We start from the raw sequence: 57,671 nt of genomic DNA, 5'->3' as shown, positions 1-57,671 counted from the left end.
CCGTGGCTCGAGCCGGACCTGCTCGACACCCTCGAGTCCCTCGCGAACCAGGGATATCGCGAAGTCGTGGTGTGTGCCCAGGGCTTTGTGGCAGACCACCTGGAGGTTTTGTACGACATCGACATCGAGGCGAGAAAGCGCGCCGAGGAACTCGGCATCCAGCTCGTTCGCACCCGCCAGATGAACGACGATGCCGACTTCATCCGCGCGGTCGCGGACGTGATCGAGCGCGCGAAACGTGACGCAGGGTGGTGATGCACATGAAACGCGTGGCAGTGGTGGGCGGTGGCATCACCGGTCTCGCGGCTTGCCTGCGCCTGTTGTCCTCCGACGCTCACGTGCAGATTGTTTTGTACGAGGCGAGCGATAGGCTTGGCGGGCGTGTACAGACGATTCGCGAGCCTCATCTTGGTCTGACCGTGGAGGCGGGCCCAGACTCCATGCTCGCGCGAAAGCCCGCCGCCATGCGGCTGTTGGAGTCCTTGGGCATGGCGGAAGACGTCGTGTCCACGCGGCCCGAGGCGACCGAGACCTACATCGTCCGAGACGGCGGCCTCTGCCCCATGCCGAAAGGATACTTGGGAATTCCGTTCGATCCGTCCTGCGTTCGCCCGCCCCTCTTGACGGACGCCGGATTGGCGCGCGCCCTGGAGGAAGAGCGGATGCCGCTCGATCTTCCTGAAGACGACACCGCCCTCGGCGCCTTTCTCCGTGCGAGGCTCGGCGACGAATGGGTGAACTACGTCGGCGAACCGCTCATGGCGGGCATCTACGCGGGCGACATTGATCGTCTGTCGCTCATGGCCACGTGGCCCTCGCTCCTCGATCTCCTCCGCAACCATGGCAGCCTCGTGGCGGCAAGCCGCGCCCTGGTCGCGGCATCGAGCCCGCGCCAACCTGGCCCGAGCCGGAGCGCGTTCATCACCGTGCGCGGCGGCCTGTCGTCCGTCATCGAGCGCATGGTGGATCGGATGGAACGGAGCGGCCGGGTTGAGATCCGCACCGGTGCGCGCGTCGGCGCAGTGACTCGGCGCGGCTCGATGTACCGGTTCCATATCGATACGGTCTCTGGGGAGCACTTGGAGGAAGACGTGGATGGCGCCGTGTTCGCCCTCCCGCCACAGGTCACCCGCGAGATCATGAGGCCGATGATCGACCTACCCGACGTGGAAACGCACTACCAGTCGACCGCCACCATCGTGCTCGTGTACGAGCGCACCGCCTTCGGACCGGATCTCGTGCGAGCTTCGGGCTTCCTCGTGCCGAGGCCCGAAAGAATGGCCATCACCGCGACCACGTGGATGTCGAGCAAGTGGCCGCACGTTGCCCCCGAGTCCCTCGCCGTGATCCGCGCCTACGTCGGCAGGCGCGGCCAGGACGAAGCCCTCGCGCTGTCCGACGACGAACTGGCGCGTCGCGCGGCGGAAGAAGTCGGACGCCTCACCGGTGCACGCGAACACCCGATTTGGACGCGGGTGACGCGCTTTCGGGAGGCGATGCCGAACTACGGTATCGGACACCTCGCCCGCGTGGAGCGAGCGGAAGTGACGCTGCGCGCGTCCTGTCCCGCATTCGCCATAGCCGGGGCTGGCTACCGCGGAGTCGGGCTGCCCGACTGCGTGGAGCAGGGCGAACGGGCCGCCCATCAGGTCCTCGCCGCCATCGGCCCATGAAATGCGCTTGCGATCACGGCACCGGAGCGAAGCGATCGCGCAGCCCCTGCGTCGCGAGCAGCACCGTTTGCGTCAGGCTGGCGTTGGCCGCGAGGACGAACCCTTGTGTGTAGGAGACGTAGTCCACATCGAGCACGTAGGGATACGTGTCGAGCCATTGCTCGAGCGTCGTGGAATGCACCGTGAGCCACGTGGTGCCGGAGTCGCTGGTTCGCATGAGCCGCCCATCCTTGATGGCGTAACCGTAATCGGGCGTCACGAACGCGCACGGCGCACCCTCCGCGTTGGCGCGCGCCCCGAGCAGCACATCGCAAACTTGTCCTGCGTACGAGTCGCCGCCATCGCGCGTGCGAAAGACCACGACGTGATGGCGCACGCCGGCGGCGCTCTTCGTCCTCCAAATGGAGGCGAAAGTGACCTCCTGCTCCAGGGCACGCGGCGGAAAGAGGCGCGAGACTTTCGCTCCGGCGATGGGATCTGGAGCGGACAAGGCGCGCCTTTCGAAGTGCACCCCTCCATCCCTCGTCTGGTACGCCACGAGCTTTCCGTCCGGATTCGCGGCGTAGACGTAGCCGTCCCGCAGATTCGCGAACGACACCTCGACGTCGGCACCTGGCTTGAAGCCAGAGCCGGGCGCCGAGGGGTCCACCTTGACCTGCGCCACGCGCGCTCCGGCATCTGACACCCGGTAGAGCAAGGGCCCCGTTCTGCCTGCCGACGCTGGAGCATCGAGCACCACCCACGCGTCCTTCCGGGTCGGCTGGCTGACGCTCGTCACCCGGTAGCCGCCGTGCGGCAATTCGCTCGACGCGACCCGCCAGCGACGGCCTCCATCGAAGGTGGTCAGGCGAACAAACCGGTTGCCTTGGACGCCATAGAGGGCGACCGTGTCGAGATCGACTACCACGACCTGCGGGTTTTCCGCACTCTTGTAGCTCGACTGATCTGAAAGTCGGAACGCGACGGGCAATGAGATTGGCTTCCAGGTCACGCCGCGATCCGTCGTCCGCTCCATACGAAACTGGCCCCGGATGTAGCCGTATCGGTATCCAGTCTCTCCGTCGACGAGCCGCACGTGATACCACAGGTTCCTCCGCTGAAGCTCAGCGAGCGAGATGGCGCGTGGGGCAGTCGAATGCGATGGCTTGTCCAGCATCGCCGCACTTTGATCCGGAGGCTTCAACGCGGACTGGGTCTTGGAAAGTTGAGCACCTTGGCCGTCTCCACATCCCGCGAGGGCGAGTACTCCGCAAAGCGCCATCCACGCCAAGGTGCGTCTCGTAGCCTTCATCGTATCCCCCCAATCTAAGCATCTAGACGTAGGTTGTCATCGTGGCAAGAATCCATACCGAATCCAGACATTGTGGGCTTGCGCGAGCCGCAGTACAATGATGGACGTTTACGGATGGGCGTTGGCGAGGGGGGTCACCGGTGGAACATCTGACGTGGGCGCACGTGCTCATTCTCGCGGTAGGAGGCTATGTGGCGGCGTTTATCGATTCGACGGTAGGCGGAGGCGGCCTCATTTCACTGCCGGCTCTTTTGTCGATTGGATTGCCTCCTGCCGCGGCGCTCGGCACCAACAAGTTCGCGGGCACGATGTCGGCCATCACAAGCTTCAGTTCTTACCTGTTGTCAGGCAAGGTCCGCCTGAAACTCGTAGGACCGCTGTTTCCGCTGGGTGTCATGGCTTCCGCACTTGGCGCGTACATCGTCCACCAATTGCCTTCGTCGTTCCTGCGTCCGTTTGTGCTGGTCATGCTGGTCATTGTGGCAGCCTACACGCTGTGGAAAAAGGACCTCGGCCTGGTGGAATCCATTCGGCCGCTGACGCGAAAGACGTTCGCGCTGACAGCGCTGTTGGCCGCCTGCCTGGGATTTTACGACGGGTTCTTTGGCCCCGGGACGGGATCGTTTTTGGTGATGGGCTTTCTTCTGCTGGGCTTCGACTTTCTTGCCGCGAGCGGCAACGCGCGCACGCTGAATCTAGCCAGCAACGCGGGCGCGTTGGCGACCTTCATCGCGGTGGGCTCCGTTCGATATGAGGCGGGACTCGTGCTCGGCCTATCGATGGTTCTCGGCGCGCTGACTGGCTCGCGCTTTGCCATCCGCAAAGGCGCTCGCTATGTTCGCCCCCTCTTCATCGGTGTCACTTGCTTGGTCATCGCACAGCAGATCGCGCAGTTGTTCCACATCGGATGAAGCGCGAGATGCGACAAAGAGGAATTTTGCTGAAACGCGTCGAATCGCTCCAGTGGTTTGATCCGTATTCATCGTTGTCATTCTGTTCCTCCGCCGTGGAATTATCTTCCATGGTCCTGGACGACACGAGGCGGTGGCTTTGTGACTCTCGATGCGTTTTCCGGACAGCGCGACGCCCTGACGAATCTGTTGGGACGCGGTCAATTTCTCTTCGTCGTGTCCCAACGGATGAAGGACGCTTCGCGCAGTGCCATCATTGTGGTCAATCTCGATCGGTTTCGACTGGTCAACGCGCACCTGAGCTTCGCCGACGGAGACGCGATTCTCCGCAGCACGGCGTTGCGCATCGCCCGCAGGATCCCGGAAACCGCCGTGGCCAGCCGCCTGAGCGCAGACGAGTACGCGGTCGCGTTGTTTGACGACGACGTGGACAAAGCCGAAGCTGTGGCTGAACAGTTGAGGGCCGCCATCGCCGAGCCGCACGCCGTGGCGGGTATGAACGTCATTGTGACGGCCAGTGTCGGTGTCGCCGAGGGCACCAGGGGCGCGAGCGCGGACGAACTCCTCCGCCGGGCGGACGAGGCCATGCGCTTGGCTAAGCAATTTGGATCGAACCAGGTCAGGCGAGATCGGGAGCTGGTCGCAAGGCGGGACGAGCTCCCGCCGCTCCTCGTGGAAACCATGCTTAGACAGGCGCTGCAGAAGGGCGAGCTGGAAATTCACTATCAACCGAAGATTCACACGCGGTCCATGCAGGTGGTGGGCGCGGAGGCGCTGTGCAGGTGGACCCACCCGGAACTCGGTTACATTCCGCCTCAGGCGTTCATTCCCGTCGCCGAGTCGAGCGATCTCATCCTCCCCATTGACGAGTACGTGCTGCGCAACGTATGCCAGCAGGGCGCATCTTGGATGAAGCAAGGCTACCGCGTGCGCATCAGCGTCAACATCTCGGGCCGGCAGTTCATGCAGGACGGCTTTCCGAGGCTCGTTCGAGAGTGTCTTGCGCAAACGGGCATGGATCCCCAGTTGATTGAACTGGAGATCACCGAGCGCACGGCCATGTGCGACGTGGAGCGCGCCGTCTACGTCCTGCAGGAATTGAGGAAGATTGGCGTGCGCATTGCGCTCGACGACTTCGGTGTGGGATACTCGTCGCTCAATTACTTGATCCAATTTCCCGTGCACACGTTGAAGATCGATCGCACATTTACAGCGGGGATACAGAGCGCCGTCAATCAGACGCCCATCATCGGAGCCATCATCTCGCTCGCGAAGTCGCTGAATTTGAGCGTCGTGGCGGAAGGGGTCGAGACGTTCCAGCAATTTGATTTTCTTAGAGAAAATAGGTGCGACGAGATTCAGGGATTCCTTTTTGGCGCCCCTGTGCCGCCAACTTCGTTCCAGCTCTCCGCGTTCGTGGCGAAGTTGCAGCCTCGCGTGCCCCAGCCCACGGCAGCGGAGGAGCCGAGTTCGGAACCCACATGGTTAGAGCGCCTGTACCTGGAGACCAAACGCCTGCCGGACTGGCGACAGATTGCGTCTCACCTGGCCGACAGCATCGCACCGCACGTGCCGCTGGATCGCCTGAGCGTCGAATGGTGCGAAGAGGGCGACGCGTTTGTGGACGTCTGTGAGGTGTCGCTTCGGGACGAGATCCCGGCCCGGCCCGTCGGAACTCTTGTGCCGAAGGGCTCGAGCGCCGCGCCGACCGTTTTTCGCGTCGGAATTCCAATGATCTCGCCAGACGTCCTGGAGCGGCCCGAGTTTGAAGAGGACGATGGCCTAGCGGCCGACGGAATCCGGTCCGTGCTCCGCGCGCCCCTGGTCCACCTCGGCCAGCCGTTCGGCATCCTCACGGTGCAATCCGCCCTGGAGCGAGTCTACACCGATGGAGATCGGCGAATCCTCAAAGAGGTCGCGGAGCGCGTCGAAGAAGTGGTCTGGTCGGCGTATCAGCGCGAGCGAGCGCTGTATGATGGCCTGTACGACGCTCGGACGCGGATGTTCCACCGAGCCTTTCTGGCGGAGTGGATGACCGCGGACGACCCGGTCTGGTTCCTCTCGCGCGCCAAGCGACGGCCGTACCAGGCCTGGACCCACGCGACCGCATCGGTGCTCCGGATCGAACCATTGGAGAAATGGCCTCCAAGCGAAGCGGAGCGAGTGGCCCAGCAAGTCGGCCAACTGTGGAACGCGTACGGCTCGCCATCATGGCCCGCCGTGCGCATGGAAGTTGGGGAATTCCTTCTCATCTCTCTGGATGGAGACGACGGATCGTTCTATACGTTTTTGGAACACCTGCGGATGCATCTGAGGATGATGGAGGTGCGAAACCGCCGCCTTGGCTCTCCCTATGCGTCCATCTCCATGGGATGGGGCACATGCAGAGACGCCTGGCCGAATCTCTGGAATGCCTACTTGCAGGCGCGCACCCAGGCCGTGTCAGCGCTCCGCGGATCGGATCGGCAAGGCGAGCCTACCGATGATGAAGCGCAGTAAAAGAATTCACGGCGTGACACCGCGGACACTGAAGCTGAATGGACATCTCGATGTACGGCCCTTTCGCGCCTGTGACGGTGATGGTGGCATCCACCTCGTTGCCGTGGGACAGGACAATGCCGCCGAACATGTGCCCGGCGAACGGAATCACGTGTCCACAGGCGAAGCAGGTGTGGTACGCGTGGATTTCGCCTTCGTCGGGATCGCGTTCGAAGGTGTCGATGAACATCGCGCTTCCCCCCCTCGGCCGTAGTGTCGCGCACAGCCTGAGCGCTGATGCGCGGCACATCGTGCCAGCGAAGAGGGCGAGCACGCGATGCACCTGCCATGCCACCTGTCAGAACTTCCGCTTGCTGTCAAGCAGGATGGTAACCGGGCCGTCATTGACGAGCTCCACCTGCATCATCGCGCGAAATCGCCCTGTCTCGACCCGAAGCCCTTGAGCGCGCAAAGCCTCGTTGAACGCCTCATAGAGCCGCTCCGCCACGTCAGGCGGCGCCGCATCCGCGTAGCTCGGCCGCCGCCCTTTTCGGGCGTCGCCGTACAACGTAAACTGGCTCACGGACAAAACCGCGCCGCCCATCTCGCGCACGTCTCGGTTCAACTTGCCTTCCTCGTCCGGAAAAATTCGCAGACCCGCGATCTTCTCGGCCAGGTACTGCGCGTCCTCAGGACCGTCGTCCTTGCCCACGCCGACGAGCAACACGAGGCCGAAGTCGATCTCGCCCACAATCTCCCCATCGACCCTGACCCGCGCCGGGCCCGATCGCTGCACCACCACCCGCATGGGCCATCTCCCTTCTCATTGAATCATGCGCCGCACGCTGTAGATATCCTTGATCCGTTTCAAGCGCTCGACCACCGTTCTCAGGTGATCCAGGTTGCGAATGCGGATGCTCATGTGGATGTGCGCAATCTTCTTGGCGTCGGCCCTCGCGCTCACCGCGGTGATGTCGGTTTTGGTCTCCGCCACCGCATTCAGCACTTCGTTCACGAGGCCATGTCGATCCATCGCCGTGACCTCAATCTCCGCGTTGTACGACCAATCCTTATCCGTCGCCCACTCCACTTCGAGCGTGCGGGCTCCACTTTCCACCATCGCCGCCACGTTCGGGCAGTCCCGTCGATGGACCGATACGCCTCGCCCGCGCGTCACAAACCCGACGATCTCGTCGCCCGGCACGGGATGGCAGCAGCGGGCAAACCGGATCAAGATGTTGTCGACGCCCCGCACGCGGACGCCCATCTCCGCCGGCTTCGCCGTGCCCTTTTGGATGGTCACCGTCTCCGGTGGCTTTTCTCCCTGGTTGCGCCTGAAGATCTCGATGAGCCTCGTCACGACCTGCGACGGGCCCAATCCCCCGTAGCCGACGGCGGCGAACAGATCTTCCTCCCGCCCAAAATTGAACTTCTGGAGCACCTCGGTCATCGCCTGTGGCGTCATGAGCTGCTTCGGTTCAAACTTCTGCCGCGCGATCTCGCGCTCGATGAGCTCCTTGCCCCGCGCGACGTTTTCCTCTCGCTTTTCCCGCTTGAACCATTGGCGGATCTTGCTCTTCGCTTGAGACGTCTGGACAATTTTCAACCAGTCCCAGCTCGGGCCGTAGGAATGCTTGCTCGTGATGATCTCCACGATGTCCCCGGTGCGCAGCCGGTAATCGAGCGGGACCATCTTGCCGTTCACCTTGGCCCCGATGCAGTGGTTGCCGATGTCCGTGTGAATCCTGTATGCGAAGTCAATGGGGACCGAGCCGGCCGGGAGCTCAATGACGTCGCCCTTCGGCGTAAACACAAACACCTGATCCGAAAACAGATCGATCTTCAGCGTCTCCATGAACTCCTGTGCATCTCGGAAGTCCTGCTGCCACTCCAGAACCTCCCGGAACCAGGCGAGCTTCTTCGCGAAATCGTCCTCGACCCGCTTGGAACCCGACTCCTTGTACACCCAGTGCGCCGCGATGCCGTATTCCGCCGTCTGATGCATCTCCCACGTCCGGATCTGAATCTCGAGCGGTTCGCCGTTCGGCCCAATCACCGTGGTGTGCAGGCTTTGATACATGTTCGCCTTCGGCATCGCGATGTAGTCCTTGAACCGGCCGGGCATCGGCTTCCACATCGTGTGAACGACGCCGAGCGCGCCGTAACAGTCTTTGATGCTCTCCACGATAATGCGGATGGCGAAGAGGTCATAAATTTCGTTAAACTCCTTGTGCTGAGTAACCATCTTGCGATAGATGCTGTAGATGTGCTTCGCGCGGCCACTCACGTCGGCCTTCAGATTCAGCTCGGCAAGCTTCTCGCGCAGGACCGCAATCACGCCTTCGATATACTGCTCCCTCTCCTGCCGCTTGCGAGCCATCAGATTGACAATCCGATAGTACTGCTGGGGATTCAGGTAACGAAGCGAGAGGTCTTCAAGTTCCCATTTGATGGTATTAATCCCGAGTCGATGCGCGAGAGGGGCAAAAATCTCCAGCGTCTCACGGGCCTTGCGCACCTGAGTCTCGGGACTCTGGTACTTCAACGTCCGCATGTTATGCAGCCGATCCGCCAATTTGATAATCAGCACCCGAATATCCCGCGCCATCGCCATGAACATCTTGCGGAGATTCTCCGCCTGCTGTTCCTCGCGCGAATCGAACTTGATTCGCTTCAGCTTCGTGACCCCGTCCACTAACGTCGCCACTTCCGCGCCGAACGTCTGCACGATTGTGGAGTCACTCACCGACGTGTCCTCCACCACGTCGTGCAGGAGCCCGGCCATAATCGCGGCAGCGTCAAGCCGAAGATCAGCGAGAATATAGGCGACGGCGAGCGGATGGCTGATGTACGGCTCCCCCGAAAGCCGCGTCTGGCCCTGGTGGGCTTTGGCGGCGAACTCGTATGCGCGCCGCACTGCGGCAATCTCCTCCGGGCTCATGTAGGACTGAAGTTTCTGGCACAGACCATCGATAGTCTTTTCCTCCGTCTCCACAGCCACGGCCGCTCACCTCCTCAGACCTCCGTCAGTCGTCAAACTGGACAAGCGTGTATACGGGTATATCGCCAAGCCTATCACGGCCGCCCAACTGTTTCAATTCGATAAGAAACGCTGCGCCGACAACCACGCCTCCGAGTTTCTCCACCAGGTCCATCGTCGCGCGCATCGTGCCGCCGGTCGCCAGGAGGTCATCCGCCACCACGACGCGCTGTCCCGGCTGAATCGCGTCCTCATGAATTTCCAAGCGATCCGTCCCGTATTCGAGCGCATATTCCACACTCACGGTCTTATACGGCAGTTTGCCCGGTTTTCGCACCGGCACAAACCCGAGGCCCAGCGTCACAGCAAGCGGAGCCCCCACCACATACCCGCGGGCCTCCGGCCCGACCACCAGCTCGGGCTTCCACTCCTCCGCTTTGGCTGCGAGTGCCTGAATGGCCTTCCGATACGCAGCGCCGTTTCCCAGAAGCGGCGTGATATCGCGAAACAGAATACCCTGCTTGGGGAAATCGGGGATGTCGCGAATCCAAGTCCGATAATGATCGCTCAACTTGTTCTCTCCTCTTCCGTTCGTTCACCCGGCCCACCGCCGACCGGCTGCAGATGTCTGCGCACAAATGCCTGGTACGCCAGGGAATCGCGCAGATCTCGTTTTTCGCTCGCAATCACATGATACAAGCCGCCCTCCTGTGCAGCAAATCCGAGTTCGACAAAGGTCGCCACCACGGACTCGAGATCCCGGTCGAGATCGGCCGAGATGCCTCTCACGCGCTGCCGCAGCGTTTCGAGCGTGCAGGGGCCTCGCCTGAGCGCCCGGAACACAGCCGCAAACGCCTCTCTCGACACGGCGCGTGGCAAGCGGTAGCCCCGTTCGATGCGAAGCTGAGGGCGGACGGTTCCTCTCCACGCATTGGCAACGAGCTCGACGATGAACGCCCAAAGCCCGGAGGTATCCCTAGCAATCCCGTCGGGCGCGCGAAACCACACGGCTTCTTGGTGCGCATCGCCCTCCGCCAACGTGAGCCTCAGATGTTCTCCACTCCCCATCCGCGCGCACCTCACGATCTCGACGGGACCCACGAAGAATCGAAACGGCTCGTGCTCGGGACCAAATGGAGCAAGCCGTTCCAGCCAAAGCAAGATCTCATCCGCTGGCTCCGACAACCCCAAATAATCGTCCGCAATGACCGCAGGCGGATCGACCGTTTTGCCCATAGCCCGCGCGGCGACCGCGGCTTCCATCAGCGCCGAGCGAAGCGCAGGCAATTGAGAAGCGTCGAGCTCACACCCCACCGCAGCGTCGTGCCCACCATAGCGATGGAGGAACTCGGCACACCGATGAAGAAGCTCGAGCATCGAGGCGTCTTCAGGAGCCCGCCCGGAGCCTCTCAGCGTCCCATCCCCCATCCGTGCCAGGGCGATGGCCGGACACGCGTACGTTTGCGCGAGGCGGCCAGCGACAAGCCCCACCACGCCGAGAGGCCAATCCCCCGCCACGACGATGGCTGCAGGATTCGGTCCGTAATCCCGCTCCACGGCTTCGACCGCCTCGGCGAACGCTGCCTCCACGGCCTCCTGCCGCTTGGCATTGAGCACCTCCATCTCGTCGACGAGGCGCTTGGCCTCCTCGTCGTCCTCCGCCATCAACAGCCGATAGGCGAGATCGGCATGCGCCATGCGGCCTGCGGCGTTGAGCCTCGGAACCAAGCGCCAAGACACGTCGGACGCACGGAGTGCATCTCCACGCACGCGGGCGGAATCGCAAAGCACCCGCCAGCCTGTGCTCCCCTCTGTGGCTAACACCCGTATGCCCTCGCGCACCAGCCGGCGATTTTCTCCCACGAGCGGCATCATGTCGGCCAAGGTGCCGAGCGCCGCAAGACCCAGGAGCCATCTCCGCAACGGGTCCATCTTCCCCAGCCCGGCCGCGTCAAGCAGCTGGACAGCGAGCTTCCAGGCCACAAATGCGCCACAACCTCGCTTTGCCGATCCCGGATCTCGGTGGCGCGTGAAGTGAAGCACCGGCACGCCGTCGGGGAGCGTCTCATCTCCGGGCTCATGGTGATCGGTGACCACGACACGCAGGCCGTCGGCAACTGCTGCCGAGATCGCCTCCACGGCACGAATTCCGTTGTCGACCGTGAGGATGAGGGACGCGCCTTCGCTCTTGGCAGCCTCTAGCAGACGGAGTGAGAACCCATAGCCGTCCGACACGCGGTCGGGAATGTGGCACGTCACCCGCCCGCCCAAAGCCTGAATGGCGCTCGTCGCAATCACGGCGGCACTCACGCCGTCCACATCGTAGTCCCCCATCACGGCGATGATCTCACGCTTTCTCACGGCCTGCAGGATTTGCTCACACGCCGCACGCATGTCCGTAAAGTCCAAGGGATGGCTCCACGGCACGTCGGCCGCGAGCAGGCGCCGCACTTCGTCAGGGTCCTCATAGCCGCGAGCTGCGAGCAGGCGTGCCACGCGCATCGGCATCTGGAACGCGGAGGCCAGCCGGCGGGCGACATTGCCAAGGCCTGCGGCTCGCCAAAGCGGAATACTCATTCCGGGCGCCCCCTCTCGCGCCCGCGATGTTCCTCACTTGGATCGTAAGGATTCACGTGAACAAACACGTCCTGGACGCGGTCGAATTTCTCACGAAGCCGGTCTCGCACGGCCGCCGCGATGTCGTGGCCGGCGAGAACCGTGATGTCCGCGTCGACGGCAATCTCGATGTCCACAATCACATATTGGCCGTGATCGCGCACTCGGATCTCGTCGATGGCGCGAACTCCGGGAACCCGAAGCACCTCACGCCGATACGGCTGCAGCGCTTCTTCGGCAAGCACGACGCGGTCCATCAGGATCTCCAAGGCGTCCTTCGCGATCTCGACGGCCATTTTGAGGACCAGCGCGGCGACAAAGATGCCCGCAGCGGCATCTGTGTACATCAGCCACTTGACGCCGACGTGCTCGCCCACGACAGCCATCACGATACCGATGAGTGCGGCGAGGGAGGAATATACGTCGGCCCGGTGATCGGAGGCTTGTGCCAAGAGGCTCTTCGACTGCAGGCGTTTGCCGAGCCTCACGTTGTAACGGTAAAGTGCCTCCTTGACGACGACGGCCGCGGCGGCAACCACCGCCGCCGTCCATTCCGGGGCCCGGGGACTGTGGAAGAACGAAGCCGCGGACGAATAAAACACTTCGATGGACGCGGCGATGAGCAACACACTGACGCAGATGGAAGCGATGAGCTCAGCCTTCCCATGCCCGTATGGATGGTCTTCGTCCGGCGGCTTTCGGGCGATGCGGAGGCCGACAATGACCGCCACGGAGCCCACCAGGTCAGACGCGGAGTGCACGGCGTCCGCAATCAGGGCCTCGCTGTGCGCCAGAATGCCAATAATGCCTTTGGCAAGTGCGAGGAGGACGTTCAGGACGGCATTCACGTAACTGAGCATGGAGCCGCGGCGCTCAAGTTGATTCGTCACTGGAAATCACCGTCGAATCCTTTCATCAAGCGCTGGACGAAGGAGGGGAGCGCCACTCGGATGCGCTCCCCCTGCCATCATTCCGGAATCGGTGCGGCTTTGTCGCCGCGACTGGCCTTCTTCATGGAGCGAGATCGCCACGCGACCCATATGGGGCTCGCGATAAAAATGGACGAATACGCCCCGCTCACGAGGCCGATGATGAGCGCGAACGTGAAATTGCGAATGGAGATACCGCCAAAGAAATAGAGGATGACGGCTGCGATAAGCACTGTGAGAACCGTTCGTATGGATCGGTTCATCACCTGCCAGAGGCTCTTGTTGACGACCGCCCGCAGGTCGTCGACCGTTTCCGGTTTGTCGATCTTCAGATTCTCGCGGATGCGGTCGAAAATGACGATGGTATCATTGATGGAATAGCCCACAATGGTCAGAAGCGCAGCCACAAAGGTTAAATCCACCTCGCGCCTCAGCAGCGCAAACGCCGCAAGGACAATGAACGCATCGTGAAGAAGCGCAATGATCCCCGAAATGGCAAAGCGGAACTCAAACCGAATGGCGATGTACACGACGATGCACGCAGCCGCGGCAAGCACGGCGTACACCGCTTTGCGAGCTGTCTGTTCCGCGACAAACGGATCCACCGAGTTCACCTGAATATCCTGTTTCGCGTCTGGGAAAAACCGGTGTTCCGCTGCTTGAATCTCGCTGATCTGCTTCGCCGTGAGCTGCTCGGGCAGCGTGACCATCACGACATTCTGCTGAATGCCACCCACCGTCAGGCTGGTGTCGCCAAGCGGCAGCCCAATGGACGCAAACATCTCGCGCACTCGAGCCTCGGGCACCCGCTGATTGAGTTCAAACTGCACCTCGGAACCCGATTTGAAATCCGTGCTCAGGTTGAACCCGAAGAGGGCAAAGACAATCACGCCCGCCACAGTGATGGCTCCCGACAGCAACAGGCACCACCGACTCACCCGGAGGATGTCAAACCTTGGCTTCACGGCTCTTCACCACCCCTCTCGGCGCGCCGTACCACCAAGGATTCTTGACCGCCTGCGCTGCCGTGAACGTCATCAACATTGCCCGGGCAAACAACACGGCGGTCAAGAGGCTCACGATAATGCCGACCATCAGGGCCACCGCGAAGCCGCGGACGTCGCCTTCGCCGCCGAAGATGTACATGATGAGACCTGCGATGAACGTGGTCGCGTTCGAATCCACGATGGTGCGAAACGCATTCCTATTGCCGACGCGCACGGCGGACCGCAGGCTGCGCCCGTTTCGCACCTCGTCTTTGATTCGCTCATACGTAATGATATTCGCATCGACCGCGATGCCGACGCCAAGGATCAGGGCAGCGAGCCCCGACAGCGTCAACACGACGTGCAGGCCGGCGAACGTCAGGAGTGTGAGGTACCCGTACGCCACCAGCGCGATATCGGCAATCAGCCCCGCCATGCGATACGCGGCGATCATGAACGCGAAGATGAGCACCACGGCGATCACGCCCGCGATGAGCGTCCGGTGCAGGCTGGTGGCGCCTAGCGTCGGCCCGACGCTCGTCTCGCTTTCAAGGGTCAGCGGATAAGGCAAAGCGCCGGCATTGAGTTCGTTGGCGAGATCGATGCACGCCTGTGGCGTCGTCAGATTTCCACCAGAGATCTCGCTCTGCCCCGTGTACATGACCTGTTCGACGACCGGGTTGGTCAGCAACTGGCCGTTCAGAAAGACGTAGATAGGTTTCTGCAAGTACCGCTTGGTGATGCTTGTCCACAGGCTCGCGTTTTTGAACTCGATGGCAACGGCGTTCTGCCCTGTCTGCTGATCCACTACCCAGTGGGCATTCGACTTGAGATCCGCTCCCGTCGCGAGCGGTGGCCCAACCGGGACAACCTTTCCCGTCTTAGGGTCGATCTTGGCGCTCCCGTAGATGGCGAGCTGCGCCGTGGCCCCAATGACGTTGACGGCCTCCTGCTGATTTTTCACACCCGCGACTTCCACACGAATCTGATCCTGGCCCAGTTGATTGTGGCCCTCGAGTTGAATAATGGGCGACGACACGCCGAGCGAATTCACGCGCATCTCTATCGCGCGAACGAGCGCCGCTTTGCCCGTGCTGTCAAGCGGATGACCTTTCGGCGTATCGACGGCGTACAGCAGGTCCACGCCGCCTTTCAGATCGAGGCCAAGAGGTATGGATTTCCATATTTTTGGACCCGTGCTGATGGTGAGGCCGAGCACGACAACCACCATCGCGAGAAACGCCAAGAGGCGCCCCCATTTCATGATAAGTCCTCCTTGTCCGCCACTTCCACGCGCATAACATGAACCAGTATACCGATGGACGTTTTTCGACGTCAAACGTCATCCGGCATACCGAGGTCCCCACGAAAGGCGCCGAGTGTCACATAGGTCATATAATCGTTAGGTTTGGCTGACAAAATCACGTCCACCAGGCGGTGCAGCGACAGTGGCCTGGGCAGTCTTGTGCAGACGTAGGCCCAAAAAGAGTCGACGTCAATGGAATCGTAGCCCATCAAGCGGAACTCTTCGACCTTCGCCTCGCAGAGCCATCTCACCTGATCCGCGTAGGGCTGAAGCTCAGGGTGCATCAATGGATCGTCCACGGCCATCCCTCCGATGCGTGCCGAATAACAATTCCATCTCGCGCGTGAAAAATCCTGTTGGACCGCAAAAGTGGACTACCGTCATGCCTCTCGGCATAGGCAATAGCGTAGGCCACTTGCGGGCCATGGACGGGAGGGAAGGTTGCTTGAGCCGCCAAACGTTCCTGCAAGGCGCGCTGGTGCTCATGATAGCCGGCATCGTGACGCGCATCATGGGATTTCTATATCGAATCGTGTTGACGCGTCTCATCGGCGCGGAGGCGATGGGCCTATTTCAAATCGTGTTTCCCATTTTGGGGCTTGCGCTCACCTTGGTCACGATGGGGTTTCCGCTCGCCATCGCGAAATTGGTGGCGGAGGCGGTGGCCAAGCGGGACGTGGACCGCGTTCGCCGCGTCATGCGCATCTCCGCCGCATGTGTCCTGACGTCCGCCGTCCTCTGTATGAGCCTCATGTACGCGTTCCGCCACGTCGTTGCGCAATACTGGCTCACGGATCCTAGAGCGTATCCGACCTATCTCGCCATGATCCCCGTCGTAGGCGTGATCGCCGTGGCCAGCCTATACCGCGGCTACTTTCAAGGCATTCAAGACATGACCCCGACCGCCTGGGCGTCCATTCTGGAGCAATCCGTGCGCATCCTCAGCATCTGGGCCTTGGCCGCGTACTTCGTGCGGTTCTCGTTGGCGTATGCCGCGATGGCGGCGATGGTCGGAATGGTGCTAGGGGAGTTGTCTGGCCTCTTGTTTCTGATTTGGCAACAGCGGAGGCGCGCGCGGATGGATCAGATTGTGCCGGAGCCTGCGCCCACGCGCACATCGGAGCCGATGCGAGCGACGCTACGGGCCATCACCCAGCTATCGCTGCCGGTCACCGCGAGCCGCCTCATCTGGTCGCTCTTGTCTGCAGCCGAGCCCATCCTTGTCCTTCGCGCGCTGGAAATGGCCGGTGTGCCACTCAAGCAGGCCACGGGGCTCTACGGCGCATATTCGGGCATGGCCATTCCCCTGCTCGTGTTTCCGACCGTGGTGACGTCCTCGCTCGCAACGAACCTGGTCCCGGCCGTGGCGGAGGCTCAAGCATCAGGGAACGTGGAACGGATTCGACATCGACTGTCGCAGAGCATCACCGTGACGGCCATGGTCTCGTTTCCGGCCTCCATCGTTTTTACCTTTTTTGCCGCGCCGCTCACCAGGGCCATCTATGGAGACGCGCACGTCGGCCCGATGCTAGCCATCATGGCACCTTTCGTGTTCATGCTTTGCCTTCAGGCGCCTTTGACAGGGATTTTACAAGGACTCAACCGCGCGGGAACGGCCATGATCAATTCCATCGTAGGCGGTGTAGCGCGTCTGGCCGTCATCCTATTGCTCGCCACGCGTCCGTCACTCGGCATTCTCGGTGTGAGCATCGCCACCGCGTTTTCGTTTACCCTCACCACCGCGCTGCATCTCATCGCCGTCGTGCGGGAAATCGGGTTTCAAATGCGGACCTCTTCCGTCGTACGCATTGGCGTGGCGTCCGCCGCAATGCTCGCCTACATGCTCCTCATCACGTTCCGGGCAGGATCGTCCCTGTCTGGATCGGCGCTATTGCTGGCGGTCGTGGGCGGACTGATGCTTTACTTCGCGCTGCTGTGCTCGCTCCGCGTCCTCACCTCGCGTGCCGTCCAGCGCGTGCCCAAGGTGGGGCCCTGGCTCGCCGCTGTCGTCCGGCATCTCCCCTTTGCCATCTAACCGCGCGGAGGCGTCCATGTCATCGATCCACCACTCTCCGCGCCCGTTGACGCGCGCGTAAAACACGCGCTCCAATTCACGCCCGCGAAGCCGAAGCTGTTCGCGCAGCCACGCTTCGTCTTGCCCCAATTGTTCGAGCGCACTCTGAACCGGTTTGCCGTCTACCACCACCGTGAGCGAGGGCCCAGCGTCTTCAGCTCGTATGCCGAGATCGCGCGGCGTCAGCGGACGCGCTTCTGGCTTGGGCACGACGCTCAATTGGCCGGACGTCTCTAGGATGGCGAACTCCACGTCCGCCACATCCGCGTAGCCTTGTTCGCGCAATTGGGTTAGAAGGTCGTGTACGGTGTAACGGATGCGGCGCATTTCTCGATCGCAAATACGGCCATGCGCAATGAGCACGGAAGGTTCTCCTTCAATCCAGTGGCGAAACCGGTGACTTTTCATTTGAAGAAGGGCGACCGCAAGCTGAAAACACACGAGCGAGCCGATGGAAATGGCGGCTTCCCAAATCGGAACCCGCCGATCCTCCATAGGCAAGGTGGACAGCTCCGCGATCATGATGGAAACGACGAGATCGAAGACGGACAACTGGCCGATCTCGCGCTTGCCCATGATGCGGAGGGCCACCATCACGATCAGATAAAGAACCAGGGCGCGCAACGGGAACTGCCACAAAGGAATGTGCGGCATGGAGAAAAGCCCCTCCTCACTTTGGCAGTATGCCCGGAGAAAAGGCTTTTCCATGCCGCCTAGATGGTATGCGAGGGAGATTCGGGTTCGCTGACATGCAGCGGGGCGTGAAGACGCGCAAACAGTTCCTCAATCCGGTTGAACAGATCTGCGCCGTCCTGAACGACATCGTACACCTCCATACCACAGGCCACGCGAACGGAAAGGGTGTTCTCGCCGACGTGGAAGGGGTGTTGCTCAATCGCCTGCGTGACTCGGCGGCAGATCCCCGCGAGCTCCAATTCCGAGACATTCGGGATAATGATGAGCATCTCATCTCCGCCATAGCGACAAGCCAGCTCGGAGTGCCGCAGCACCTGGCGAATCACGACCCCGGCCTGGCGGAGCACCTCGTCCCCAGCTTCAAACCCGTACGCGGCGTTAATCTCGCTAAACCTGACGAGATCGAGACAAATCACCCCCCAACACGTCGTGCCATGCGCCATCTCGTCCCGCACGCGAATGTTCACGAAGTGATGGGTGTACAGGCTTGTCAGCGGATCCACGAACAGCTGCGTATCAAACTCAGGGGCGTACATCGCCGTTCGATTGCGTCCGCGTTGTTTAGCACCCCAATACATGGCGCTGTCCGCCTTCACGAGAAGATCGCGGTCCGACTCGCTGTGATCCGGGCACGTCGCCATGCCGATGCTGACCGTGATGCCTTGGAGATGATAGCCTTCGAAGTCCACGGCGAGCTTCGACACATCCTGTCGGATGGCTTCCGCAATTTCGTAGGCCTCGTGCGCGCTGGCCCACAGGAGCACGGCGAACTCCTCTCCGCCGTACCGCGCCGCCACGCCGTCTGGTGCAGCGTGACGCTCAAGGATACGGCCGACTTCGCGAAGCACCACGTCTCCCGCGAGGTGCCCGTAGGTGTCGTTGAATCGCTTGAAGAAGTCCACGTCCACAATCAGCACGGAAACCGGGCGGTTTTCCCGCAGGGACGCCTGGACACGCCGAGCGAGTTCCTCGTAGAAATACCGGTAGTTCAAAAGCCCTGTGGCTTCATCGCGGAACGAGCGATCTTGAAGTTCCTGGTACAGTTTGGCGTTCTCAAGCAGCACGGAGACCTGATTCGCCAAGGCGTCCATGTATTCGTGCATGTGATTGAATGCCTTGGGGCGCTTCGCGTAGCAGACGATGGCGCCGTGCGCCTTCTGATGAGCGTGCATCGGAAAGATGGCCATGCTCAAAAAGGTGGGCGTTTCACCAAGAAAGCGCACGCGGGCGTCTTTGCGGACGTCAGGCACAATGACGTGATCGCGCTGGTGGATGGTCTTCCAAATCACGCCGCCCTCCGACTCCGGCCAGCCTTCCATCGAGAACTCGGCCTCGTACGAACGCGGGTAGACGGCGGCAGGGACGAGACACCCTCGGCCATCGATGACGAACACCGCGACGCAGTCGGCCAAGGTCATCCTCCTCGCGAGGTGCGCGGCTTCGAGGGCAATTTGCCGCATGTCAAATTCAGTCGCGAGGTTCGCGAGGCACTCGTGAATCTCCTGCAAGTCCATGGCCTGTCGATGGGAGCGGAGCATGTAGGCCAACATGAGCAGTGGCAGCACCATGATAGGCGCGAGCCAAGCGCTCGTGGAATCGAGCATGACGACGAGCAACGCAAACGGGATGCAGAGCGCGAGGTTGATGAGATCCGTGACGAGCGCGGTCCAAACAGCTGACCACAGCAGCGCTCCCCGGAGCCACTGAATGATTTGCACAAACGCGTGATTGACCACGAGAAACACCGCCGCGGACAAAACCAGCGCGCCCACGGCGAGCGCGTCGATGCGGCTCAATGGCAGGGAAATGAGCTGATGTAGTACCCACCACATCGCGAGCGTCGAGAGCGCATATTGCCCGGCGTTGAAAAATACCGTCTCGAAGTCCCAATGGCGCCTCATCGCAGGCACGAAAGCGGCTGCAATGGCGCACAACATCGCCTCTTCTCGCCCATTCAGGGTCACATAAGAAAACAGGACCGCTGGGGTCAGACTGGCGGATCCGAGCCGGAGAGGCACCGGCATCGCCTCAACGAGGCAGGCGAGCACCAGCATGGCGATGAAAAACCAGAGATTCGCATGTCGGAGTTCCGGGAGTTCCACGAGCGCCGTTCCACACCCGAAGATTCCGACGATCAGACTGTACACGGTTTGTCGCTTGAGCGGTATGCCTTCCGCCATACCGACACCCCCACCCCAACCCGCGCCCGTTCGAATTCTTCAAGTTTCCAGTATAAACAGTTCATATCTCACCGGACAAGATCATAATCGCAGATCTCGCCGAATATCGTGTAGAGAAACTTGGACCAGGAGTGATGCGCCTTGTCGAGATGGAACGAAGGCCATCGATTCGACGTGCTGCGCGCCATCCCCGTGGTGTACGGCACCCTCTGGAGCCTGTGCGTCGCCCTTTGCGGCACGGTCGTCGTCTTTTTGATGGCGCACTATGGCGAATGGGGCCCCGAGCGGATCACGACAGCGGCGTACGTCATCCACTGCCTTGCCGTCCTGTTTGGCGCCATCGCGGCCGCGCGCCAAGGCCAGGGGCACGGATGGTTTCACGGCGGCGCCACCGGACTCCTCTACGCCGTCATCATGGTCGCCATTGGCCTCTTCGTCGACAACACCTTCACCTTCGACGCTGGAGGACTCTTTCGCATTCTTCTCATGTCGGTCATCGGCGCGTTTGGCGGCGTCATGGGGAGCGCGTGGGTTCGCTCGTAACACACCCCGCGGGGGATGCGGGAGGCCGACGGGCTGCAGACGCGCAACGACCTCCCCATCCAGCTTTTACGCCCCGCCGTGTTCTTTGTGATGCTCTTCGAATTCCCGCTCCGCCTCCGAAGGACCATCGTGACCCTCATCGGTCGCCTCGACATCGTGATCCACGCCGCGATCCTCGGCCTCGTTCGCCTCATCCGCCTCGTCCTCGGCTTCGTCGTGTTCCGCGCCATGGCCTTCTTCCACAACGCGGACAATGGCGCGCTGGTCCATCTCCACGTCCACGCCATCCGCGATGCGAACAATCGCGATGTCGCCCTGCATCGCGACGATCTCGCCGTACAATCCCGCGGCCGTCATCACGCGCGCACCCGGCCCCAGTTTCTTCATCATCTCTGCGCGGCTCTTCTGCTGGCGCCGCTGCGGCAACAGAATGAGCACGTAAAACACCACAATCAGGAGAATCAAAAACAGAATACTGCTGCTACCCTTCAAACTCACACGTCCTCTCGCTCGGATGTATAACCGTACCTACTGTAGAATTCGCGCTTGAACGCCAAAAACCTGTCCTCCTCGATAGACTTTCGAATTTCCCTCATCAGGTTGAGCAAAAAGTGCACGTTGTGATACGTGGTAAGCCGCACGCCGAGGATCTCTTCCGCCTTCAGGAGGTGCCTGATGTACGCGCGGGAAAAGGTCCGGCACACGCGACACGAACACGACGGGTCGATCGGGAGAAAGTCGTCCCTGTACTGCGCATGTTTCATGACCATCTTGCCAGTCGATGTGAACACAGTTCCGTTGCGCGCAATGCGCGTAGGAAGGACGCAATCGAACATGTCGACGCCCCGTTCCACACCCTCGAACAGATCGTCCGGGCTGCCCACGCCCATCAGATACCTGGGCTTCTCTACGGGAAGGAGCGGCGCCACGTGCGACAGAATCTCGTACATGAGGGACTTCGGCTCTCCGACGCTGAGCCCGCCGATGGCGTAGCCGGGCAGGTCGAGCTCTACCAGCGCCTCGACAGCTTGCCGCCGGAGATCCAAATGCTCTCCGCCTTGCACAATCCCAAACAGCGCCTGCTCTTCCGGGCGCGCGTGCGACTCCTTGCATCGCTTCGCCCACGCAAGAGTCCGCCGAAGGGAGGTCTCTAAATACGATCTCGTCGCACCGTAGGGCGGACATTCGTCGAGCTGCATGATGATGTCCGCTCCCAACGCATTTTCGATGGCCATCACCGTCTCGGGGGAAAAGAACCGCGGACTTCCGTCGATGTGGGAACGAAATTGCACGCCCTCATCCGTAATCTTTCGGAGGCTCGCCAGGCTAAGCACCTGAAATCCGCCGCTGTCCGTCAGGATGGCACCCTTCCACTGCATGAACCCATGCAGCCCTCCGGCGCGCTGCACAATGTCCTCTCCGGGGCGCAAGTGAAGGTGGTACGTGTTCGCCAGGATGATGCCCGCGCCGAGCTCCTCAAGCTCCCAAGGCGCCATCGTTTTCACGGTGGCCTGTGTGCCAACCGGCATAAATACCGGAGTGTCGATCACGCCGTGCGGCGTGTACAGCCTCCCCCTCCGCGCCTCCGTGTGGGAGCATCGCTTGAGGAGTTCATACCTCACGGGTACCTGCAATGTCGGCCCTCCTCTTGATGAACATGGCGTCGCCGAAGCTAAAGAACCGGTACGAACGCTCCACGGCCTCGCGGTACACGGCCTTCGCATAGTCCGTGCCCATGATGGCGCAAACCAACATGAACAGCGTCGACTTGGGCAGGTGAAAATTCGTAATAAGCCCGTCCATGATGTGGAACTTGAAACCCGGATAGATGAAAATGTCGGTCTCTCCCTGCTTCGCCTCCAGCACACCGGACTGACCCGCCGCCTCGAGCGTCCGCAGCGCCGTGGTGCCGACAGCGATGACCGGCCTGCCGTCGGCCTTGGCGCGGTTCACCATCTCGGCCGTCTCCGGACTGACTTCGTACCACTCGCTGTGCATCCGGTGTTCTTCCACGTTTTCCACCTGCACGGGGCGAAACGTCCCGATTCCCACGTGCAGCGTCACGTGGCATAGCTGAACGCCCTTGTCCCGAAGTCTCTGCAGCAATCGCTCCGTGAAATGGAGACCCGCCGTGGGTGCGGCCACCGATCCCACGCGTTTCGCGTACACGGTCTGGTACCGCTCCTGGTCTTCCAGTTTTTCATGAATGTAAGGCGGAAGGGGCATCTCACCCAGCCGATTCGCGATGTCGATCACGGACTCCGTTGTGTCGAATCGCACGAGCCGTATGCCTTCGTCCTCCTCACCCACGACTTCCATCTCGACGACATCTCCACCTTCGCCGAGCACCAGCCGGTGACCGACGCGAACCCGCTTCGCGGGGCGAGCCAGGCATTGCCATGTATTCGGCTGATGGTCCATCGGACGAACCAGCAAAAGCTCGACGTGTCCGCCCGTGTCGGGCTTCACAGCGTGTAAACGCGCAGGCAGGACGCGCGAGTCGTTCATCACCAGGACATCGCCTGGATTCAACTCCTCGACAATGTCCGCAAAGATGCGGTGCCGAACGACGCGATTCACCGGATCGACCACAAGCAGCCGGGATTGGTCTCGCTCCGGCAGCGGCTGTTGCGCAATCAAATGCTCAGGAAGTTCAAAATCAAAGTCTTCGACGCGCACGAGCATTCCTCCCAACGCGTATCACAGGGTCAAAGCGAAAAAAGCTGCCCCATCACTGGGACAGCCCGTTTCGTCTCATGGTTTCGTGGCCCACGGGCGATGTCGTGTGGGACGAACGAGCATCACCCATTATACCGAGGCTCACCGCGGGAATTCAAAGGCTGGCTCAAGGCCGCTTCCACGATGCTGGCGACTTCCTCGTAGTTGCCGGTGTTCAACCCTTCGAGCGCCGTGTGAAGGTCGTGGGCCTGCGCGACTACGGTCTGGACGTTGGCCGAGCTCAAATCGGTCAGGTGGACGTGCACGCCTACCTCTTGCGCCAGGAGATAGCTCGCGTACTGCGCAGGCGCCACGTGATTCGCCAGCGCCTGGTCCCACACGCTCCGCGACAGGGCCATGCTATACACATTGCCCTGGCCCTGCGTCGCGCCCTGAACGGCGCTCGTCACAGCGCGATTGATGTCGGAGCCGGCGTCGTCGCCGTCGAGCGAGGTGGTGGCCACCACGACACTGTCGTTTCGCGGCATCTTCCCCTCGGCCGCGAGCTCACCAACGAGCGATCGGACCGCGTCCGCGAGCGGTTTGCCCTTCACGCGCACGTGCGCGAGGATGGACTGGCCGACTGCGTTATACGCGCTCGCCGACACCACGCGCATGTGCTGGTCGACGGCAAGGCTCCACTCAGCATTGGCATCGACCGACACGAGCGCCTGGGGCCGCGCGCCCCACCCGGCCACAGACAGTGCGCCCCCTCCCATCGCGGCGCAGAGGGCGCAAGCCGCAACGGCCCCAACCGCCACACGGCGTCGGGCCCAAGCGCGCAGCCACCCTCCGCCCGCCCGTCTTCCGACGCCCATGTCGATCACGTCTCCGACCGACATGCCGGGCCTCGCGGTCACGTTCACAAAGGCTCCGTCGTCCGTGAGCAAAATGGCGCGATTGCCCTGGAGCTCCACCACGACGGCGCGACCCCGGACTCGCACACTCATGACGTCAATCCCCTTCCGCCCTGAGAAGAAACGACTTCAACATCGGAAAGTCACCGGACAGCAAGAGAACCATCGCAAGGATGTACTTGCGCTGGCGTTCGAGCGTCTTGCGCGACACGCGGACCCGTTCCTCCACTTGACGAAGCGGCAGCGCCTTGCGCCGATAGACGTACGCCACAAGTTCGGGATCGGACGCAATCGCATGGGCGCACAGGAGCGCGTTTCGGCGCGCGTCCTCGTGCTTGGGCGAAAGCTCCACCAACTCCCGAAAGGACAACCCAAACTCCTCGAGCCGACGTGCATACTCTTCGATCTCGTACGCCCGCATCGCGGCCTCTTCCCGGCGCTGATGCTCCGCGATGGAAGACGCCACCTCGACCCAGTTCGAGACGTGATCGTCCTCGTCGGCTTGATCGAATTCGCTCCACGGGCGCAGCCGCGCGCGATGCTGACGCTGCGCTCGAAAGAAATCGACGAGGCGCCGCCGGATCACGGTTTCCGCAAACGTCAGAAACGACGCCGCGCGCTCATCTTGATACCGATCGATGGCCTCGTTGAACGCCGCCAGCGACACGCTGTATTCGTCGTCCGCGTGTGGATCGATATATCGCTTGGCCGTTTGCGACGCGATTCGCAGGATAAAGGGTATGTACAGGGCAATGAGCTCATTGCGCGCGTGCGCATTTCCGGCTTTCGCACTTTGGAGCAGGCGGGCCAACTCGTTTCGTTCGTCTAATGACCTTCCGCGAAACGGGAGAACGCCCACGCTCCCACCTCACCTCATGAATTCGTTCCCGGCCCCACGTTTACGGGGGTGCGGATGGATAAGCCGGCGTTCTGCTTCAGCCTGAAGGCACGGCGCGTCCCAGGTGGCGATAGGCGGACGGCATGACGACGCGCCCGCGCGGCGTCCGCTTCAAGAAGCCGATTTGAAGCAAGTACGGTTCGTACACGTCCTCCAGCGTCGACGGCTCCTCGCCGACTGCGGCCGCGAGCGTGTCGAGCCCGACAGGGCCCCCGCCGAATTTGTCCATCGCCGCCTCTAGAATCCGCTTGTCGGTGGCGTCGAGCCCCAGGGGATCCACGTGCAGTTGCGCGAGCGCCTCGGCGGCCCGCGCCGCGTCAATTTCCGGCCAGCCTGCGACCTGCGCGATATCGCGCACCCGCTTCAACAGCCGGTTCGCGATGCGCGGCGTTCCTCGCGCTCGGCGGGCAATCTCGGCGCATCCGTCCTCCGTGATGGCCAGTTGCAGAATCCGCGCATTGCGCTTGACGATCTCGGCGAGATCGCGCACCGGGTAGTAGTCCAGATGCAGCATCACGCCGAAGCGATCGCGCAGGGGGTGCGACAGGAGCCCCGCGCGGGTCGTGGCGCCAATCAGCGTGAACGGCGGAAGGTCCAGCCTCACGGAGCGGGCACTCGGACCTTTGCCAATGACGATGTCAATCGCAAAGTCCTCCATGGCCGGATAGAGGACCTCTTCGACGCTCGGCGACAGGCGATGGATCTCGTCGATGAACAGCACGTCGCCCGGCTGCAGATTCGTCAGGATGGCCGCGAGATCGCCGGCGCGCTCAATGGCCGGACCGGAGGTCACCCGGATTTGGACGCCGAGCTCGTTGGCGATGATCATCGCAAGAGACGTCTTGCCGAGGCCGGGCGGACCGTACAGCAGGACGTGATCGAGCGGCTCTCCGCGCTCTTTGGCGGCCTGAATGAAGATCCTCAGGTTCTCCACGACAGCGCGCTGGCCGATGTAATCGTCGAGAAAACGGGGGCGAATGGTGTCAAGCTGCGCGTCCTCGCGCATCCATTCGGCAGAAATCAGTCGCTCGTCCATCCGGCCACCTCCTCATCCCTCGGCTACGGCTGCGACAGCGGCTCGTTCCGCGCGCCTCGCGCATACAGATACGTCAGTGCCGCCTTGATGGTGTCTTCGACGGACTGGCCACCTCCGCCGACCGCGGACACCGCCTCTTCGGCCTCCCGAGGGCGGTACCCGAGCGCGACAAGTGCTGACACCGCGTCCTGTGCCGCTGAAGCCTGCGGGCCAGAAACAGGAGCGGGAGCGCGCAAGGCAACGGGCGCCAAGTCGTCGAGCTTCTCGCGCAGTTCCACGACCAGCCGACTGGCGAGTTTGCGGCCAATGCCGGGCAGGCGACTCAGGCTGTCGGCGTCCTCCGCCAGGATGGCTGCGACAATTTCGCCGACTCCTGCAGCCCCAATGACCTGAAGCGCCAGCTTGGGCCCAATCCCCGACACCGCGACCATGCGTTCAAACAGAGCCCGTTCCTCGACGGTCTCGAAGCCGTAGAGCGCCCAGCCGTCCTCGCGCACATGATGGTGTGTATACAAGAATGCGGTGTCGCCGAGGTTCAGCGCCGCGTGCGTGCGATCGCTCACATGCACGCGATAGCCCACGTCTCGCACGTCGAGATCGACATACCCTGGCCCGAGGAACGTCACGCGCCCCCGCAAGAAAGCGATCACCGAAAACGCCCCCGTTCCCACATCCATCCCGTCTGCTTGCCCGCGGCCAGTCTCGCCTCCAGCTCGCCGATCCGTCCGGCATGCGCATGCGCGATGGCGACTGCCAGCGCGTCGGCCGCGTCATCGGGCTTCGGGACGCTCGTCAGCCGCAAAACGAGTCTCACCATCTCCTGAACCTGCCGTTTGTCCGCTCGTCCGTACCCTGTCACCGCCTGCTTGACCTGCATGGGCGTATACTCCGTCACCGCAAGCCCCGCTTCCGCGCCCGCCAAGAGGGCAACGCCGCGCGCCTGGCCGACCGTGAAGGCGGTCGTCGCGTTGCGGCTGAAGAACAGCTCTTCTACCACCATGACCTCAGGACGATACGTTCGGCAGAGCTCCGTCAGCTGTTGAAAAATATGCTGAAGCCTCTCGGGCAAAGGCGTGTCTGCACCCGTCTCGATACAGCCGTGCGACACATGGCGGAGCGAATCACCCGGCCCTCGCTCAATGATGCCGAATCCCAGCCGGGCCAAGCCGGGGTCCACGCCAAGGATGCGCAAGGACTCCACAATCGCTCCTCCTCGTGTTCTCTATTTGTCATTCGCCACGAACCCTCGAAACTCCTACCCATACAGATATGGAAAATAGAAGGACGGGATGACAACAGGGCGATCGCTGCGTCACACCGAGCGATCGCCCGGAATCCGCCCGCCGGGATCGCGCATATACACGGGCGTGAGGAAGTAACAGCTGAGGGGAATGTCAAGTCGCCACGCGGGCCTCGATCCGGCAAACGCCACCACCGCATCGTCCTCGACCCGCCGACGCTCGATCATCATCGCACCTGTGTTCGTCTCGTTGACGAGAATCACGCGGCGCGCAGGATGATGGACGCGATGATGCGATCCGAAGTCCGTGCTCGCCGACGCTGCCTCGCGGGCCTCCACCGAGGCCCCCCACGCCATCGCGGCGCAGGCGGACAAGGCCGCAAGCACTGCGCGCATGCCACCCTTTCGCATGGCCATCTGAACCTGCCTCCCGCCTCATCGAGAAGGTTCAGAAGTTAGCGTGCGCACATGCGAGACCATTATGCGCCTACTCGTCTTCTTCCTCCTCGTCGCCCGTGTCGAGATTCGTGTACACGGTCTGCACATCATCCAGCGACTCGAGGGCCTCGACGAGATCGTACACCTGCTCCAACGCCTCCTCGGGCAGATCCATCTTCGTCGACGCCTCGTACGTGAGGGACGCTTCCTCGTAGGGAATCCCTTTCTCCTCGAGGCTCATTCGCACGGCGCGGAAGTTGTCCGGGGTCGTCTTCACGACGTACGTGCGGGATCGCTCGATCACGTCCTCAGCCCCCGCCTCGAGCGCCACCATCATCAGATCATCTCCGTCCACCTTGTCCTTGGGGACGACGATCTCGCCGAACCGCTGGAACATCCACGCCACGGCGCCGGATTCGGCAAGATTCCCGCCGTGCTTGCGAAACAGGTGCCGAACCTCCGCGGCGGTGCGGTTGCGGTTGTCGGTGAGGATTTCGAGCAGAAGGGCCACCCCATGCGGGCCGTACCCTTCATAGAGCAACTCTTCGTAGGTGGCGCCTTCGATCTGCCCCGTGGCCTTCGCGATGGTGCGCTGGATGTTCTCCATGGGCAGGTTGTTCGCCCTCGCCCGTTCGATGGCGACGCGCAGCCGGAAATTCGTCTCGGGATTGCCGCCGCCCTCGCGCGCCGCCTGGTAGATATCCTTGGACAGCTTGGTGAACAACTGCCCGCGGATGGCGTCCTGCTTGCCCTTTCGCCGCTGAATATTGTGCCACTTCGAATGTCCCGCCATGTCCATTCACTCCAAGCATCAAGTTCCCCAGTCGCGCAGATACCGAAAATCGAGGCCAATGGTTCGCCCCGACAGCTTGGCGATAATCGGCATGCGCCGCTTGTACTGATTGCGTCGAACGCGCTCGACGATGGCCCGCACCAGGCGCTCCGGATAGCCGCGGCTCACGATCTCGTCCGGCGACATCCGGAGATCCACCCACTGGTACAAGATCTCGTCTGCCTCGTCGTACGAGAAGCCGAGTTCCTTTTCATCCGTCTGATCCGCCCACAAATCCGCGCTGGGCGCTTTCTCCAGGATGCTCCTCGGCACGCCCAGATGCGCAGCCAACTGCCGCACCTGGCATTTGTACAAATCCCCAATGGGATTGAGCGCGCTCGCCATGTCTCCGAACTGCGTGCCGTAGCCGAGCAAGAGCTCCGTCTTGTTACTCGTGCCAAGCACAAGTGCGTTCATGGCGGCCGACAGATCATAGAGCGTGACCATCCGCTCCCGCGCCATTCGGTTACCGCGCCGGAGCGCGTTCGCCTCGTATCCGAGGACCCGATCCACCTGCTCGAAATACGCATCCACGGGGGCGGTGATGTCGATGATCGTGTGCGGAATGCCGAGCGCCTCGACGACCTTGAGCGCATCCTCGAGGCTCTTCGGTTGGCTCGTCCGGTACGGCATCAGCACCGCGTGCACCCGATCCCGCCCCAGCGCCTCCGCCGCCAAAAACGCCGTAAGCGCCGAATCGATCCCGCCAGACAGGCCAAACACGGCCTTTTGGAAGCCCACTTTCGTCACCTCGTCGCGGAGAAACCCCGTCAACACCGAGGTGACGAGCGAGGGATTCAACGCAAGCTTTGCCTCAATCTCCGGCCTCATCGGTCGACCTCCTGCGCACAGCCTCCTGCATCTCGGCGAGCACGAGGCGAACGCGCTCGTCGCGCAAGAGGGGCGTCGTGTAGCGCGCCCGCCGCACCATCCGAAAGTCGAGATCGGCCACGACCAACGCGCTCTCGGATGCGGGCCCTTCGGCCACCCATTCCCCATCCGGCCCCATCACGCCACTGCCTCCGTAAAAATGGACGCCGTCCTCGTAGCCGACGCGGTTGGCGAAGACGAAAAAGCAGCCGCACAGCTGCGCATACACCTGCAGCAACTGCCGCCAGAAAGCGTGCGAACCGAAATCGGAAGCGGCCATGGTGTTGCGCCATGGGCTAGAGGCCGGAACATAGATGATGGATGCGCCCTGCACCGCGAGCAGATAAGGACTTGAAAGGTGCCAGGCATCCTCGCAGATCAAGACGCCAGCTTGTCCTCCCTGCGCAGAAAAGGTGCGGATTCTGTCGCCCGGCGCAAAGTAGCGGCGTTCGTCGAACATCCCGTAGGTCGGAAGGTACAGCTTCCGGTGCCGGTGCACGAGGCGGCCACCGGATGCGTAGGCCGCCGTCACAAAAAAGCGGCAGTCGTCCGCCTCCTCGACGAAAGAGAAGATCACATCCAGTTCCTGGCTCGCCTGAATGAGGCGTTGAATGTCGGGGTGACTCACATGGCGCGCCACCTCGAGCGTGAGATCCTGCGTCTGATACCCGGTGAGCCCGAGCTCGGGAAACACGAGCACCTGCGCGTTGACTTGTTTGGCCTCGTTCACATATTCGAGATGCCGGCTCAAATTCGCGGACACGTCGCCCAGTTTGGGCGCAAACTGCGCAATGGCGACGCGGAACGCCGACCAAGCCACGTCCATTCCCCCACCCGTCGACTTCGTACCCAAACAGTATACATGGTGCGCCGAGCAAACGGAAGAAAGCGCCTGGCGGCGGTCCGGACGCGTATCAGGCTTCGAGCTCGCGCAGCCAGGCTTCGTGCAGGCGAGCGCGCTCCTCCTCGCGCCTGAGCGCATAGCGAAGCCGCCACATCCGGCTCGCGGATTGACCTCCGCGAAACGCTTCCGCGAGCGCGCGCAGCGCCATGTCCGGCCACGCGCCGAGCCTCACGAGCGACACCAGGTGCTCCTCATGCAGTTCCGCCGCCTGCGCGTAGGCGAGCCAGAGCCGTTGATACGAGCGGGAACACAGAGGAACCAGGTATGCGACGTGGCTCACCCACTGAATGGGATCGGCAAACGGATCATCGTAGCCGGCGTGATCGAAGTCGATGAACATCACGGTCCCGCCTGGACCGACGAGCACGTTGTGGGGCGCGAGATCGCGGTGACAGAAGGCGAGCGGACGCGCTCCCTCCACGTAAGACGCGTACACCGCGCGAGCGCGAGCGGCGATGCGGCGGAGCAACTCGGCCATCTCGGCATCGGCCGTCACGGCCTTGAGCCGTTCGAGGAGCTGGAGTTTCGCCCGCCATTTGTCTCGCAACGTGGCGGTTTGCAAAGCGCGAAGGACCCCTTGGGTCGGCGCAGCGCGCTGGGCCCGCGCCAGCGCACGCGTGACCGCAAGGCGCTCCGATTCGTCGCTCGCGTCGACATGCCGGCCTTCGAGCCAAGGCTGGAGATAATACCACGCGCCGCGCCCGTCGGAGACGCGCATCGTCCCGCGCGCCGTCTCGAGCGGACTGGCGGCGGCAACGCCCAAGCGCGGATAGTGACGGAGGACGTCGGCGAGCGCCCGAAGGCGCTCCTCGCTGTCCTGGGGACGTGCGCGCTTGAAGATATACCGCGACGTCCCCGCGACAATCCCCCAGACCGTGCGCTTGTGCACGATGGCCTCCGCTTCGATGCCGTACGCGCGGCGGACGAGATCGGCCATTTCGCCGGCATCCATCACGCATCGTTCCCTACGCGCACGACAAACGGCTTGGACCAACCCTCTTCGTCGGTCTCCGGCAGCATCGACTCCGCCCACCGGTACGGCTGATGCATATGCGGGCCTCCGTCGCCTTCGGGACCAGGCAGCGTTTGTTCCGCTATCTCGCCCGCAGGCCCACCATTCTCGTACGCCGACGCTTCCGCGTCAGGCGCGTTCCACGGCTCAACCCCCTCATCGGGCATCACTTCGGGCGGCTGCTGCAAGTGCCCCTGATGGCCCTGACCGCCGAGGAACACGTCGGGCGAACCTTCCGTGAGCACCCCTTGAGATGGCGCAGCCCCAACGCCAGGAGCGGGCATCCAGGCGCCTGGAGACAGTTCGGGTGCCCCCGCGGGCATTTGCGGCTCGCTGCCGAGCGGCACATAGACGACAAGCCCGGGTGTCAGCTCGCGGGAAGCGAGCGCAGGATTCAGGTGCTCGAGGTCCTCCACGGTGACGTGGTAGCGATCCGCAATGCTGGCCCAGGTCTCACCAGGCTGCACCGCATGCGGCCACACGTAGCCGAAATAAGGTTTTGTGACCACCTTGCTCGACTTCGGCTGCGCTTTCTTCGCCTTCGGCTTGGACGAGGTTCCTTTGCCGAGTTCAGGAATGATGATGGTCATGCCTGGCGTAATGTCGTTGGCGTTCTTGATCTGCGGATTCGCGGCGAGAATGAGCGGCAGGCGCACGCCTGTCTTGCGGCTGATTTGGTACAGCGACTCCCCTGGTTTGACGACATACTTTTTCATCCTGGCTCCAACCTCCTAGGCTTTCGCGGAAGCTAGAGCAGTATATGCGCAAGCCTACGAGGTGGCACCGGTTCCGCCGGGAAAGACGACATTCGGCACAGGTCCGCTCATGACGATGTACACGACGGGCGATCTCGCCGTCACATGCACGGGGGATCGGACGAGCGGGGTGATCGTCATGACGTCGGCCGTGAGGTCAAGGTAGACGATGTGCACCACTTGATTCACGCCTTTCGAGGCCACGTCCGCGTCGAGGCGCGCATGAACAGCTCCGACGAGGGAAAAAGACACTGGAACCGTGGCGGTGTAGCCCGCAAGGATAGACCCCGAAAGCGCCTGGAGAACGGGGAGCGTGAGGGTCTGTCTGCGAAGCGTCTCGAGGCGGGTTTCGCTTGCGTGGATGGCTTCACTCTGAAGCTTGGCGAGCTTCGCCATGTTCAACGTGACGACGGAAAACGCCTGGCCGTTTAAGCCGCGTTCCATGCGGATGCTGACCAAATCTTTCCCATCTGGGTAGGATGAGAGCACCTCTCCCATGGCCTGGTTCAGCGCTTCGGTGGCGACGCGCGTGGCGAGCGACGCCGATGCGGTGCGCACCATGGGCGCGAGCCTCCACTCCAGCCAAAACACCAAAAGGCCGAAGGCCGTAAAGCTCACGAGAGCAACGCCGAACCATCTGCGCGCTGGCCGGCGCCGTCCCAGGGCGCGCACCGCTGGGGTCCGTCCGGTTCGCCCAGGGCGCGGCACAAACCATCTCGGCACCGCCCTCACCCCCTCGTCCATACGTACGCGGGCGTGAGGCGGCGAATGCCTCGCGATGCCGATATCTCATCCTTTCGTACGCAGTCGAACAAACTGCCGCTTGCCTCGCTGAAGGACGTCACCGTCCTGTGGGCAGTACTGCATGTCCGTGTCAGTCACTTTCGTCCCATTGATTCGAACGGCGCCCTCCTGAATGGCGCGGCGAGCGTCGCTGTTCGACTGGGCAAAGCCGAGGTCCACCAGCCACTTGACAATCCATTGCGCCTCGCCGGTTACCCGCCGCTCGGGCATGTCCTCCGGCAGACCACCTTTTTGGAAGACGGTGCGCCAGTGTTCCACGGCTTCCCGCCGCGCCTCTGGCCCAAGAAAGCGCTCGACGAGCTCTTCGGCGAGCTGCATTTTGGCGTCGCGCGGGTTCATCCGCCCGGCCTCGACCTCCCTGCGTATCGCCTCAATCTCATCCTGCGGCCGAAGCGATAGCAGCTCATAGTATTTAAACAACAAGCTGTCCGGCACGGACATCAGCTTGCCGAACATGTTGTTGGGCTCCTCATTCAAGCCAATGTAGTTGCCGAGGCTCTTCGACATCTTGTGGACGCCGTCTAACCCCTCCAATAGGGGCAACATCACCGCCACCTGCATGGGCTGGCCAAATTCGCGCTGAAGGTGGCGACCCATGAGCAGGTTGAACTTCTGATCCGTTCCGCCCAGTTCCACGTCCGCGCGCAGGTGAACCGAGTCGTACGCCTGCATGAGGGGATAGAAAAATTCATGGACGTGAATGGGGCGATTGTCCTGGAACCGCTTTTGAAAGTCCTCTCGCTCGAGCATGCGGGCCACGGTGATGGTCGACGCGAGGCGAATGACCTGCGCGAAATCGAGCGGCGCGAGCCAATCTCCGTTGTACACGACCTGCGTCTTCGCCGGATCGAGGACCTTGTACAACTGTTCCACGTACGTCTTCGCGTTCTCGGCCACTTCTTCCGCCGAAAGTTGCTTGCGTGTCTCGGCCTTGTCGGTGGGATCCCCAATCTGGCCCGTGAAGCTGCCAATCACGAGGAACACCTGATGACCAAGGTCCTGAAACTGGCGCAACTTGTGCAGCACCACGGTGTGCCCCAGATGAATGTCGGACGATGTCGGATCGATGCCAAGCTTCACGCGCAGCGGTCTTCCGGTCCGCACGGATTCCCGCAGCTTCTGCACCAATTCGTCCTCCGGGACGATCTCGGCCGTCCCGCGCCGAATGATGGCCAGTTGGCGCGCCACTTCCGCCTCCTGGTCCGGAGTCAACACGGTCTCCACTGCCACCTGATTCGCTCCTCCTGCGTCCGTTCGATAGAGTGTCCCATCCTCGGCGTCTGAAGCGCCAAGACTCGGTGTCCCCACAATAGCATATCGCCGCCTGTTTTTCACCGGCCGGAGCGCCCCTGAGACCTGGTATGGTCCGCTTCGCTGCGCACATGCTAACGATACACAGACGCGGCCAGAGCGCCGTTCCCGGCGCGAACGACCAAGCATCATGTCTAAATTTGTCGTGTGATATAATCGTGCCACAAAGGAGGGCGATGGGTGTGCACGGCAAGAATCGCCGTCCTACGGACCGCGCCGAAAAGCCACCAGCGCAAGCGCGCTCCAAGCGCAGACATCCGGTTGTGCGCCACACGGTAAGGGCTGTCATGCTCGCCGTCGGCAGCGCGTGCGGCTTCGGTGTGGCCTTCGGCGTCGGGTACGTGGCGTCCATGCTTCGCGGACTGCCGAAAGTGAGCGCCGCGACGTTTACCAACAACAGCGCAGCTTCGGTGGTGTACGACGACGAGGGGCGCGTCATTGGCCAGTTTGCCGGCGACGGCGACCGCCAGCCCATCGCGTCCCTCCATCAAGTTTCGCCCTACCTCGTGCAGGCCTTTGTCGCTGCCGAGGACAAGACATTTTTCACCAATATCGGCGTCAATCCCCTGGCCATGGGACGCGCCTTCTTTCAGGATCTGCTTGGTCACCGCATCGAGTCGGGCGCGAGCACCATCACGCAACAAACCGTCAAGCTCGCGGTTTTCCCGGAACAGGAGCGGACCCTGAAGCGAAAAATTCAGGAAATCGCGCTGGCACTTGAAGTTTCCCACGTCCTCAGCAAAGACGAGATCCTGACAGACTACATGAATTGGGTCTACATGGGGCGCATGGGCACCGATACGGTGTACGGGGTCAAGCGCGCATCCGAGATCCTGTTCGGCAAGGAGCCAGATCAGCTCACCCTAGCACAGGCCGCTCTGCTGGCGGCTTTGCCCAACAACCCGTCCTACTTCTCGCCCTACCAGTTCCCGCAGCACGCGCTGATGCGGCAGCACTACATCCTGGACCAAATGTTGGCCAATCACATGATCTCCAAAGCGGAGTATGACGCGGCGTATCGAGAGAACGTGCTGAAAACGCTCAAGCCTCCGCCGATGAGCGGCCTTCCGGCGCATCCGTACCTGCTCCTGGACGAGATCAAGCCGCTCGTGATCCAGGATCTCGTGCGCGCAGGCATTTACGACAACGCCCAGGAGGCGGAGTCGGCGCTTCCAGTGGCGGGGCTCAAGATCTACACCACCATCGATTTGCCGATGCAGGAGGACGTCGAGCGCGTTCTGAGCAACAACCAGCTCTTCGCGGGCACGGACAAGACTTATCGGCTGCCAAACGGCAAGACCGCTACGGATCTGTACGAGGCGGGCTTTGCCATCGTGGACAATCACACCGGCGCGATTCTCGCGGTGGGCGGCGGACGCGATTATCTCCGCGACGCCATCGATCACGCCGATCTTCCGCGGCAGCCGGGATCGTCCATCAAGCCGCTTCTCGACTACGGCCCGGCCATCGATACTGGGCTTATCACAGCCGCGTCCGAAATGTACGACGCACCCACACGCTTTCCCGGCGCAGCCGGCCAGCCGCCGTACGAGCCCCACGACGACGAACCCGGCTTCGCAGGGCTCATGACGGCGCGCGTGGCGCTGTACGAGTCGAGGAACGTGCCGGCCATCGACGTGCTCTCTGTGCTCACACCGCAGGTAGGATTCTCCTATCTCAGCAAGATGGGCCTCGGCCCCGGAGCTACCACCTGGCTCGGCCAGCCCACGGTCGTCGCCGACGACGAGCATCACCTAGCCGCGGCCATCGGCGGACTGGACAACGGCGTGACCGTCCTGCAGATGACGAGCGCGTACTCGACGTTCGCGAATCAAGGCGTGTGGCATCAGAGTTATCTGATTCGGCAGATCACGGACGGATCGGGCCGTGTCCTGTACCAGGTGGATCCGGCCACGCATCAGGTGTTCACGCCGCAGACGGCGTACATCCTCACGAACATGCTGCACGACGTCGTGTACCATCCCGGAGGCACCGCGACGGCCGTCGGCGCGCGCTTCCCGGGCCAGTTCATCTCCGGCAAGACGGGCACCACCGATTCCTTGGGAGACGGCTGGTTCATCGGTTACACGCAGGATTACACAGCGGGCATCTGGATGGGATACAACAACCACGAGCCCATCGATCCGGCCAATTACAACCTGAAGTTCACGCTCTGGAGCGACATCATGGCGCCCATCCTCGCGGCCCATCCAGCCAGAAAACCGTGGCCCGTTCCGCCAGGCATCGTCTTCCGCACCGTGTCGTCGACCAGCGGCCTGCTGCCGACCCCACTGTCGAGAGCCTTCGGCGGCACAGAGACGGATCCCTTCGTGCAAGGGACCGAGCCCACGTCATACGACGATGTCGCGGTGGAAGCCAAGTACACCGTGGTGGGCGGAAAAAAGGTGCTGGCGACCACGCGCACGCCGGCCGCGGATATCGAGGTGGGTACGTTCATGAAGCTGCCCACGTCCCGAATCGTGGACTGGGCGCATAAAATCCCAAATGGCGTGACCGCGGATACGCCCTATCTCCTCCCATCAGCGCTCGATCCGCGGGGCGGCACGCCGCTCGACGCCGGCACGGCGCCGGACATGTTCAGCCCTTCCCAACTCCAGCCTCCCACGGGCCTATTCGGGTACTTCGACGGCGCGGAGGTATGGCTCGGTTGGAACAGCGTTCCCGGCGCGACCCAGTATGCCATCTACCGCTCGACGGGCGTGGACAAGCCGTACCAGAAGATTGGCACGAGCGCGTCGACGAGCTTCGAGGATTCGACGCCGCCTCAAGGCGCGTCGGTGGTGTATTACGAGGTCATCGCCGAGTCCAATCTGTCCCTGTCTCCTCCGTCTCGGGCCATTGCAGTTTTTCTCCTGCCGCCGGGCGAGATGGGCGGGAATCAGAGCGCCAACGACCCTGGTACAGTCCGTGGATCGAACCCGCCCGACACAGGGTCCAACGAGTTGCCGTGATGCGGTACACCCGTCACGTTCGCACGTGGACGACGGTCGCGCCATCGCCACCCTCGCCTGGCCCGGCGGGCTCGCTCGATTTCACGTGAGGATGATTGCGCAGGTACCGGCGGATGGCGGTGCGTAGCGCACCCGTGCCCTTGCCGTGGATGATGACGACGCGCGAGATGCCGGCGACCACGGCGTCGTCCAGATACTTGTCGATCCGGCTGATGGCGTCGTCCACGGTCTCGCCGCGCACGTCGAGTTCCATCCGCACGTCTTTGGCGCCACCAAGCCGCGTCACCGAAGGGGTGGCCGCTTGCTGCGCATCGCCCACCACTTCCAGGTCGCTGGCATCGACTTTCATCCGCATGGCGCCCAATTGCACCACCGCCGCTCGGCCATCCTGCGCCACCTCGACCACGTCGCCCTTTTGCCCCAACGACAACACGCGCACCCGCTGACCAGGGCGCACCTCGGCCCGCATTCGCCGCCGCGCTGGAGTGCGCTTCTCCCCCGGCTCCGCGGCCTCCAATCGCTTCCTCAACTCGACCAGCTCGTGGTCCTTGACGGCGGCTCTATCGCGCAAGCTCCGAATCTCCCGGATGACGGCATCCGCCTCCCGCCGGGCCCGCTCGATGACCTCGCGCGCTTCGCGCGCGGCCTGTTCCCGCATCGAGTCTTTCGAAGCCTCCCACGCCGCCTTCTGACGCGCGAGATCGGCCGCTTGGTCGCGAGCCTCCCGGAGCGCCCGCTCGGCTTCGTCCTTCATCCGCTCCGCTTCCCGGCTAGCGGCCTCGAGCTTGCCGATGAGGTCTTCCACGTGGATGTCGGATTCCGCCACGTGCGATCTCGCCCGCTCGAGGATCTCCTTCGGCATCCCCAGCCGTTCCGCAATGGCAAGCGCGTTCGAACGGCCCGGCACGCCCATCAGCAGTCGGTACGTCGGCCGAAGCGTCTCCACGTCAAATTCCATGCTCGCGTTTTCGGCCGCCGGATTGCGGAAGGCGTAGCCCTTGAGTTCCGCGTAGTGCGTCGTGGCCACGACGCGGGCGCCGACCGACGTGAGGTGATCCAAGATGGCGATGGCGAGTGCAGAACCTTCGGCCGGATCGGTTCCCGCCCCGAGCTCGTCCAACAGCACGAGGCTGTCTGGCGTCACGCGCTCGAGCATGTCGATAATCCGCCGCATGTGGGACGAAAACGTGGACAGATTCTGCTCAATGCTCTGCTCGTCCCCGATGTCGACGAACACGTGCCGGCAGAAGCCAATGTCGCTCTCCCGCTTGGTCGGCAAAAACAGCCCCGACATGCCCATCAGCGTGAGAAGACCGATGGTCTTCAACGTGACCGTCTTCCCGCCCGTGTTCGGCCCCGTGATGATGAGCAGTCGGAACCGATCCCCGAGCTCGACGTCGATGGGCACAGCGTCTCGATGAAGCTTGGGATGCCGAGCGCCGTCAAGCCGCCATACGCCTTCCGTCAGCCGCGGCCGCTTTCCGTCGACACGCCGCGCATAGGCCGCCTTCGCGAAGACAAAGTCCACTTCAGCGGCTACGTCGAGCGTGCGCAAGAAGTCGTCCGCCACCTGCGCCACAGCCGCCGCCAACTGGTACAGGAGCCGCTCGACCTCGCGCTCCTCGAGCACCTCGAGCTCGCGCACCCGCTCACTCAATTCCACAATGGCGCGCGGCTCGATGAACACGGTCGATCCCGACGAGGACACGTCGCGCACGATCCCGGGTATCTGGCTCTTGTGCTCGACGCGCACCGGCAGACAATAATGTTCACCTCGCATCGCAATGACCGGCTCCTGCAGATATTTGGCCTGTGTGCGGAGCAACCGATCGAGCGCGGCGCGGATCTCCGCCTCGCGGCGCCGCTTCTCGTCGCGCAAGCGGAGAAGCGTCGGGCTCGCGTGATCCACCACCTGACCATCCTCGTCCACCACTTGCCGGATTTCCTGCTCGGTTCTGCGCAGATCCGCCATCGGCGCGACGGTGCTCGCCAAAAGGGGAAACTCGCCACCTTCGGCCGCTCGCTCCACGAACTGCCGCATCGCCCGCATTCCAGCAATGCATCGGGCGAGTCGATTCGCTTCGTCAGCCGACAGGGTCCCTCCGCGTTGAGCACGCTTGACCACTTCGGCCAGCGATTCAATTCCCGCAAACGGGGGCGCCCCGACGCGATACAGCATGCGCACCGCCTCGTCCAGACGGGCGAGCTCCGCTTCCGCGTCGGCGCGCACGGCAAAGGGCTCCATGGCGCGCGCCCGCGCCTGCCCAAGCGAGGTCTGCGCACACTTGGCGATCTCGTCGCGCACAGCTTCGTACTCCAACGCGTCCAGCGCGCGTTCGTCCATGTCCCGCACTCCTATACACTCGAATCCAAAATTCCCATTGATCTTACCACATAGGGTGGCGTCTCCCGAACGATGCTATAGCTCAGAAGGGGGGATATCCATGAACGTGCTTGGCCACGTCGTCCGTTTCATTGTGTCCGCTCTCGTGCTCCTGTTCGTCGGCCACATCGTGCCTGGATTCCGAGTGATGGGATTTTGGCACGCGATTCTCGCCGCCATCGTCATCACGTTGCTCGGCATGGCGATGGAGGCCATCTTCGGCCGCCGCATCTCGCCCTACGGCCGCGGCATCATCGGGTTCATCTGCGGCGCGGTCGTCATTTATGTCGCGCAGCTCATCGTCCCCGGCATGCACGCGAGCATCCTCGGCGCCCTGCTGGCATCGCTCGTCATCGGCATCATCGATTTGTTCGTGCCGACGAGCCTGCGCGGCAGTCGCCACGAGGAGTAAAGGTCGGATCGACGGCGTCGGGCGCAGGTCCTGTTGCCTGCGCCCGCATCATGCGTTCGTCTTCTCTTTTCCAGGCAAGACACGCGCGAGCCACGCCGCCACCGATCGATCCAAAGCGCGGTTGTCGAACGCGCGGCAAATGGCGGATCTCGCCACTTGTCGTTCCATCGCGGGGGTTCTCACGTACGGCAACACCAGCGCGATCACATAGACAAACACGGCCGACAGGAGCAAACCCGCGAGGAGACCCGCCATCCGATTCAACGCCGAAAGCACCGGCAAGCTGAACAGCGCATCGACAAGCCCCGCCGCATACCGCAACATGAGGAACACGACCAGAAACACGACGGCAAACGAAATAGCGCCCGACAGGTTGCCTAATACGAATGAAGCGAGCGGAGACGGCGCCGCGCCAGAAGGAAGGCCCAGGTGGGCGATGGCGGGGGCGACGTACGGCCGCGCCCAATACGACACCAGGTACGCGATGACGCCGCCGAAAAGCCGCATCACCTGTCGAACGAAGCCGAGGCGATACCCATTCACCGCGCCAAGCAAGAGAACCGCCGCCAGGGCGACATCGAGCGCGTCCCACGTCACGATGACGAACGGCCTCCCGTCTGCTCTTCGAGCAGCGCCAACAGCTCCTTGTAATCCTTCCGCAACTGGTAAAGCTCGTCAGCCAAATTGAGGGCGGCCAGCACCGCGATTCGCCGCTCATCCATGTAGGAGGCCGTCGCGGCAATCTCATTCATCGTCCGATCCACCATTTTAGCCACTTCCTGGATTCTCTCCTCCGGACTCGTCCCGCGCACCGTGTATTCGACGCCATGGATGACCACCTTCACGCGATTGACCTTTGCGCCTTCTTGGTTGTTGTCCATCCATGTCCCGCCTTTCCGTCATGGCAGCGCAAGAACGGCCGCCGGAATCCTTTCGTACAACATTTCTCGCCGAGATCCCAATCTCCTGCTTTTGACCGGCACGGTTAGGCGCGAAGCTTCGCGCCGAAAGCGTCCTCCCAAGCTCGGAGCACCGCCTCCACCGCTTCGTCGATCTCGGCGTCCGTCAATGTGCGCTCATCGCGCTGGAACCAGAGCGCGATGGCCAGGCTTTTGTACCCTTCCGGCACGCCCGCACCCGTGTACACGTCGAACACGCGGACCAGCCGCAGATCACCGCGCTCGCGAAGCGTCCGCCACGCCGCATCGATCAGTGCCTGCGACTCGAGTTCCCGCGGCACCACGACGGCGAGGTCTCGGCGGCTTGCAGGATGGCGCGGGATGGGCAGCACACGCACGTCCGAAGAGGCGAGCGAGAACAGGCGGCCAAGATCAAACTCCGCGTACACAGCGCGCTCGACTTCGTAGGCTTCGCCGACGTCGGGATGCAGTTCCCCGACGAGCCCGACGGGCTCGCCGTTCACTTCGATGGACGCCTGACGGCCTGGATGGAGATACCCATGCTGACTGACCCGATACGCGGCCTGAATCCCAAGGCGCGCCAGAAGTGCGTCGCAGACGCCCTTGGCGTCGTAGAAGTCGTAGCGGCGCGGGCGCTCGAAGGGATCGCCTTCCGTCTCGCCGAACCACAGCATGCCGAGGACAGCGCGCTCTTCCGGCAACACCTCCTGGGGCCAGGAGGCCGCCAGGAACACCTTCCCGACCTCAAAGATGGCGCCACCCGGAACTTGATGCGCCAGATTGTGCCGCGCCACCTCCGCGAGGCTTGGCAACAGGTGACGGCGCAAGGTGCGGCGATCGTCGGACATGGGCCGCAGGAGCGATACCGGGGCGCCGCTCGGCGAGACGGGTGCTTCGGCCTCGGGCGATGTGAGCGCGTACGTCCGCACCTCGCAAAGCCCCCAGTCGACGAGCGCACGCCTCACCTTGCGCACGAGCATGAGGTGGCCGGACGACTCCGGCGCTTCCACCGGCAGTCGCATGGACGTGGCGGGGATATGGTCGTACCCGTAGAGCCGAGCCACTTCCTCGTACAAATCGGCCGGCATCTGCACGTCCGGGCGCCGCGACGGCACCTCCACGCGCCACTCGTTTTCTCCTTCCGCAACGCCAAAGCCGAGGGCCTCGAAGCACGCGCGCATCTCTTGCTCGGGCACATCCACGCCGAGGAACTGAGCGCACAGATGCGGGGAGAAGGAGATGATGGTCGGCTTCAGCACGTCGGTTTGCGCCTTGACGCGGCGCGGCGCGCCGACGGGGTGCGATCCCGCCAGTTCAACGAGAAGCTCGGTCGCCCGGTGCAACGCGCTCGAGACGGCGGCCGGATCGACACCCTTTTCAAAGCGCTGCTGCGCCTCCGAGCGAAGCGAGAGGGCCTGGCCCGTTCTCCGGATGGAGGCGCCGTCAAAACGGGCGGATTCGAGCGCAATGCGCCGCGTCGAGGGGCCGATTTCACTATTTTCGCCGCCCATCACGCCCGCGAGCCCAATGGCCTTCTCCGGATCGGCAATCACGATCATATCCGACGTCAACACGCGCTCCTGGCCGTCGAGCGTCACGAGGCGCTCGCCGTCCCGTGCTTGCCGAACGACGATGGTCCCGTGCGCAATGGCGTCAGCGTCAAAGGCGTGCAGAGGCTGGCCCCATTCCAGCATCACGTAGTTCGTCACATCGACGACGAGATCGATGGAGCGGACGCCCATGGCCAAAAGCCGCATCTTCATCCAAAGCGGCGTCTCCCGGATATCGGCGCCGTCGAGAAGTTGAGCCTCGTATCGCGGGCACCGGGGCGTCTCGAGGCGCACTTGGAGCGGAGATTCGCCGTCAGCTTCCGGCGCCGCAACCGATGCGGGGAACCGATGCGGCCGCCGCAGGATGGCGGAAAGCTCGTGCACCAGGCCCCGGATGGACAGGCAATCGCTCCGGTTGGGCGTGAGGTCGAGATCCAGCACCACGTCGTCCAGGTGAAGATGCGGGATCACGTCCTCGCCGAGCGGCAGGTCCTCCGGAAGGACGAACAGCCCCTCCACGTCCCGTTTGGGCAGGTACCGCGTCTCGATGCCGAGCTCGTCCGCCGAACACAGCATGCCGTGCGAGGACACGCCGCGAAACTCGGCAATCCGGATCTCCACGCCGCCCGGCAGCTTCGCCCCTGGCAGTGCCACAGGCACCACGAGCCCCGGCGCGGCATTGGGCGCCCCGCAGACAATTTCGAGTTGTGGACCGCCCACGTCCACCTGACAGACCTTGAGCCGATCCGCCTGGGGATGCGGCCGCACATCGAGGATCTTGCCGATCACGACGCCCTCCACGCCGCGATTCAAGGAATCGACCGCGTCCACGGCCAGGCCCGCGCTCGTCAGGCGATCCGCGAGGTCAGCTGGCGATAAGCCCGCGAGATCGAGATATTCGGCCAGCCACTTGTACGATGCTCTCACATTGCCACTCCCTTATCGGCACGCGTCAGGCGTGACGGAACTGTCGTAAGAAACGCAGGTCGTTCTGGTACAGCATGCGGATGTCGGAAATGCCGTACCGCAGCATGGCGATGCGCTCGGCACCGAGGCCAAAGGCGAAACCGGTGTAGCGCGCGCTGTCGTACCCCGACATGTCGAGCACCCGCGGGTGCACCATGCCTGCGCCGAGAATTTCAATCCACCCGGTCCCCTTGCACATCCGGCATCCTTCGCCTCCACACGAGACGCAGACGAGATCGACCTCGCAGCTTGGCTCGGTGAACGGGAAGTAGCTCGGGCGCAGGCGAACGCGTTGGGACGGGCCAAACAGCGCTTTGGCGAACGCCTCGAGTGTGCCCTTCAGATCGGACATGCGGATGCCCTCGTCCACGACGAGACCCTCGATCTGCGTGAACTGGTGCGAATGCGTCGCATCGTCCTCGTCGCGGCGATAGACGCGGCCCGGCACGATGACGCGAATGGGCGTCCGCCCCCACATGCGTTCCATGGTCCGAACTTGCATGGGAGACGTGTGCGTCCGAAGCAGCCATTCCTCCGTCAGATAAAACGTGTCCTGCATGTCGCGCGCCGGGTGATCTTTCGGAATGTTGAGCAGTTCAAAGTTGTAGTGGTCGGTCTCGACCTCGGGACCCTCGACGACGGAGAATCCGAGGCTCGTGAAGATGTCCTCGATCTCGTCGATCACGCGGGAAATGGGGTGCATCGCGCCGAGCGGCACGACTCGCCCCGGCAGGGTGACGTCGATCCGTTCGCGCTCGAGTCGCAGGGCCTTCTCCTTGGCTTCCACTTCGGCCTGCCGGGCGCGCCACGCCTGTTCGAGCTCCTGGCGCACGCGATTCAGCGCTTCACCGAGCGCGCGCCGTTCCTCGGGCGCAAGGCTCCCCATCGCTTTCGACATCTGGCCAAGCGCGCTCTTCTTGCCAAGGACCTCCACCCGCCAGTCGCTCAGCGCCTTCGAGTCCGAAGCCAGCGCCAGAGACGCCATGGCCTGCTCGCGGATGGCCCCCAACTGATGTGTCCAAGTGTCGCTCAACCCGTCATCCTCCTCACGCCGCTCATCGAGCCGCCTGACCTCACAACACAAAGAAGCAACTCGCCTGTGCGACGAATTGCTCCGCGCCATCTGGGTGAACGCCGTGGTGATTTTTTCTACCCAGCCATATCGTAACATTGACCGGCCGCCCGCCTTGGGGCAGCCGCCAACGTTCAAAGGAGGCGCATGCGCATGTACGGGATCTTCGGCGGTTACACGCAGTGGGCAGTAGTGTTTCTGATCATCTTCGTGCTCTTCTTCCTGCTCGTTCCCGCTTACGGCGCCGTGGCAACCACCACCAGCACGGCTCCGGCTGTCGTGTATTGAGGCTCATCCGGCCGCCAAGGGAAGCGCACCCGCTCCCCTTGGCGCTCCTCACACGTCGGCCCACACGCCGGACGACTCGACCCACTGAAGCGCCCGCGCCACCTCATCCACCACGATATTCACGTGGCCCATTTTCCGATCCCGCTTCGCCTCCGCCTTGCCGTACAGATGCACCTTCACATAGGACGGAAGGTCGCTCATCTGCGCGAGCAGAGGTTCCACATGTTGGCCGAGAACGTTGACCATCACCACCGGCGAATACAGGGTCACGTCTCCGAGCGGGAGGTTACATATCGCGCGGACATGCTGCTCAAACTGACTCGTCGCGCACGCATCGAGCGTGTAGTGACCCGAGTTGTGCGGGCGAGGCGCGAGTTCGTTAATGAGGATCTCCCCGCCCTGAGCCACGAACATCTCCACTGCAATCAGGCCAACGACGCCGAGCGCCTCCGCCACCTGCCGAGCGACGTCCTCCGCGCGCGCGATCACGTCCTTCGGATACCGGGCCGGAACGATGGACATGTGCAGGATATGCCGCTTGTGAATGTTCTCGGCCGGCGGAAAGGCCCGAACCTCGCCGCGCCGGTTGCGCGCAACAATGACGGACAGCTCGCCCTCGAACGGCACATACGCCTCCGCGATCAGCGGCTGGTCGTCAAAACCCGCGGCTCGGTGGTGGTCGATGGCCTGAGCCCAGTCCCGCGCGTACCTCTCCAGGTCTTCTCGCGACCGGACCATCCACTGGCCCTTGCCGTCGTACCCGCCCCGACACGTTTTGACCACCATCCGCCCGCCGAATCGCTCGAACGCCCCGTCGAGATCGCCCATCGAAGAAATGGGCGCAAAGGGCGTGACCGGAAGGCCGTGCTGCGCAAGGGTCGATTTTTCTCGCACGCGGTGCTGACAAATCGCCAACAGCTCGCTGCCCTGCGGCACGTCGCAGGTCTCCGCCAGCGCGGCGGCGACTGCGGCGCTCACGTTTTCAAACTCGTACGTGACGAGATGGCACTGCGATGCGAGCCTCCGCGCGGCGTCCACGTCGTCGTACGCCGCCACCACCTGACCGTCCGCGACCTGGGCCGCGGGCGCGTCCGGCGTGGGATCCAACACGCGAAAGCGGTACCCCATGTGCCGCCCGGCGAGGGCCATCATGCGGCCCAGCTGTCCTCCGCCGAGAATGCCGATGGTGGCTGGCGGCAGGACGGCGTCAGCGAGTTTCGGTCGCTTCGGCACCCGGATCGCCCCCCTGAAGCACCTGATCTCGGATGGACTGCTGCCGCGCTTCCAATCGAGCGGCGATCTCGGCATCCGTCACCGCGAGAATGCGCGCCGCCATGAGCCCCGCGTTGATGGCCCCTGCGCGGCCGATGGCCATGGTGGCCACCGGCACGCCACCGGGCATCTGCACGATGGACAGGAGAGAGTCGAGGCCGCCGAGCGCCGACGTCTGCACAGGCACGCCGATGACGGGCAACGTCGTCTTGGACGCCACCATGCCGGGCAAGTGAGCGGCGCCACCCGCTCCGGCGATGATGACCTGAATGCCGCGCTCTCGCGCGGAAGCCGCATACTCGAACATGAAATCCGGCGTCCTGTGCGCCGAGACCACCTTGCGCTCGTGCGGAATCCCGAGCTCGTCCAACACGGCGCACGCGTGGCGCATCGTCTCCCAGTCGCTCTGGCTGCCCATGATCACGCCGACGCGCGGCTGCGCCATACCCATCCTCCTCGCGCTCGCTGCATCAGGCAAGGGTGACGTCCTTGCACAGATACACGTCCTGAATGAGATTCAGCAGCTTCACGCCTTCCGCCATCGGGCGCTGGAACGCCTTGCGTCCGGAAATGAGCCCCATGCCGCCCGCGCGCTTGTTGATGACGGCCGTGCGCACGGCCTCGGCGAAGTCGTTTTCCCCCGAGGCGCCGCCGGAGCTGATGAGGCCAATCTTGCCCATGTAGCCGTTCGCCACCTGATAGCGCGCGAGATCGATGGGATGGTCGCTCGTGAGTTCCGTGTACACGCGCTTGTCGATCTTGCCGTAGCTCGACTGGCCCATATTCAGCGCCTGATAGCCACCGTTCACCTCGGGAAGCTTCTGCTTCACAATGTCCGCTTCGATGGTCACGCCCAGGTGGTTGGCCTGGCCCGTCAGGTCAGCCGCCGTGTGATAATCGACGCCGTCTTTGACAAACGCGGGATTGCGGAGATAACACCAGAGCACCGTGAACATGCCCAGCTCGTGCGCCAGCTGGAACGCCTCGCTGACCTCCTGGATCTGGCGCGTCGACTCGGGCGAGCCGAAGTAAATGGTGGCCCCCACGCCCGCGGCGCCGAGATTCCACGCCTGCTTGACCGACGCAAACATGATCTGATCGTACTTGTTCGGATAGGTCAGCAGCTCGTTGTGATTGAGTTTAACAATATAAGGAATTTTATGGGCGTATTTGCGGCTGGTCAAGCCCAGCACGCCGAGCGTGGACGCCACGGCGTTACAACCGCCCTCAATGGCGAGCTTGACGATGTTTTCCGGATCGAAGTAGTCCGGATTCTTGGCAAACGAGGCGCCCGCCGAATGTTCGATGCCCTGATCCACCGGCAGAATGGACACGTAGCCCGTGCCGGCGAGCCGCCCGGAGGAGAGCAACCACTGCAAGGAACGAAGGACCTGATTGTTGCGGTTCGAATACAGGAACACGTCGTCCACCACGGTCGGCGACGGCGGTGTCAGCCGCTCCTTCGGAATCGTCTTGCACTCGTGATTCAATAGATAGTCCGCTTCAGCGCCCAGATACTCGCGAATTTTTTCAATCACGCAATCGACCCCCTGGCGTTGGTTGGATGCCCATTGGGCCATCCCGCTTAGTTAGATAGAATCTCGGCCAGCTCGCAAAGCTCCTGCGCAGGCTGGCGCACGGACGCGAACACCTCGTCAAACGGCACCGCCACGAGCGCCCCGTTCTGCGTGGCGGCCATGACCGCGGTCTCGCCTTTGAGGAGGAGTTCGACTGCGAAAGCGCCCAAGCGGCTTGCAAGGACGCGATCCGACGCGGACGGCGCGCCACCCCGCTGCACGTGCCCGAGCACAGTCACGCGCGTGTCAAACCCGGTCTTTTCCTCGATATAATGGCCGACGTCCACGGCGCGCGCCGCGCCTTCCGCGACCACGATAATGGAGTGTTTCTTGCCCCGGGCCACACCGCGCTGCAGCTTCGCCACCACATCCTCGAGGTTGAATGGAACCTCGGGAATCAGCACGCTCTCGGCGCCGCCCGCGAGCCCGGCTGCCAGCGCGATATGCCCGGCGTGCCGGCCCATGACCTCGATGACGTACGTCCGCTCGTGCGACGTGGCCGTGTCGCGAATTTTATCGATGGCCTGAATGACCGTCTGCACCGCTGTGTCGAAGCCGATGTTCGCGTCGCACGCGCCGATGTCGTTGTCGATGGTACAGGGCACGCCGACCGTCGGAATGCCCAATTCGCTCAGACGCTTGGCGCCTCGAAACGATCCGTCTCCCCCGAGAACGACGAGACCTTCGATCCCGGCCTCGACGAGCCGCTCATATCCGCGCCGCTGCCCTTCCTCGGTCATGAACTCTTTGCAACGCGCCGTAAACAGGCACGTTCCGCCGCGCTGAATGATGTCGCCGACGGATTCGATGGGCATCGGACGAAAATCTCCGTCCAACAAGCCCGCGTATCCCCTGCGAATGCCGACGACCTCCAAGCCGTGGTAGATGGCCGTGCGGACCACGGCGCGGATGGCCGCGTTCATGCCAGGCGCGTCGCCCCCGCTCGTCAAAACGCCTATCTTTTGAATGGCCAACACCCCCAACGAGGACACCTTCATGGTAGACGACGATCGCGATTTGCGCAATGAACTGCGCTCGAGTGCGGTACCGCCTCGCCCACTCAGCCGGTATTCCGCAGTCCCGCGGCGATGCCGTTAATGGTCTGGAGCGCATCGGCCAGTTCCGCCTCTCGCTCTTCGGGCGAAAGGTCATCCCTGCGCAGCTCGGCCAAGAGGCGCACCTGGAAAAATGACAGGGGATCGACGTACGGATTGCGAAGCGAAATCGAGTCCCGGATCACCGGCCTGTTGTCGAGAAGCTGCCGATAGCCCGTGATGTCGAGTACGGCTCGCTCCGTCCGCGCGTACTCCTCTTCAACCAGCGGGAAAATGGCCTCTCCCGCCGCCCCAGCCAACTGCGCATATTCCCGTGCCACGAGCATGTCCGCCTTCGCAAGCGCCATCTGCAGATTATCGACCAGCGTGCGAAAGAACGGCCACACCTCGTACATGCGCCGCAGATCGTCGAGCGCGTGGGGATCTTCCCGCATCACGGCCTCCATCGCGCTCCCGAAGCCGTACCACGCGGGCAACAGGTGGCGGCTCTGCGTCCACGAGAAGACCCATGGGATGGCCCGGAGGTCCTCGATGCGCGCCGACTGCGAGCGCCGCGACGGCCTCGACCCAATGTTCATCCTGCCAATCTCGTCAATGGGCGTCGCGCGATGGAAGTACTCGAGAAATGCGGGATGCTCGAACACCAGCTTCCGATAGGCGCGAAAGCTGATTTCCGATGCTCGGTCCATCAGCGCGAACCACCTCGGGTGGCGCTCCGCCCACTCCTCCGTGTCCTCTCGCGTCGCGCCCACCAGCACGGCCGCCGCCGACGACTCGAGCGAGCGCTCGGCGATGCCGGGATGCCCGTACCGCTGCGAGATGACCTCGCCCTGCTCCGTGATCTTCACGTGGCCTCGAAGCGCCTCCGTGGGCTGGGCGAGGATGCTCTGTTCCACGGGGCCGCCCCCTCGCCCCAGCGCGCCGCCCCGGCCGTGGAAGAACTTGATGCGCACGCCGTACGCTTCCGCCAGGCGAATGAGGTGCTTCTGGGCCATGTACAGCGACCAGTTGGCGGTGAGATACCCGCCGTCCTTGTTGCTGTCGGAATATCCGAGCATGATCTCCTGCTGCCAACCGCGCATCTCCAGGTGCCGCCGATACACGGGGTTTTCAAAGAGCGACTGCATGATGCCCGCCGCCGACTCCAGATCTTCGATGGTCTCAAACAGCGGGACGACGTTGAGGTCGCTCTTAGGCGGCGCCTTCGGCCCGTCCGGCCAGCCGAACAGACCGGACTCCTTCGCCAAGAGTAACACCTCGAGCAAATCGCTCGCGCCTTGCGTCATGGAGATGAGATAGTCCTGCACGCAGCGAGGCCCGAAGGTCTCGTGCCCTCGCCGCACGCAATCGAAAACCGCGAGCGCCTCCGTGGTGAGGTCGGAGTACACGTGATACGGATTGCGAATGGGGCGCGGCGACGCGAGGCATTCAGACAGGATGCGCACGCGCTCTTCCTCGCCGAGTGATGCGTAGTCGTCCACGAGGCCCGCCGTCTGCAAGAGTTCCGCCACCGCCTGCTCATGGACGCCGGAGTGTTGGCGAATGTCGAGCGTCACCATGTGAAAACCGAAGATGCGAAGCTGCAGCAAGAACGGGCGCAACCAGGCATCCACCATGCGCTGGCCCCGGTGATGCGCGAGCGATCTCGCCATCCGCTCCACGTCCTCCATCATTTCGTCGGGGGACGCGTAATCGGGACCGTCCACCCGTTCCCCGTGCAGTCGCTTCCGCGTGTTGGAAATTCGTTCCAACATCCGGTTGATGAGCGCGCGGTATGGCTCGTCGTTTTCGTGCCCCAGGGAAGCCAGGAGATCCTCATCCGCGCCCGCCCGGTCCACGGACACACTAAGATCGCGCCCGAGTTCTCGCAACTTTTGCTCATATTTGTTGAGGGCGAGATCGCAATGGAGGACGAGGGTCTGCCAGGTGATGTCGGACGTGACGTTCGGATTGCCGTCGCGATCGCCCCCCATCCACGAACCGAAGCGAATCAACGGCGGCAATTCGAGCAACTGACGGCCGAATTGTTCCTCGACCGCCTGTTCGAGCTTCTGATGGACGCGAGGAAGAACGTCAAACAGGATCTGGTCCAGAAAGTAGAGCCCGTTTCGGACCTCATCCAGGACGGTGATGCGCTGCTTACGGACGGATCGCGTCTGCCACAACGCGACAATCTCCGTGCGAATTCGTTCGCGGAGCACGTCGAGCTCTCTCGGCGTCTTGCGCGGATCGTCCATTTCCTCGAGGAATGCCGCGATCTTCGTGTGTTTATCGAGTACCGTGCGGCGCAGCGCCTCCGTGGGGTGCGCGGTGAGCACGAGCTCAATCCCGACTTCCTGAAGCAGCGCCTCGATGTCGTCGGCGGTCATGCCGCGATGAGCTAGCGTGCGCATGGCTTCGCGAAAGGAACCGCGCAACACCTGTTGCGAGCGGTCGTAGTCGCGGTGCCGGCGGAGTCTGTGATTCTGTTCCGCCAGGTTGACCAGCTGAAAGTAGACCGAAAACGCGTGAATCACGTCATTCCGGTGCTCGGGCTCGACGGCGGACACGGCTGCCTGCAGCGCCGCGCGCGTTTCGGGCGACGGGTCGGCGCGAAAGGCCTTGGCCGCGAGGCGAATGGATTCGACGTGATCGAAGACGCGCCGGCCGCACTGCTCGACCAGCACTTCTCCCAACAAATCCCCGAGGACGCGTATGTCCCGGTGCAAGGGTGCGTCGTTCGCCAACGAGATACCCTCCTGTCCTCTCCACTCCGAGTGTCGGTTTTCTCTATCGGTCTCCGTATCAGGTTACAACGGGGCGAAGCTTCGCGCAACGAACGCTCGTCCCAAAACTGAGAAACTTCGGCCTAGATCAGAAAACGGCCGATGAGAGATTGCAGATCCTGTGCTCGAGAACTGAGCGATGCAGCAGTGGATGCAATTTCCTGCATCGAACTCGCCTGTTGCTGAGAAGCGGCCACCACGCTCTCCGACTCGCGGGCGGCCTGTTGCGCCAGTTCCACCACCACGGCCATGTCGCTCGACATGTGATCCGCCTGGGCGACGATGGTTTTGGTGGCTTCTGCAACCTCTTCGACGCCTGATGCCACTTCCGCCATGGAGGTCCTGATTCGCGCGAACGTCCGCTTCGTCTCGTCGGCAACGGACGCGCCGGCGTCCACTTCCGCGGTGACCGCCTGAATGGATTGGGCCACCTCGTTCATGGAGCGAACGACGCGATCGACAATGCCGTGAATCTCGCGCGCCGCGTCGGCGGACGCCTTGGACAGGCTCCTGACCTCCTCGGCTACGACGGCAAACCCGCGGCCGTGATCGCCCGCGCGGGCGGCCTCGATGGCCGCGTTCAGCGCCAAGAGGTTGGTCTCGTCGGCGATGTGCATGATGGCCGCAACAATCTGCCGAACGCTTTCCGAAGCCTCCGCCGTCTTACGCATGACCTCCGCAGCATCGGCGGCGCGTTGCCGGATGGCCTCCATCTGGCGCGCCATCGCGTCCATGACCTGCGTTCCCGCCTCCGCTTCGCCATCGGTCCGCTCGGCGGTCTGATGCAGACCTTCTGCAAGGCGCGACACCTTGCCGATCTCGGCTTGCACCTGGGACACGGCGTTTGACGTGTCCTCAATCTGTTTCATCTGTTCCTCGGCGCCAGCCGCCACCTGCTCGATGGACCGCGCGATCTCGGCCGTCGCGCGCATCAGTTCGTCGGAACTCGCCGATAACTCTTCGGCGCTCGTCGCCACGTGTTCAGAAGCGCCCGCGATGGCGCCGATGAGCGCCCTGAGATTGCCGACGAGGTCGTTCCAGACGCGCGCGAGATCTTCGATCTCATCGCGTGTGCGCGCTTCGACGGGCCGGACGCGCAGGTCGCCCTGCGACACTTTGAGCGCCATCTGGCGGAGCCGCACGATGGGGCCCGATATCGTGATGGCGAGCGTCGCACTGCCGGCGAGACCTATGGCGATGGCGACCAGCGCCACGACGGTACTCCAGACAAAGGTTTGCACGAGCAGGCGATTGACGTTCTCGGCGGCCGCATTTTTGAGCGCCTGCTCGTCCTGCGTGAATTCCGACAGACTCTGGATCAAGGGCTGCAGCGTGTTGTTGGTGAACATCGCCTGCGCGTCGGACAGGCTTGTCGACGCCAGGCGGAAAGCGGTCTCATTTTGATCCAAGATCTGCTGCCACTCCGACTGGAATAGGTCGAGGATGGCCTTGTCGGTCGCATTGACCGGCTCACGCTGCAAAACGCTCAGATCCTGTTGCACGCGGGCGAGATCGTTCTGGTAATCCTGAAGGTTGAACTGCGCGTTGTCGCCATTCGGCGTGAGGAGGTAGAGCGCCGCATCGTTGTCCGCGGTCACGATGTCATCATCAAACTGCCGAATGAGGTTCAGCACCGTGTCCGCCTGCTCCAGCTTTCGAACCGACTGGTGCAGTTGGCTGACCAGGATGCCGTTCACGACGCCGAGAGCGACGAGAAGAAGAGTTACGAGGCCGGTATGGACGAGGAACTTCTGACGAATGCTGAGCGTCGGTAACAGATCCACAAACCGCTGACCGAGCTTGCGAAGGCGCGTGTCTGCGCGCGCTGGGATGTCGTCATAGGTGGACATGGCGGACCTCCAACCGAACGAATCGTCGACGCCGCCGGACCCATGCCCGGCGTACCGTCGAACCCTCTCCACCTATTCGGGATGACCGCTGAATTTCCTTCTCCACCGCCTCACGCGATGCGAGCCCGACGCCAGGTGGCGCCGGGCTCGGATCCGTCAAGGCGTTCACTCGAACGTATCGCGCGACAGCAATTCCGCGAGGGTCTCCACAGCCCGCTCTGCGTCGCTCCCCTCAGCCTGCAAGGTGACCGATTCCCCACGAGCGATGGCCATGGACATCACCCCCAGGACGCTCTTCGCGTCCACGAAATGTCCGTTTTTCCCAATCCGAATCTGGCTAGAAAACGACGACGCCCGCTTGACAAACTCCGCCGCTGGCCGCGCCGCGAGCCCCTGGGGAAGATTGACGGTCAGAACCTTTTCCACCATGTCATCAACACCTCGACATCACACCAAAGCTTCTTGACGTTCACCCGCAGGACCTGCGGCGAAGCCGATGGACTCCTCCGTCTCCGCGTCGAAGATATGAATCTTGTTCAAGTCAACCGCGAGCTTGACCGAGCTTCCGACGTGGTAGACGTGGCGCGGGTTCACGCGCGCGACGATCGTGTTCGGCCCGATGCTCGTATGCAGATACACCTCCGACCCCATGTGTTCCACGACTTCCACCTGCATCTGCAGCACGGAGTCGGGGTAGGTCGTCATGAACACTTCCTCATCGTGCAGGTCTTCCGGCCGCACGCCGAGCACGACGGGCTTGCCGATGGCCCCCGACGCCTTCAACACGCCGTAACGGCCCTCCGGCAAGCGCAGCGAAATGGAAGGCGCGCGGAAGTAGAACGCATCCCCGTCCTGCACGATCTCGCCGCGAATGAAGTTCATGGCAGGCGAACCGATAAAGCCGGCGACGAACATGTTCTTGGGCTGCGAATACACGACCTGCGGCGTATCCGCCTGCTGGATCACGCCATCGCGCATGACCACGATGCGGTCGCCCATCGTCATGGCTTCCGTCTGATCATGTGTAACGTAAATCACAGTCGTTTGCAAGCGCTGATGGAGCTTCCGGATCTCCGCGCGCATCTGCACGCGCAACTTGGCGTCCAGGTTCGACAGCGGCTCATCCATCAGGAACACCTGCGGCTCGCGCACGATGGCACGACCCAACGCCACGCGCTGGCGCTGACCGCCGGAGAGCGCCTTCGGTTTTCGGTCGAGCAGGTGCGCAATGTCGAGGATCTTCGCCGCCTCCTGCACCCGCCGGTCGATCTCGGCCTTCGGCACCTTGCGCAGCTTCAGGCCGAACGCCATGTTCTGATACACCGTCATATGCGGATAGAGCGCGTAGTTTTGGAACACCATCGCGATGTCCCGGTCCTTCGGCGGCACGTCGTTCACGAGGCGATCGCCGATGTACAGGTTTCCCTCCGTGATGTCCTCGAGTCCAGCAATCATGCGAAGTGTCGTCGTCTTGCCGCAGCCGGAGGGGCCGACGAACACGGTGAATTCTTTGTCCTGAATGTCGAGATTGAAGTCCTTCACCGTCGGCTCCGTCTGGCCAGGATAGGTCTTGTAGATGTGCTCGAGCAACACGCGAGCCACGCTATCAACTCCCTGTCAGAATGCTCACCCCGAGCGTAGCAAAACGCTTTCACGATGGCCATGTGCAACTTGTACAGACCCTTGGCCTATTCGAGTGCAGATTGCCCCCGAAGAAGGGTCGCCGCGGCCAAGAGCGCGAACGCATCGGTGCCCCGGCGAACGTCGAACCCCGACACATCCCGCAGTTTCTCGATTCGCGCGAGCAGCGTGTTCCGGTGCATATAGAGCGATCTCGCCGCTTCGCTGATGTTCAGATTGGATCGCACCATCGCCTCGGCGATCTCACCCCAGCCTGCGGGCCAGTCCTGCATTTCTTCCTCCGAAATGGCCGACACAGCGCGCAAAAAAGCCCTTCTCGACGGCTCGTCCAGCCACAGAAGGGCCATCCGCACAGGGTCGTCGCCAAACACTGCGGCCTCCGTGTTTCGCCGGACCGCCTCTCGCCGCGCTAGCTCGAGCGTCGCCACGCCGGCCGCTGCCTCCTGCGGTGTCCGAATGACGCCCGAGACGGCCACGCGCGCGTCAACCATCGCCTCACTTCGCAACGCGCTCGCGATTTGTTCCGCCAGCGCCGAAATTCCGCGGACGTCCATCTCCGCGTGCCCAAGGGACAGCCAGGCGTGGCGAAGCGCGGCTCGTGGAACCGAAGCGATGGCCAGCGAGAGGTGGGAAGACAGGTGCCAAGCCTCGACCTCGACGTACGCCTCGGTGACCTTCTTCACCATTTCGGCGCTCTCGCGGTGCTCCGCTGCGCCGCCGACGCGAGTCGTCCACTCGATGGCCACGAGGTGAGCCGGGCACGCGGAGAGAGACAAGGATGCGGCGACCTGCGCAATCGGCTCGGCACACGCCAGCCCTGCGGCGGCTGCGACGAGATCCTCCGCGGCGCATTGGCGAAGGCGTGCCACGGGCTCGGCATCCCCTTGCCCACGAGACGAAGACAGCACCCAGGTCAAAAACGCCCGTTCGCCGGGCGCGAGCGGCGTTCCGTCGACGCCGAGACGGTCCCCGACGCGCAAGTAGAGCGCGCCCTCCGGACCTTCCACCCATTCGCCAAGAGGCGCGTTGGGGAGCGACGGTGTCCACGAGATCCACGCGCAGGGTTTTCCCAAGGCAGCAAAGAACCGCGACACCAACTCTGCTTCGAATTCCATGTTCATCTTCGCTCCTACACGTCAAACGTTGGCATTTTCATCGATTCTAGCACGCCTGCGTTCAGCCGCACACATCTCCGAAAGCACGACGAGCGGGGCTCTCGCACCCCGCTCGCGCCCGTTCGTCTCTCGACAGGCTCCGTCCGCTCGATGCTGGAAGGAATCAATAGTTGTCCTTCGGCATGACTTCGCGCCGCGCCACGCCCGTACGGCGTGCGGCCTCGGCTACCGCGTCCGCGACTCGTTGAACAACCGCTTGGTTAAAGACAGACGGAATAATGTAGTCCTCGCGCAACTCGTTCTCGCGGATGATGGACGCGATGGCCTGTGCGGCTGCGAGCTTCATCTCCTCGTTGATGGTCGACGCGCGCGCCGCCAACGCCCCCTTGAACATGCCCGGGAAGCAGAGAAGGTTGTTGATCTGATTGGGGTAGTCGGATCGACCCGTGGCGAGCACGCGCACGTGCGGCGCCGCTAGTTCCGGCTCGATCTCCGGCGTCGGGTTGGCCATCGCGAAGACAATCGGATCCGGCGCCATCTTCTTGATGTGATCAACCGTCAGCACGCCAGGTCCCGACACGCCGATGAACACGTCCGCGCCCACGATGGCGTCGTCCAGGGTGCCCGTGATGTTGTCTGGATTCGTGTGCTCCTTGTACCAGTTCCAGATCTCGTTGTCGTACTGCTTTCCGCGGTGCAGAATGCCCTCGAGCGTGACGCCGATGATGTTCTTCACCCCTGCGGACAAAAGCATCTTGGTGCAGGCCACACCCGCGGCGCCGATGCCGACGATCACGACCTTCATGTCCTCGAGCTTCTTCCCGACGAGCTTCGCCGCGTTCATCAGACCAGCCAACATGACGACTGCCGTCCCGTGCTGGTCGTCGTGGAAGACGGGGATATCGAGCTCCTGTTTCAGACGCTCCTCGATATAGAAACATCGCGGAGACGAGATATCCTCCAGATTGATGCCGCCAAACGCTGGCGCGATGCGCTTCACCGTCTCGACGATTTCGTCTGGATCCTTCGTGTCGAGGCAGATGGGGAACGCGTCCACACCCGCAAACTGTTTGAACAACATGGCCTTGCCTTCCATCACCGGCATGGCCGCATACGGGCCGATGTCCCCGAGGCCCAGCACCGCCGTGCCGTCCGAGACGACGGCCACCGTGTTGCGCTTGATGGTGAGCTGAAACGCCTTAGAGGGATCCTCGTGAATCGCCTCGCACACCCGCGCTACATGCGGTGTGTACACGCGCGAAAGATCCTCGCGGTTCTTCACCTGGATCTTCGGCACGACTTCGAGCTTTCCACCCAAGTGAACGAGGAAGGTCCGGTCGGACACCGCCACCACGTGGATCCCCGGCTCCGCGTCGAGCAACTCGGCGATCTGGCGGCCATGTTCGCGACTCGCCACGTTGATGGTCACGTCTCGCACCACCACGTCCTGCGTCACGCGGATCACGTCCACCGCCGCGATATCGCCGCCGGCGTT

The 57,671-nt window shown here is 62.8% G+C and carries 51 protein-coding genes and 1 pseudogene (2 of these 52 cut by a window edge); 9 read left to right on the top strand and 43 right to left on the bottom strand.

From position 1 onward, the window contains the following. Nucleotides 1–255, top strand: partial view of a ferrochelatase gene (gene hemH / locus AC27E8_RS01990; protein ID WP_487099485.1) — the 3' portion only. Its footprint begins 666 nt before the window's first position; only the last 255 of its 921 coding nucleotides appear in the window; its start codon lies beyond the left edge, outside the window; it ends in the stop codon at nt 253–255. A gap of 5 nt (nt 256–260) precedes the next feature. Then, nucleotides 261–1,673, top strand: a complete 1,413-nt coding sequence (gene hemG, locus AC27E8_RS01985) for a protoporphyrinogen oxidase (protein WP_487099486.1) — start codon at nt 261–263, stop codon at nt 1,671–1,673. A 13-nt stretch (nt 1,674–1,686) separates the two neighbouring features. Here the strand turns inward: hemG and AC27E8_RS01980 are convergent, their stop codons facing one another. Continuing rightward, a complete protein-coding gene (locus tag AC27E8_RS01980; RefSeq protein ID WP_487099487.1) occupies nt 1,687–2,964 on the bottom strand; it encodes a beta propeller repeat protein in 1,278 nt (425 codons plus the stop codon). A 140-nt stretch (nt 2,965–3,104) separates the two neighbouring features. On the opposite strand from AC27E8_RS01980, the gene AC27E8_RS01975 reads away from it, so the two are divergent. Then, entirely contained in the window at nt 3,105–3,875 is a 771-nt protein-coding gene (locus AC27E8_RS01975) for a sulfite exporter TauE/SafE family protein (protein WP_487099489.1), read from the top strand. A 141-nt stretch (nt 3,876–4,016) separates the two neighbouring features. Next, nucleotides 4,017–6,374, top strand: a complete 2,358-nt coding sequence (locus AC27E8_RS01970; protein ID WP_487099491.1) for an EAL domain-containing protein — start codon at nt 4,017–4,019, stop codon at nt 6,372–6,374. Here the strand turns inward: AC27E8_RS01970 and AC27E8_RS01965 are convergent. From AC27E8_RS01965 to AC27E8_RS01925, 9 genes are all read right to left on the bottom strand, one after another. Continuing rightward, the gene (locus tag AC27E8_RS01965; protein WP_014464962.1) at nt 6,352–6,603 is read right to left on the bottom strand and encodes a hypothetical protein; all 252 of its coding nucleotides are present in this window, start codon (nt 6,601–6,603) and stop codon (nt 6,352–6,354) included. The two genes, AC27E8_RS01970 and AC27E8_RS01965, sit on opposite strands and share 23 nt — an antisense overlap. 108 nt (nt 6,604–6,711) lie before the next feature. Beyond that, nucleotides 6,712–7,161 carry a D-aminoacyl-tRNA deacylase gene (gene dtd, locus AC27E8_RS01960; protein ID WP_487099492.1) on the bottom strand — a complete coding sequence of 150 codons (450 nt, stop codon included), beginning with the start codon at nt 7,159–7,161 and terminating at the stop codon, nt 6,712–6,714. 15 nt (nt 7,162–7,176) lie between these two features. After that, complete coding sequence (locus AC27E8_RS01955; protein ID WP_014464964.1) at nt 7,177–9,354, bottom strand: RelA/SpoT family protein; 2,178 nt, start codon at nt 9,352–9,354, stop codon at nt 7,177–7,179. Nucleotides 9,355–9,379: 25 nt separating this feature from the next. Further along, nucleotides 9,380–9,904: an adenine phosphoribosyltransferase gene (locus AC27E8_RS01950; protein ID WP_014464965.1), complete on the bottom strand. Its 525-nt coding sequence runs from the start codon at nt 9,902–9,904 to the stop codon at nt 9,380–9,382. Then, on the bottom strand, nt 9,901–11,910 hold the full coding sequence (recJ, locus tag AC27E8_RS01945; protein WP_487099493.1) for a single-stranded-DNA-specific exonuclease RecJ: 2,010 nt from the start codon (nt 11,908–11,910) through the stop codon (nt 9,901–9,903). The genes AC27E8_RS01950 and recJ overlap by 4 nt, the downstream gene beginning before the upstream one ends. Further along, nucleotides 11,907–12,839 (bottom strand): cation diffusion facilitator family transporter, encoded by a 933-nt coding sequence (locus AC27E8_RS01940; RefSeq protein WP_487099494.1) that lies wholly within the window; start codon nt 12,837–12,839, stop codon nt 11,907–11,909. The genes recJ and AC27E8_RS01940 overlap by 4 nt, the downstream gene beginning before the upstream one ends. 77 nt (nt 12,840–12,916) lie before the next feature. After that, nucleotides 12,917–13,843 carry a protein translocase subunit SecF gene (gene secF / locus AC27E8_RS01935; RefSeq protein ID WP_041695319.1) on the bottom strand — a complete coding sequence of 309 codons (927 nt, stop codon included), beginning with the start codon at nt 13,841–13,843 and terminating at the stop codon, nt 12,917–12,919. Further along, the gene (gene secD, locus AC27E8_RS01930; protein ID WP_014464969.1) at nt 13,827–15,128 is read right to left on the bottom strand and encodes a protein translocase subunit SecD; all 1,302 of its coding nucleotides are present in this window, start codon (nt 15,126–15,128) and stop codon (nt 13,827–13,829) included. Before secD ends, secF begins: the two co-directional genes overlap by 17 nt. A gap of 71 nt (nt 15,129–15,199) precedes the next feature. Further along, nucleotides 15,200–15,475: a post-transcriptional regulator gene (locus AC27E8_RS01925; RefSeq protein ID WP_014464970.1), complete on the bottom strand. Its 276-nt coding sequence runs from the start codon at nt 15,473–15,475 to the stop codon at nt 15,200–15,202. Nucleotides 15,476–15,615: 140 nt separating this feature from the next. Between AC27E8_RS01925 and spoVB the strand changes: the two genes are divergently transcribed. Beyond that, complete coding sequence (gene spoVB / locus AC27E8_RS01920; RefSeq protein WP_487099495.1) at nt 15,616–17,205, top strand: stage V sporulation protein B; 1,590 nt, start codon at nt 15,616–15,618, stop codon at nt 17,203–17,205. 60 nt (nt 17,206–17,265) lie between these two features. Here the strand turns inward: spoVB and AC27E8_RS01915 are convergent. Then, nucleotides 17,266–17,652: pseudogene (locus tag AC27E8_RS01915) on the bottom strand (DUF421 domain-containing protein); the annotation flags it as partial. Between the two features lie 305 nt (nt 17,653–17,957). Beyond that, the gene (locus tag AC27E8_RS01910) at nt 17,958–20,120 is read right to left on the bottom strand and encodes a diguanylate cyclase (protein ID WP_487099496.1); all 2,163 of its coding nucleotides are present in this window, start codon (nt 20,118–20,120) and stop codon (nt 17,958–17,960) included. 141 nt (nt 20,121–20,261) lie between these two features. On the opposite strand from AC27E8_RS01910, the gene AC27E8_RS01905 reads away from it, so the two are divergent. Continuing rightward, complete coding sequence (locus tag AC27E8_RS01905) at nt 20,262–20,663, top strand: TIGR04086 family membrane protein (protein WP_487099497.1); 402 nt, start codon at nt 20,262–20,264, stop codon at nt 20,661–20,663. A gap of 66 nt (nt 20,664–20,729) precedes the next feature. On the opposite strand, the gene yajC is transcribed toward AC27E8_RS01905, so the two are convergent. The 16 genes from yajC to tyrS all read right to left on the bottom strand — a co-directional run bounded on the left by yajC (nt 20,730) and on the right by tyrS (nt 34,257). Further along, nucleotides 20,730–21,161 (bottom strand): preprotein translocase subunit YajC, encoded by a 432-nt coding sequence (gene yajC / locus AC27E8_RS01900; RefSeq protein WP_487111323.1) that lies wholly within the window; start codon nt 21,159–21,161, stop codon nt 20,730–20,732. After that, the gene (gene tgt / locus AC27E8_RS01895; protein WP_487099499.1) at nt 21,158–22,297 is read right to left on the bottom strand and encodes a tRNA guanosine(34) transglycosylase Tgt; all 1,140 of its coding nucleotides are present in this window, start codon (nt 22,295–22,297) and stop codon (nt 21,158–21,160) included. Before tgt ends, yajC begins: the two co-directional genes overlap by 4 nt. Further along, nucleotides 22,275–23,342, bottom strand: a complete 1,068-nt coding sequence (gene queA, locus AC27E8_RS01890; protein WP_487099500.1) for a tRNA preQ1(34) S-adenosylmethionine ribosyltransferase-isomerase QueA — start codon at nt 23,340–23,342, stop codon at nt 22,275–22,277. Before queA ends, tgt begins: the two co-directional genes overlap by 23 nt. Nucleotides 23,343–23,464: 122 nt before the next feature. Beyond that, nucleotides 23,465–24,331, bottom strand: coding sequence for an anti-sigma factor domain-containing protein (locus AC27E8_RS01885; protein ID WP_487099501.1), 867 nt, complete (start codon nt 24,329–24,331; stop codon nt 23,465–23,467). 4 nt (nt 24,332–24,335) lie between these two features. After that, complete coding sequence (sigI, locus tag AC27E8_RS01880) at nt 24,336–25,097, bottom strand: RNA polymerase sigma factor SigI (protein ID WP_487099502.1); 762 nt, start codon at nt 25,095–25,097, stop codon at nt 24,336–24,338. Nucleotides 25,098–25,173: 76 nt separating this feature from the next. Continuing rightward, nucleotides 25,174–26,172: a Holliday junction branch migration DNA helicase RuvB gene (ruvB, locus tag AC27E8_RS01875; RefSeq protein ID WP_487099503.1), complete on the bottom strand. Its 999-nt coding sequence runs from the start codon at nt 26,170–26,172 to the stop codon at nt 25,174–25,176. Nucleotides 26,173–26,195: 23 nt separating this feature from the next. After that, the gene (gene ruvA, locus AC27E8_RS01870) at nt 26,196–26,822 is read right to left on the bottom strand and encodes a Holliday junction branch migration protein RuvA (RefSeq protein WP_487099505.1); all 627 of its coding nucleotides are present in this window, start codon (nt 26,820–26,822) and stop codon (nt 26,196–26,198) included. After that, nucleotides 26,819–27,373 carry a crossover junction endodeoxyribonuclease RuvC gene (gene ruvC / locus AC27E8_RS01865; RefSeq protein WP_487099507.1) on the bottom strand — a complete coding sequence of 185 codons (555 nt, stop codon included), beginning with the start codon at nt 27,371–27,373 and terminating at the stop codon, nt 26,819–26,821. The genes ruvA and ruvC overlap by 4 nt, the downstream gene beginning before the upstream one ends. Nucleotides 27,374–27,484: 111 nt before the next feature. After that, nucleotides 27,485–27,829: a hypothetical protein gene (locus tag AC27E8_RS01860; protein WP_487099509.1), complete on the bottom strand. Its 345-nt coding sequence runs from the start codon at nt 27,827–27,829 to the stop codon at nt 27,485–27,487. A gap of 70 nt (nt 27,830–27,899) precedes the next feature. Beyond that, entirely contained in the window at nt 27,900–28,643 is a 744-nt protein-coding gene (locus AC27E8_RS01855; RefSeq protein ID WP_487099510.1) for a YebC/PmpR family DNA-binding transcriptional regulator, read from the bottom strand. Nucleotides 28,644–28,661: 18 nt separating this feature from the next. Then, nucleotides 28,662–29,513: an NAD+ synthase gene (locus AC27E8_RS01850; RefSeq protein WP_487099511.1), complete on the bottom strand. Its 852-nt coding sequence runs from the start codon at nt 29,511–29,513 to the stop codon at nt 28,662–28,664. Continuing rightward, on the bottom strand, nt 29,497–30,378 hold the full coding sequence (locus AC27E8_RS01845; RefSeq protein WP_014464987.1) for a nitrilase-related carbon-nitrogen hydrolase: 882 nt from the start codon (nt 30,376–30,378) through the stop codon (nt 29,497–29,499). The genes AC27E8_RS01850 and AC27E8_RS01845 overlap by 17 nt, the downstream gene beginning before the upstream one ends. Nucleotides 30,379–30,466: 88 nt before the next feature. Beyond that, complete coding sequence (locus tag AC27E8_RS01840; RefSeq protein WP_487099512.1) at nt 30,467–31,393, bottom strand: phosphotransferase; 927 nt, start codon at nt 31,391–31,393, stop codon at nt 30,467–30,469. Nucleotides 31,394–31,407: 14 nt separating this feature from the next. Continuing rightward, nucleotides 31,408–32,184, bottom strand: a complete 777-nt coding sequence (locus AC27E8_RS01835) for a LysM peptidoglycan-binding domain-containing protein (protein WP_487099513.1) — start codon at nt 32,182–32,184, stop codon at nt 31,408–31,410. Nucleotides 32,185–32,238: 54 nt separating this feature from the next. Then, complete coding sequence (locus tag AC27E8_RS01830; protein ID WP_487099514.1) at nt 32,239–32,946, bottom strand: sporulation protein YunB; 708 nt, start codon at nt 32,944–32,946, stop codon at nt 32,239–32,241. A 66-nt stretch (nt 32,947–33,012) separates the two neighbouring features. After that, a complete protein-coding gene (tyrS, locus tag AC27E8_RS01825; protein ID WP_487099515.1) occupies nt 33,013–34,257 on the bottom strand; it encodes a tyrosine--tRNA ligase in 1,245 nt (414 codons plus the stop codon). A 263-nt stretch (nt 34,258–34,520) separates the two neighbouring features. Here tyrS and AC27E8_RS01820 point away from each other — a divergent pair, with 263 nt between their 5' ends. Next, entirely contained in the window at nt 34,521–37,310 is a 2,790-nt protein-coding gene (locus tag AC27E8_RS01820) for a transglycosylase domain-containing protein (protein ID WP_487111322.1), read from the top strand. A 13-nt stretch (nt 37,311–37,323) separates the two neighbouring features. On the opposite strand, the gene AC27E8_RS01815 is transcribed toward AC27E8_RS01820, so the two are convergent. Next, nucleotides 37,324–39,654 (bottom strand): endonuclease MutS2, encoded by a 2,331-nt coding sequence (locus AC27E8_RS01815; protein WP_487099517.1) that lies wholly within the window; start codon nt 39,652–39,654, stop codon nt 37,324–37,326. A 100-nt stretch (nt 39,655–39,754) separates the two neighbouring features. Here AC27E8_RS01815 and AC27E8_RS01810 point away from each other — a divergent pair, with 100 nt between their 5' ends. After that, a complete protein-coding gene (locus tag AC27E8_RS01810; protein WP_014464994.1) occupies nt 39,755–40,105 on the top strand; it encodes a phage holin family protein in 351 nt (116 codons plus the stop codon). 48 nt (nt 40,106–40,153) lie between these two features. Here the strand turns inward: AC27E8_RS01810 and AC27E8_RS01805 are convergent, their stop codons facing one another. From AC27E8_RS01805 to pheS, 4 genes are all read right to left on the bottom strand, one after another. Further along, nucleotides 40,154–40,702, bottom strand: a complete 549-nt coding sequence (locus AC27E8_RS01805; RefSeq protein WP_487099518.1) for a CvpA family protein — start codon at nt 40,700–40,702, stop codon at nt 40,154–40,156. Next, nucleotides 40,699–40,986: a cell division protein ZapA gene (locus AC27E8_RS01800; RefSeq protein WP_014464996.1), complete on the bottom strand. Its 288-nt coding sequence runs from the start codon at nt 40,984–40,986 to the stop codon at nt 40,699–40,701. The genes AC27E8_RS01805 and AC27E8_RS01800 overlap by 4 nt, the downstream gene beginning before the upstream one ends. Nucleotides 40,987–41,090: 104 nt before the next feature. Beyond that, a complete protein-coding gene (gene pheT / locus AC27E8_RS01795; RefSeq protein ID WP_487099519.1) occupies nt 41,091–43,502 on the bottom strand; it encodes a phenylalanine--tRNA ligase subunit beta in 2,412 nt (803 codons plus the stop codon). A 25-nt stretch (nt 43,503–43,527) separates the two neighbouring features. Beyond that, nucleotides 43,528–44,526 carry a phenylalanine--tRNA ligase subunit alpha gene (gene pheS, locus AC27E8_RS01790; RefSeq protein ID WP_487099582.1) on the bottom strand — a complete coding sequence of 333 codons (999 nt, stop codon included), beginning with the start codon at nt 44,524–44,526 and terminating at the stop codon, nt 43,528–43,530. Nucleotides 44,527–44,766: 240 nt separating this feature from the next. Here pheS and AC27E8_RS01785 point away from each other — a divergent pair, with 240 nt between their 5' ends. Continuing rightward, the gene (locus AC27E8_RS01785; protein WP_008337629.1) at nt 44,767–44,901 is read left to right on the top strand and encodes a hypothetical protein; all 135 of its coding nucleotides are present in this window, start codon (nt 44,767–44,769) and stop codon (nt 44,899–44,901) included. Nucleotides 44,902–44,949: 48 nt separating this feature from the next. On the opposite strand, the gene purK is transcribed toward AC27E8_RS01785, so the two are convergent. From purK to AC27E8_RS01735, 10 genes are all read right to left on the bottom strand, one after another. Further along, entirely contained in the window at nt 44,950–46,134 is a 1,185-nt protein-coding gene (purK, locus tag AC27E8_RS01780) for a 5-(carboxyamino)imidazole ribonucleotide synthase (RefSeq protein ID WP_487099520.1), read from the bottom strand. Next, a complete protein-coding gene (gene purE / locus AC27E8_RS01775; RefSeq protein WP_487099521.1) occupies nt 46,109–46,618 on the bottom strand; it encodes a 5-(carboxyamino)imidazole ribonucleotide mutase in 510 nt (169 codons plus the stop codon). Before purE ends, purK begins: the two co-directional genes overlap by 26 nt. Nucleotides 46,619–46,643: 25 nt before the next feature. Further along, a complete protein-coding gene (locus AC27E8_RS01770) occupies nt 46,644–47,711 on the bottom strand; it encodes a class I fructose-bisphosphate aldolase (RefSeq protein ID WP_487099522.1) in 1,068 nt (355 codons plus the stop codon). 47 nt (nt 47,712–47,758) lie between these two features. Then, on the bottom strand, nt 47,759–48,718 hold the full coding sequence (gene pfkA / locus AC27E8_RS01765) for a 6-phosphofructokinase (protein WP_041695846.1): 960 nt from the start codon (nt 48,716–48,718) through the stop codon (nt 47,759–47,761). 92 nt (nt 48,719–48,810) lie between these two features. Continuing rightward, complete coding sequence (gene ppc / locus AC27E8_RS01760) at nt 48,811–51,531, bottom strand: phosphoenolpyruvate carboxylase (RefSeq protein WP_487099523.1); 2,721 nt, start codon at nt 51,529–51,531, stop codon at nt 48,811–48,813. A gap of 122 nt (nt 51,532–51,653) precedes the next feature. Then, nucleotides 51,654–53,420: a methyl-accepting chemotaxis protein gene (locus AC27E8_RS01755; protein WP_487099524.1), complete on the bottom strand. Its 1,767-nt coding sequence runs from the start codon at nt 53,418–53,420 to the stop codon at nt 51,654–51,656. Nucleotides 53,421–53,585: 165 nt separating this feature from the next. Next, nucleotides 53,586–53,849: an HPr family phosphocarrier protein gene (locus AC27E8_RS01750; protein ID WP_012811408.1), complete on the bottom strand. Its 264-nt coding sequence runs from the start codon at nt 53,847–53,849 to the stop codon at nt 53,586–53,588. A gap of 18 nt (nt 53,850–53,867) precedes the next feature. After that, a complete protein-coding gene (locus AC27E8_RS01745) occupies nt 53,868–55,022 on the bottom strand; it encodes an ABC transporter ATP-binding protein (RefSeq protein WP_487099525.1) in 1,155 nt (384 codons plus the stop codon). An 86-nt stretch (nt 55,023–55,108) separates the two neighbouring features. Further along, entirely contained in the window at nt 55,109–56,176 is a 1,068-nt protein-coding gene (locus AC27E8_RS01740; RefSeq protein WP_487099526.1) for a helix-turn-helix domain-containing protein, read from the bottom strand. Between the two features lie 163 nt (nt 56,177–56,339). Continuing rightward, nucleotides 56,340–57,671, bottom strand: partial view of an NAD-dependent malic enzyme gene (locus tag AC27E8_RS01735; RefSeq protein ID WP_014465007.1) — the 3' portion only. It continues 93 nt past the right edge of the window; the window shows 1,332 of its 1,425 coding nt (coding positions 94–1,425); its start codon lies off the right edge, out of view — the gene reads right to left on this strand; its stop codon occupies nt 56,340–56,342.

The sequence above is a fragment of the Alicyclobacillus sp. CIJ1 genome (genome assembly GCF_057538885.1).
Note: the sequence above shows the minus strand (reverse complement) of the source record. Positions and strands in the feature narration are given on the sequence as shown.

What these genes read in the sequence shown, in the direction of transcription:
- AC27E8_RS01785 (WP_008337629.1), top strand. Translation starts at nt 44,767, where the DNA reads ATGTACGGGATCTTCGGCGGTTACACGCAGTGGGCAGTAGTGTTTCTG.
- purE (WP_487099521.1), bottom strand. Translation starts at nt 46,618, where the DNA reads ATGGCGCAGCCGCGCGTCGGCGTGATCATGGGCAGCCAGAGCGACTGG.
- AC27E8_RS01860 (WP_487099509.1), bottom strand. Translation starts at nt 27,829, where the DNA reads ATGGCCATGCGAAAGGGTGGCATGCGCGCAGTGCTTGCGGCCTTGTCC.
- ruvB (WP_487099503.1), bottom strand. Translation starts at nt 26,172, where the DNA reads ATGGACGAGCGACTGATTTCTGCCGAATGGATGCGCGAGGACGCGCAG.
- AC27E8_RS01925 (WP_014464970.1), bottom strand. Translation starts at nt 15,475, where the DNA reads ATGGCCGTGGACGATCCATTGATGCACCCTGAGCTTCAGCCCTACGCG.
- AC27E8_RS01910 (WP_487099496.1), bottom strand. Translation starts at nt 20,120, where the DNA reads ATGGCGGAAGGCATACCGCTCAAGCGACAAACCGTGTACAGTCTGATC.
- AC27E8_RS01755 (WP_487099524.1), bottom strand. Translation starts at nt 53,420, where the DNA reads ATGTCCACCTATGACGACATCCCAGCGCGCGCAGACACGCGCCTTCGC.
- AC27E8_RS01810 (WP_014464994.1), top strand. Translation starts at nt 39,755, where the DNA reads ATGAACGTGCTTGGCCACGTCGTCCGTTTCATTGTGTCCGCTCTCGTG.
- AC27E8_RS01855 (WP_487099510.1), bottom strand. Translation starts at nt 28,643, where the DNA reads ATGGCGGGACATTCGAAGTGGCACAATATTCAGCGGCGAAAGGGCAAG.
- AC27E8_RS01800 (WP_014464996.1), bottom strand. Translation starts at nt 40,986, where the DNA reads ATGGACAACAACCAAGAAGGCGCAAAGGTCAATCGCGTGAAGGTGGTC.
- AC27E8_RS01965 (WP_014464962.1), bottom strand. Translation starts at nt 6,603, where the DNA reads ATGTTCATCGACACCTTCGAACGCGATCCCGACGAAGGCGAAATCCAC.
- AC27E8_RS01840 (WP_487099512.1), bottom strand. Translation starts at nt 31,393, where the DNA reads ATGGCCGATCTCGTCCGCCGCGCGTACGGCATCGAAGCGGAGGCCATC.
- AC27E8_RS01835 (WP_487099513.1), bottom strand. Translation starts at nt 32,184, where the DNA reads ATGAAAAAGTATGTCGTCAAACCAGGGGAGTCGCTGTACCAAATCAGC.
- dtd (WP_487099492.1), bottom strand. Translation starts at nt 7,161, where the DNA reads ATGCGGGTGGTGGTGCAGCGATCGGGCCCGGCGCGGGTCAGGGTCGAT.
- AC27E8_RS01850 (WP_487099511.1), bottom strand. Translation starts at nt 29,513, where the DNA reads ATGAGGCCGGAGATTGAGGCAAAGCTTGCGTTGAATCCCTCGCTCGTC.
- AC27E8_RS01845 (WP_014464987.1), bottom strand. Translation starts at nt 30,378, where the DNA reads ATGGACGTGGCTTGGTCGGCGTTCCGCGTCGCCATTGCGCAGTTTGCG.
- AC27E8_RS01750 (WP_012811408.1), bottom strand. Translation starts at nt 53,849, where the DNA reads ATGGTGGAAAAGGTTCTGACCGTCAATCTTCCCCAGGGGCTCGCGGCG.
- secD (WP_014464969.1), bottom strand. Translation starts at nt 15,128, where the DNA reads ATGAAATGGGGGCGCCTCTTGGCGTTTCTCGCGATGGTGGTTGTCGTG.
- hemG (WP_487099486.1), top strand. Translation starts at nt 261, where the DNA reads ATGAAACGCGTGGCAGTGGTGGGCGGTGGCATCACCGGTCTCGCGGCT.
- AC27E8_RS01815 (WP_487099517.1), bottom strand. Translation starts at nt 39,654, where the DNA reads ATGGACGAACGCGCGCTGGACGCGTTGGAGTACGAAGCTGTGCGCGAC.
- pheS (WP_487099582.1), bottom strand. Translation starts at nt 44,526, where the DNA reads ATGGCGTCTCTGGCGCTGGCTTCGGACTCGAAGGCGCTGAGCGACTGG.
- AC27E8_RS01740 (WP_487099526.1), bottom strand. Translation starts at nt 56,176, where the DNA reads ATGGAATTCGAAGCAGAGTTGGTGTCGCGGTTCTTTGCTGCCTTGGGA.
- AC27E8_RS01885 (WP_487099501.1), bottom strand. Translation starts at nt 24,331, where the DNA reads ATGAGTGTGCGAGTCCGGGGTCGCGCCGTCGTGGTGGAGCTCCAGGGC.
- recJ (WP_487099493.1), bottom strand. Translation starts at nt 11,910, where the DNA reads ATGAGTATTCCGCTTTGGCGAGCCGCAGGCCTTGGCAATGTCGCCCGC.
- AC27E8_RS01980 (WP_487099487.1), bottom strand. Translation starts at nt 2,964, where the DNA reads ATGAAGGCTACGAGACGCACCTTGGCGTGGATGGCGCTTTGCGGAGTA.